The organism is Massilia sp. TSP1-1-2, assembly GCF_049896185.1.
Classification (GTDB): domain Bacteria; phylum Pseudomonadota; class Gammaproteobacteria; order Burkholderiales; family Burkholderiaceae_D; genus Telluria_A.
In genome coordinates this window covers 56,412-112,558 of record NZ_JAFCTU010000015.1, presented here as the reverse complement: position 1 = coordinate 112,558, position 56,147 = coordinate 56,412, and the positions used below count along the sequence as shown (strand labels likewise).

Annotated in this window: 52 protein-coding genes (1 of these 52 only partly in view); 18 read left to right on the top strand and 34 right to left on the bottom strand. The window is 62.6% G+C overall.

Annotated elements, in window-relative coordinates; all coding sequences use genetic code 11:
- Positions 1 to 47 precede the first annotated feature (47 nt).
- Entirely contained in the window at positions 48 to 947 is a 900-nt protein-coding gene (locus tag ACP7BV_RS15100; protein ID WP_426104931.1) for a LysR substrate-binding domain-containing protein, read from the bottom strand.
- 104 nt (positions 948 to 1,051) lie between these two features.
- On the opposite strand from ACP7BV_RS15100, the gene ACP7BV_RS15095 reads away from it, so the two are divergent.
- Positions 1,052 to 1,981: an NAD-dependent epimerase/dehydratase family protein gene (locus tag ACP7BV_RS15095; RefSeq protein ID WP_426104929.1), complete on the top strand. Its 930-nt coding sequence runs from the start codon at positions 1,052 to 1,054 to the stop codon at positions 1,979 to 1,981.
- A gap of 464 nt (positions 1,982 to 2,445) precedes the next feature.
- On the opposite strand, the gene ACP7BV_RS15090 is transcribed toward ACP7BV_RS15095, so the two are convergent.
- Entirely contained in the window at positions 2,446 to 4,707 is a 2,262-nt protein-coding gene (locus tag ACP7BV_RS15090; RefSeq protein WP_426104928.1) for an OPT family oligopeptide transporter, read from the bottom strand.
- A 164-nt stretch (positions 4,708 to 4,871) separates the two neighbouring features.
- On the opposite strand from ACP7BV_RS15090, the gene ACP7BV_RS15085 reads away from it, so the two are divergent.
- The 3 genes from ACP7BV_RS15085 (at position 4,872) to ACP7BV_RS15075 (ending at position 8,824) form a co-directional block, all read left to right on the top strand.
- Positions 4,872 to 7,220, top strand: a complete 2,349-nt coding sequence (locus ACP7BV_RS15085; protein WP_426104926.1) for a penicillin-binding protein 1A — start codon at positions 4,872 to 4,874, stop codon at positions 7,218 to 7,220.
- Positions 7,221 to 7,333: 113 nt separating this feature from the next.
- Entirely contained in the window at positions 7,334 to 8,185 is an 852-nt protein-coding gene (locus tag ACP7BV_RS15080; RefSeq protein WP_426104925.1) for a PP2C family protein-serine/threonine phosphatase, read from the top strand.
- 72 nt (positions 8,186 to 8,257) lie between these two features.
- Positions 8,258 to 8,824: a YceI family protein gene (locus tag ACP7BV_RS15075; RefSeq protein WP_426104923.1), complete on the top strand. Its 567-nt coding sequence runs from the start codon at positions 8,258 to 8,260 to the stop codon at positions 8,822 to 8,824.
- Between the two features lie 24 nt (positions 8,825 to 8,848).
- On the opposite strand, the gene ACP7BV_RS15070 is transcribed toward ACP7BV_RS15075, so the two are convergent.
- A complete protein-coding gene (locus ACP7BV_RS15070) occupies positions 8,849 to 9,625 on the bottom strand; it encodes a serine/threonine protein kinase (RefSeq protein ID WP_426104922.1) in 777 nt (258 codons plus the stop codon).
- Between the two features lie 175 nt (positions 9,626 to 9,800).
- Here ACP7BV_RS15070 and ACP7BV_RS15065 point away from each other — a divergent pair, with 175 nt between their 5' ends.
- From ACP7BV_RS15065 to serB, 3 genes are all read left to right on the top strand, one after another.
- On the top strand, positions 9,801 to 10,745 hold the full coding sequence (locus ACP7BV_RS15065; protein WP_426104921.1) for a 5'-nucleotidase: 945 nt from the start codon (positions 9,801 to 9,803) through the stop codon (positions 10,743 to 10,745).
- An 87-nt stretch (positions 10,746 to 10,832) separates the two neighbouring features.
- Positions 10,833 to 14,279, top strand: a complete 3,447-nt coding sequence (mfd, locus tag ACP7BV_RS15060) for a transcription-repair coupling factor (RefSeq protein ID WP_426104919.1) — start codon at positions 10,833 to 10,835, stop codon at positions 14,277 to 14,279.
- A gap of 13 nt (positions 14,280 to 14,292) precedes the next feature.
- Complete coding sequence (gene serB / locus ACP7BV_RS15055; protein WP_426104958.1) at positions 14,293 to 15,135, top strand: phosphoserine phosphatase SerB; 843 nt, start codon at positions 14,293 to 14,295, stop codon at positions 15,133 to 15,135.
- Between the two features lie 369 nt (positions 15,136 to 15,504).
- Here serB and ACP7BV_RS15050 read toward each other — a convergent pair whose 3' ends face one another.
- From ACP7BV_RS15050 to ACP7BV_RS15035, 4 genes are all read right to left on the bottom strand, one after another.
- Positions 15,505 to 16,941 (bottom strand): cellulase family glycosylhydrolase, encoded by a 1,437-nt coding sequence (locus ACP7BV_RS15050; protein WP_426104918.1) that lies wholly within the window; start codon positions 16,939 to 16,941, stop codon positions 15,505 to 15,507.
- Positions 16,942 to 16,983: 42 nt separating this feature from the next.
- The gene (locus ACP7BV_RS15045) at positions 16,984 to 17,508 is read right to left on the bottom strand and encodes a hypothetical protein (RefSeq protein ID WP_426104917.1); all 525 of its coding nucleotides are present in this window, start codon (positions 17,506 to 17,508) and stop codon (positions 16,984 to 16,986) included.
- Positions 17,509 to 17,569: 61 nt separating this feature from the next.
- Positions 17,570 to 20,659 (bottom strand): glycoside hydrolase family 48 protein, encoded by a 3,090-nt coding sequence (locus ACP7BV_RS15040; protein WP_426104916.1) that lies wholly within the window; start codon positions 20,657 to 20,659, stop codon positions 17,570 to 17,572.
- 494 nt (positions 20,660 to 21,153) lie between these two features.
- Positions 21,154 to 21,684, bottom strand: coding sequence for a GNAT family N-acetyltransferase (locus ACP7BV_RS15035; protein WP_426104914.1), 531 nt, complete (start codon positions 21,682 to 21,684; stop codon positions 21,154 to 21,156).
- 142 nt (positions 21,685 to 21,826) lie between these two features.
- Here ACP7BV_RS15035 and ACP7BV_RS15030 point away from each other — a divergent pair, with 142 nt between their 5' ends.
- Positions 21,827 to 22,276, top strand: coding sequence for a hypothetical protein (locus ACP7BV_RS15030; protein ID WP_426104913.1), 450 nt, complete (start codon positions 21,827 to 21,829; stop codon positions 22,274 to 22,276).
- Positions 22,277 to 22,312: 36 nt separating this feature from the next.
- On the opposite strand, the gene ACP7BV_RS15025 is transcribed toward ACP7BV_RS15030, so the two are convergent.
- Positions 22,313 to 23,059 carry a DUF72 domain-containing protein gene (locus tag ACP7BV_RS15025; RefSeq protein WP_426104912.1) on the bottom strand — a complete coding sequence of 249 codons (747 nt, stop codon included), beginning with the start codon at positions 23,057 to 23,059 and terminating at the stop codon, positions 22,313 to 22,315.
- Positions 23,060 to 23,160: 101 nt separating this feature from the next.
- Between ACP7BV_RS15025 and trxC the strand changes: the two genes are divergently transcribed.
- A complete protein-coding gene (gene trxC, locus ACP7BV_RS15020; RefSeq protein ID WP_426104910.1) occupies positions 23,161 to 23,604 on the top strand; it encodes a thioredoxin TrxC in 444 nt (147 codons plus the stop codon).
- Positions 23,605 to 23,629: 25 nt separating this feature from the next.
- Complete coding sequence (locus ACP7BV_RS15015; protein WP_426104908.1) at positions 23,630 to 23,992, top strand: DUF4870 family protein; 363 nt, start codon at positions 23,630 to 23,632, stop codon at positions 23,990 to 23,992.
- A 14-nt stretch (positions 23,993 to 24,006) separates the two neighbouring features.
- Here ACP7BV_RS15015 and ACP7BV_RS15010 read toward each other — a convergent pair whose 3' ends face one another.
- The 4 genes from ACP7BV_RS15010 to phaC form a co-directional block, all read right to left on the bottom strand.
- Entirely contained in the window at positions 24,007 to 25,173 is a 1,167-nt protein-coding gene (locus ACP7BV_RS15010) for a cystathionine beta-lyase (protein WP_426104907.1), read from the bottom strand.
- A gap of 462 nt (positions 25,174 to 25,635) precedes the next feature.
- Positions 25,636 to 27,015 (bottom strand): 30S ribosomal protein S12 methylthiotransferase RimO, encoded by a 1,380-nt coding sequence (gene rimO, locus ACP7BV_RS15005; RefSeq protein WP_426104905.1) that lies wholly within the window; start codon positions 27,013 to 27,015, stop codon positions 25,636 to 25,638.
- Positions 27,016 to 27,115: 100 nt separating this feature from the next.
- The gene (phaR, locus tag ACP7BV_RS15000) at positions 27,116 to 27,667 is read right to left on the bottom strand and encodes a polyhydroxyalkanoate synthesis repressor PhaR (RefSeq protein ID WP_426104904.1); all 552 of its coding nucleotides are present in this window, start codon (positions 27,665 to 27,667) and stop codon (positions 27,116 to 27,118) included.
- A 198-nt stretch (positions 27,668 to 27,865) separates the two neighbouring features.
- A complete protein-coding gene (gene phaC / locus ACP7BV_RS14995) occupies positions 27,866 to 29,584 on the bottom strand; it encodes a class I poly(R)-hydroxyalkanoic acid synthase (protein WP_426104902.1) in 1,719 nt (572 codons plus the stop codon).
- 58 nt (positions 29,585 to 29,642) lie between these two features.
- Between phaC and ACP7BV_RS14990 the strand changes: the two genes are divergently transcribed.
- The gene (locus ACP7BV_RS14990; protein WP_426104900.1) at positions 29,643 to 29,933 is read left to right on the top strand and encodes a hypothetical protein; all 291 of its coding nucleotides are present in this window, start codon (positions 29,643 to 29,645) and stop codon (positions 29,931 to 29,933) included.
- Between the two features lie 26 nt (positions 29,934 to 29,959).
- Here the strand turns inward: ACP7BV_RS14990 and pgeF are convergent, their stop codons facing one another.
- Positions 29,960 to 30,757, bottom strand: a complete 798-nt coding sequence (pgeF, locus tag ACP7BV_RS14985; protein WP_426104899.1) for a peptidoglycan editing factor PgeF — start codon at positions 30,755 to 30,757, stop codon at positions 29,960 to 29,962.
- Complete coding sequence (locus ACP7BV_RS14980) at positions 30,757 to 31,806, bottom strand: RluA family pseudouridine synthase (RefSeq protein WP_426104898.1); 1,050 nt, start codon at positions 31,804 to 31,806, stop codon at positions 30,757 to 30,759. Before ACP7BV_RS14980 ends, pgeF begins: the two co-directional genes overlap by 1 nt.
- Before the next feature lie 65 nt (positions 31,807 to 31,871).
- On the opposite strand from ACP7BV_RS14980, the gene ACP7BV_RS14975 reads away from it, so the two are divergent.
- Positions 31,872 to 32,681, top strand: coding sequence for an outer membrane protein assembly factor BamD (locus ACP7BV_RS14975; RefSeq protein WP_426104896.1), 810 nt, complete (start codon positions 31,872 to 31,874; stop codon positions 32,679 to 32,681).
- 39 nt (positions 32,682 to 32,720) lie between these two features.
- Here the strand turns inward: ACP7BV_RS14975 and yaaA are convergent, their stop codons facing one another.
- Complete coding sequence (gene yaaA, locus ACP7BV_RS14970) at positions 32,721 to 33,500, bottom strand: peroxide stress protein YaaA (RefSeq protein WP_426104894.1); 780 nt, start codon at positions 33,498 to 33,500, stop codon at positions 32,721 to 32,723.
- Between the two features lie 34 nt (positions 33,501 to 33,534).
- On the opposite strand from yaaA, the gene ACP7BV_RS14965 reads away from it, so the two are divergent.
- The 3 genes from ACP7BV_RS14965 to ACP7BV_RS14955 are packed head-to-tail and all read left to right on the top strand — an operon-like array spanning position 33,535 to position 36,307.
- Complete coding sequence (locus ACP7BV_RS14965; protein ID WP_426104893.1) at positions 33,535 to 33,972, top strand: putative toxin-antitoxin system toxin component, PIN family; 438 nt, start codon at positions 33,535 to 33,537, stop codon at positions 33,970 to 33,972.
- Positions 33,973 to 34,018: 46 nt separating this feature from the next.
- Complete coding sequence (locus ACP7BV_RS14960; protein WP_426104892.1) at positions 34,019 to 35,176, top strand: pyridoxal phosphate-dependent aminotransferase; 1,158 nt, start codon at positions 34,019 to 34,021, stop codon at positions 35,174 to 35,176.
- A gap of 36 nt (positions 35,177 to 35,212) precedes the next feature.
- Positions 35,213 to 36,307, top strand: coding sequence for an HD-GYP domain-containing protein (locus ACP7BV_RS14955; protein ID WP_426104891.1), 1,095 nt, complete (start codon positions 35,213 to 35,215; stop codon positions 36,305 to 36,307).
- Positions 36,308 to 36,388: 81 nt separating this feature from the next.
- On the opposite strand, the gene ACP7BV_RS14950 is transcribed toward ACP7BV_RS14955, so the two are convergent.
- The 3 genes from ACP7BV_RS14950 to ACP7BV_RS14940 form a co-directional block, all read right to left on the bottom strand.
- Positions 36,389 to 36,712 carry a pentapeptide MXKDX repeat protein gene (locus ACP7BV_RS14950; RefSeq protein ID WP_426104889.1) on the bottom strand — a complete coding sequence of 108 codons (324 nt, stop codon included), beginning with the start codon at positions 36,710 to 36,712 and terminating at the stop codon, positions 36,389 to 36,391.
- A gap of 72 nt (positions 36,713 to 36,784) precedes the next feature.
- Positions 36,785 to 37,516 (bottom strand): molybdopterin-dependent oxidoreductase, encoded by a 732-nt coding sequence (locus ACP7BV_RS14945; protein ID WP_426104957.1) that lies wholly within the window; start codon positions 37,514 to 37,516, stop codon positions 36,785 to 36,787.
- A 67-nt stretch (positions 37,517 to 37,583) separates the two neighbouring features.
- On the bottom strand, positions 37,584 to 38,177 hold the full coding sequence (locus ACP7BV_RS14940) for a cytochrome b/b6 domain-containing protein (protein WP_426104956.1): 594 nt from the start codon (positions 38,175 to 38,177) through the stop codon (positions 37,584 to 37,586).
- Between the two features lie 422 nt (positions 38,178 to 38,599).
- Here ACP7BV_RS14940 and ACP7BV_RS14935 point away from each other — a divergent pair, with 422 nt between their 5' ends.
- From ACP7BV_RS14935 to ACP7BV_RS14925, 3 genes are read left to right on the top strand one after another with little or no spacing between them, the layout of a single operon-like run.
- Positions 38,600 to 38,776 (top strand): sigma factor-like helix-turn-helix DNA-binding protein, encoded by a 177-nt coding sequence (locus tag ACP7BV_RS14935; protein WP_426104955.1) that lies wholly within the window; start codon positions 38,600 to 38,602, stop codon positions 38,774 to 38,776.
- Positions 38,773 to 39,414, top strand: a complete 642-nt coding sequence (locus ACP7BV_RS14930; RefSeq protein WP_426104887.1) for an NrsF family protein — start codon at positions 38,773 to 38,775, stop codon at positions 39,412 to 39,414. The genes ACP7BV_RS14935 and ACP7BV_RS14930 overlap by 4 nt, the downstream gene beginning before the upstream one ends.
- A 1-nt stretch (position 39,415) precedes the next feature.
- Positions 39,416 to 39,910, top strand: coding sequence for an adenylate kinase (locus tag ACP7BV_RS14925; RefSeq protein WP_426104885.1), 495 nt, complete (start codon positions 39,416 to 39,418; stop codon positions 39,908 to 39,910).
- Positions 39,911 to 40,041: 131 nt separating this feature from the next.
- Here the strand turns inward: ACP7BV_RS14925 and ACP7BV_RS14920 are convergent, their stop codons facing one another.
- The 16 genes from ACP7BV_RS14920 to ACP7BV_RS14845 all read right to left on the bottom strand — a co-directional run.
- Positions 40,042 to 41,202 carry a tetratricopeptide repeat protein gene (locus ACP7BV_RS14920; RefSeq protein ID WP_426104884.1) on the bottom strand — a complete coding sequence of 387 codons (1,161 nt, stop codon included), beginning with the start codon at positions 41,200 to 41,202 and terminating at the stop codon, positions 40,042 to 40,044.
- The gene (locus ACP7BV_RS14915; RefSeq protein ID WP_426104882.1) at positions 41,199 to 42,092 is read right to left on the bottom strand and encodes an ExeA family protein; all 894 of its coding nucleotides are present in this window, start codon (positions 42,090 to 42,092) and stop codon (positions 41,199 to 41,201) included. The genes ACP7BV_RS14920 and ACP7BV_RS14915 overlap by 4 nt, the downstream gene beginning before the upstream one ends.
- A 3-nt stretch (positions 42,093 to 42,095) precedes the next feature.
- Entirely contained in the window at positions 42,096 to 43,877 is a 1,782-nt protein-coding gene (mshL, locus tag ACP7BV_RS14910) for a pilus (MSHA type) biogenesis protein MshL (protein WP_426104880.1), read from the bottom strand.
- A gap of 12 nt (positions 43,878 to 43,889) precedes the next feature.
- Positions 43,890 to 44,276 (bottom strand): MSHA biogenesis protein MshK, encoded by a 387-nt coding sequence (locus ACP7BV_RS14905; protein ID WP_426104879.1) that lies wholly within the window; start codon positions 44,274 to 44,276, stop codon positions 43,890 to 43,892.
- A gap of 20 nt (positions 44,277 to 44,296) precedes the next feature.
- On the bottom strand, positions 44,297 to 44,986 hold the full coding sequence (locus tag ACP7BV_RS14900; protein WP_426104877.1) for a hypothetical protein: 690 nt from the start codon (positions 44,984 to 44,986) through the stop codon (positions 44,297 to 44,299).
- Entirely contained in the window at positions 44,983 to 45,666 is a 684-nt protein-coding gene (locus ACP7BV_RS14895) for a hypothetical protein (protein WP_426104875.1), read from the bottom strand. Before ACP7BV_RS14895 ends, ACP7BV_RS14900 begins: the two co-directional genes overlap by 4 nt.
- Positions 45,663 to 46,571, bottom strand: coding sequence for an agglutinin biogenesis protein MshI (locus ACP7BV_RS14890; protein ID WP_426104873.1), 909 nt, complete (start codon positions 46,569 to 46,571; stop codon positions 45,663 to 45,665). Before ACP7BV_RS14890 ends, ACP7BV_RS14895 begins: the two co-directional genes overlap by 4 nt.
- Before the next feature lie 160 nt (positions 46,572 to 46,731).
- The gene (locus tag ACP7BV_RS14885; RefSeq protein ID WP_426104872.1) at positions 46,732 to 49,836 is read right to left on the bottom strand and encodes a DUF6701 domain-containing protein; all 3,105 of its coding nucleotides are present in this window, start codon (positions 49,834 to 49,836) and stop codon (positions 46,732 to 46,734) included.
- Between the two features lie 12 nt (positions 49,837 to 49,848).
- On the bottom strand, positions 49,849 to 50,322 hold the full coding sequence (locus ACP7BV_RS14880) for an agglutinin biogenesis protein MshP (protein ID WP_426104870.1): 474 nt from the start codon (positions 50,320 to 50,322) through the stop codon (positions 49,849 to 49,851).
- Entirely contained in the window at positions 50,319 to 51,206 is an 888-nt protein-coding gene (locus ACP7BV_RS14875) for a type II secretion system protein (RefSeq protein ID WP_426104869.1), read from the bottom strand. The genes ACP7BV_RS14880 and ACP7BV_RS14875 overlap by 4 nt, the downstream gene beginning before the upstream one ends.
- Positions 51,203 to 51,817 (bottom strand): type IV pilus modification PilV family protein, encoded by a 615-nt coding sequence (locus ACP7BV_RS14870; RefSeq protein WP_426104867.1) that lies wholly within the window; start codon positions 51,815 to 51,817, stop codon positions 51,203 to 51,205. Before ACP7BV_RS14870 ends, ACP7BV_RS14875 begins: the two co-directional genes overlap by 4 nt.
- Positions 51,807 to 52,364 carry a pilus assembly FimT family protein gene (locus tag ACP7BV_RS14865; RefSeq protein WP_426104865.1) on the bottom strand — a complete coding sequence of 186 codons (558 nt, stop codon included), beginning with the start codon at positions 52,362 to 52,364 and terminating at the stop codon, positions 51,807 to 51,809. Before ACP7BV_RS14865 ends, ACP7BV_RS14870 begins: the two co-directional genes overlap by 11 nt.
- A gap of 97 nt (positions 52,365 to 52,461) precedes the next feature.
- On the bottom strand, positions 52,462 to 53,070 hold the full coding sequence (locus ACP7BV_RS14860; protein WP_426104863.1) for a type II secretion system protein: 609 nt from the start codon (positions 53,068 to 53,070) through the stop codon (positions 52,462 to 52,464).
- A 23-nt stretch (positions 53,071 to 53,093) separates the two neighbouring features.
- Complete coding sequence (locus ACP7BV_RS14855) at positions 53,094 to 53,636, bottom strand: type II secretion system protein (RefSeq protein WP_426104861.1); 543 nt, start codon at positions 53,634 to 53,636, stop codon at positions 53,094 to 53,096.
- 19 nt (positions 53,637 to 53,655) lie between these two features.
- Positions 53,656 to 54,888, bottom strand: a complete 1,233-nt coding sequence (locus ACP7BV_RS14850; RefSeq protein ID WP_426104859.1) for a type II secretion system F family protein — start codon at positions 54,886 to 54,888, stop codon at positions 53,656 to 53,658.
- 1 nt (position 54,889) lies between these two features.
- Positions 54,890 to 56,147: the 3' portion of a GspE/PulE family protein gene (locus ACP7BV_RS14845; protein WP_426104857.1), read on the bottom strand. 446 nt of this gene lie beyond the right edge of the window; the window shows 1,258 of its 1,704 coding nt (coding positions 447-1,704); its start codon lies beyond the right edge, outside the window; its stop codon occupies positions 54,890 to 54,892.

Genomic DNA, 56,147 nt, shown 5'->3' with positions numbered 1-56,147 from the left:
TTGACAACGGCGGCCTGCGGGCCGCCGTTTTTTTGGGCCGTTCTTATTTATACCGTTTGCTCGAGCGCGCGCTGCATGTCGCTCATCTCGGCCACCAGCCAGGCGCGAAAGCGCTGCACTTTGGGCATCTTTTCCTTGCGCGGGTTGACCAGGAAGCGGTAGCCGCTGCCAAACGGCGCGCTGCGGCAGTTGATCTGCTTGAGCGCGCCCTTCAGGATGTCCTGGAACGCGATCCCGTACGCCACCAATGCAATCCCCTGCCCCGCCACCGCCGCCTGCGCCAGCACGCCCCAGTGGCTGTAGCCGCGCGAGAAATCGTATTTACCCTTTGCCTTGTTTTCGTTCAGTAGCTGCAGCCACGACTCCGGCGTTTTTTCGTACAGCAGTGGAAAGTTGGGCAGGTCGGCGAGCGTGATTTCGCGCTGGCCGGGTCCCAGCAGCTCGGGGCTGTAGACGGCGATCAGGCGCTCGCGAAACAGCATGTCCGGGTCGCCCTCGCTCACCGGGCCGTAGCGCACCGCCACGTCGGTGCTGTCGTCGTCCAGGTTGACCGGCGCGTCGTTCGAATCGAGCCGGATGTCGAGCTCCGGATAGAGCTCGGTAAAGCGGTGCATGCGCGGCACCAACCACTTGATCGCGAACGAATGCGTGGTTGAGATGCGCAGCACCGATTCCTCGTCCCCGCTTTGCAGGGCACCGATCTTGGCGCGCAGTTCGCCCAGCGTGCGGCCCACGGAAATAGCCAGCTCCTGCCCTTTTTCGGTCAGCGTGATGTGGCGCGGATGGCGAATGAACAGCGCAAAGCCGACCATCTCCTCGAGGTGCTTGACTTGCTGGCTGATCGCCGCCGGCGTCTTGTGCAGTTCGAGCGCGGCCAGCTTGAAGCTGCCCCAGCGCGCAGCGCAATCGAAGTCGAGCAGGCCGGACAGGCTGCGCAAAGGCTTCATCGCGCCCCCATGCATAAGTTTTTCTTAGTCATTGCGTCAAAATTTCTCGGTTGTTCAATTAGCACACTAAGAAGAAAATATACTTCAAAACAAAAGGAAATGCCATGGGCAAGAATATATTGGTTATCGGTGGTACGCGCTACTTCGGTAAATTGCTGGTGCAGCGTCTGTTGGCCGCCGGCCACCAGGTAACGATTGCCACCCGCGGGCATGCGCCCGACCCTTTTGGCAGCCGCATCACGCGCATCCGCGTCGATCGCCGCAACGAGCGCGCCATGCTGGCCGCGTTTGCCCTCGTCGATGACTACGACGTCGTCTACGACCAAATGTGCTACAGCCCGATCGACGCTGCGATTGCCGTCAAGGTTTTTGCGGGCAAGGCCAAACGCTACATCGTCGCCTCCACCATTGACGTCTACCGTAGCTTGCTGGGGCAGCAAAACACGCCTTTCGCCGAGGCTGACCTGAACGTGCTGGCCCAGCCGATCGACACGCAGTTTGCGTGGCATGATCCCAAGCTGGCCACCCAAAGCTACGTGGCGGGCAAGGTCCAGGCCGAGGCTTACCTTTACCGGGACGCGTCGCTGCCGCTGGTGACAGTGCGCATCGGCCATGTCCTGGCCGGCTCAGAAGACGTTACCGGGCGCCTGGCGCATTACGTCGACCTGGCGCGCCAGTACGGGGCGCTGCGCTATACGAATGCGGCGGCGTGCAGCTCATTTTTAAGCGCTCAGGTGATCAGCGATTTTCTGGTGTGGGCTGGCGCACAGGATTTCACCGGGCCGGTGAATGCGGCGTGCGATGGTGGTTTGTCAGCGTTCGACATTTACCAGCGCGTGGGAATGGTGCTGGACCAGCCGGTACGGGCGCTGCCGGTCACGCAGGCCGGTGCGCCGGGAGAACTCAGTCCGTTCGACTATCCGGCGCCGTTCATGATGGATATGAGCCGCGCAGTAGCGCTAGGGTACAAGTTCGGCCACAGCGACGAGTGGCTCGACGATTTGATTCGCCAGCACGATCTGGCGTTCGTTTAACACCGGGCATGGCGGAAACGAGCATGGCCGTTGCAGAACGAAGGGCGGAAAAGCGATAGCGCATTGCGCCATGCCGGCGCACCGTAATCATCTCCCGCGCCACCCAATATAGTTCGTTCAACACTGAGCATGGCGGAATGCGAGCTTCGCTCTTTTCCGCCCTACGGCTATCGCAGATCATATAGCGTAAAAGTGCATGGCCGTGGCCGATCGTAGGGCGGAAAAGCGACAGCGCATTCCGCCATGCCGGCGTCACGCCACCGCTAGCTTCTCCCGCGCCACCCAATATAGTTCGTTCAACACTGAGCTTGGCGGAATGCGAGCTTCGCTCTTTTCCGCCCTACGGCCCTCGCAGATCGCATGGGGCAAAAAAGCATAGCCTTCGCAGATCGTAGGGCCCAAAAGTGCATGGCCGTTGCAGAACGTAGGGCGCAAAAGCGACAGCGCATTGCGCCATGCCCGCGTCACGCCACCGTTTTCTTCTCCCGCGCCACCCAATACAGCAGCACGATAATCGCCGCATACGGCGCCATCGTCAGCAGATCGGCTCGCTCCCCCGCAAAGAACGGATTGGCCGCGCTCGCCCAGGTCGTCACGACCGCATCAAAATCGGTCATCACGCCGGCCGTTATGGCAATCACGATCCCCGCCAGCGCCCCGCCCGCAATATACCCCGACGCCAGCAGCACGCCCGAACTGCGGTCGCCCGCCGCCTGCTGTTCTTCCTCGTTCAACACCGCGTTGTGCGCCAGCTTGTTGTTGCGCTTGTCGACCAGCCAGCGCACCGCGCCGCCAATGGCGATCGGCAGCGTGGACACCAGCGGCAGGTACACGCCCACCGAAAACGCCAGCGCCTGCACGCCCGCCATTTCCAGCACTACGGCAATCATCACCCCCAGCAGCACCAGCGTCCACGGCAGCTGACGGTCCAAAATCCCCTTGATAATGTACGACATCAGCACCGCCTTGGGCGCATCGAACTTGGCCACCTTGGAGCCGTCCGGACGCACCTTGTGGGTGCCGTTGATGCCCGGGTCGACCAGGTAAGCGAGCGTGCCATCATCGGCCACCAGGTACTTGCCCGCCGGGCCGCCCGCGGTATCGCTCTTTTGCCATACCTTGTAGGTCTTGCCGTCATCCCTGGCTTGCGGGCCTTGCAGCTGCGCCGTGACGGTCAGCTTGCTGGGGTCCACCTTGATGCCAGGCGCGACCTGCGCGGCCGGCACGTAGGTGGTGTTGGCGTCATTGAGCTTGAGCAGAATCGGGCCGAGGATCAGCGCCGACGCCAGCGCGCCGCACAGGATCGCATACTGCTGCAGGCGCGGCGTGGCGCCGATCAGGTAGCCGGTCTTGAGGTCTTGCGAGGTGGTGCCGGCGTTGCTGGCCGCGATGCAGACGATGGCGCCCACCGACAGCGCCGTCACGTAGTACTGGCCCCCGGTCCAGCCCATGAACAGGAAAATCAGGCAGGTAAACAGCAGCGTGGCCACCGCCATGCCGGAGATCGGGTTGGACGAGGAACCGACTTCGCCGGTCAGGCGCGACGACACGGTTGAAAACAAAAAGCCGAACACCAGGATCAGCAAGGCGCCCAGCAAATTCATGTGCAAGGGCGTGGCCACGGTGATCACGGCGATGATCGCCAGACAGCCGATGACGACCCACTTCATTGAAATATCCTGGTCGGTGCGCAGCGTGGCGTCGGCCGACGAAGCGCCCTTGCCCATGCCGGACAAGCCCGATTTGAGTCCCTTCCAGATCATCGGCATCGCGCGCACCAGGCTGATCAAGCCACCGGCGGCCACCGCGCCGGCGCCGATATAGAGCACGTAGGCGCTGCGGATGTCGTCCGGGCTCATGTCGCGGATCAGCATGGTGCCGGGCGCCACCGGCACCGTCAGCAAGTCACCGAAAAACTTGATCATCGGGATCAAGAGCAGGTACGACAGCACGCCGCCGGCGGCCATGGTCATGGCAATGCGCGGGCCGATGATGTAGCCCACGCCCAGCAGCTCGGGCGAGACTTCGGCGCCAATCGAGCCGGCCGCCAGCGGCGAACCGAAGATGAAGTTCGACGTATCCTTCCAGCCCTTGAGCGAAATATTGACGGTCTTGTACAGCAGCCCGACAAAAAAGCCGCCAAAGATGATCATCGCGCGCTGCTTGGCGTCGCGCGCGGCGTCCGAGCCTTCCTCGCGCATTTCGCCGGCGGCTGCGCGCGAGGTTTCGGTGGCGGCGGCCTTGAGCACTTCGGCGCAGGCCGTCCCTTCCGGGTACTTCAGTTCCTTGTGCTGGTCGACGATCATGGTGCGCCGCATCGGGATCATCATCAGGATGCCCAGCAGGCCACCGAGCACGCCAACGAGCATCACGCGCGAAATTTCGAGGTCGAAGCCGAGGATCATAATGGCCGGCATCGTCACGCCCAGGCCAAAGGCGATCGATTCGCCGGCTGAACCGGCGGTCTGGGTAATGCTGTTTTCAAGGATGGTCGAATCCTTGCCACCCATTTTCTTGGCCATCCCGAAAAGCGTGATCGCGATCACGGCCACGGGAATCGAGGCGCTGACCGTCAGGCCCACTTTGAGGACCAGGTACAGCGACGACGCGCCGAACACCATGCCAAGCACGATGCCCATGATAAGGGCGCGCGCGGTCATTTCGGGCAGGTGCGCCGAAGCCGGAATGTACGGCTTGAAGCCGGTGGGCGTAGGATCGAGAGGCATGGAGCTAGTTCCTGAAGTCGGGCCGCGCAATACCGCCGCACGCGCCTTGGATGATTAAAAGGGAAGCCAAAATCGTTGGATTATAATCTTCAGCACAGAGCCGTCAACAACTGTACGGCGTGAACGCGGAGAGTACCCTTTTGACAACAACAAGCAGATTCTCCTTGCGCTGGCCGACGCGGCGCGCCTTAATCATCAGCGCGGCCGCCCTGTTTGGCGCCGGCCTGCTGCTGGCATTGGGCTTGCTGGCGTATTTTTACTTCTCGATTTACCCCAAGGTGCCGGCGATCGACGCCGTCATCGACTACAAGCCCAAGATCCCGCTGCGCATTTACACGTCCGACAATGTCCTGATCGGCGAATTTGGCGAAGAGCACCGCGACTTCGTCCCCATCGCCCAGGTACCTGACCTGCAAAAAAAGGCGATCCTGGCCATCGAGGACACGCGCTTCTATGAGCACGGCGGCATCGACTGGAAGCGCGCCATGGGCGCGGCCCGCGCCAACCTGAAAGGCGGCTTTCGCCAGGGCGCATCCACCATCACCATGCAGGTGGCGCGTAATTTTTTTCTGTCGCGTGACAAGGTCATTTCACGCAAGGTCAATGAAGTGGCGCTGGCCTACAAAATAGAAGCGGCGCTCTCCAAAGACCAGATCCTGGAACTGTACGTCAACCAGATCTTCATGGGCCGGCGTTCGTACGGCTTTGGCAGCGCGGCCCAGGCCTACTTCGGCAAACCCCTGCAAAAGCTGTCGATCGCCGAGATGGCGATGCTGGCCGGGATCCCGCAAGACCCGGTGCGCCACAATCCGGCCGTCAATCCGCGCCGCGCCAAGCAGCGCCAGGAGGCGGTGCTCGCGCGCATGCGCGACGTCGGCTTCATCACGCCGGTGCAATACAGTGCGGCCGTCGCCGAGCAGGTGCGCATCGCCACCGTACGCCAGGAATTCGACGCCCACGCCGAGTTTGTCGCCGAGACGGTGCGCCAGGCGGTGTATGCCGAATTCAAGGAAGACGCCTACACCCGCGGCCTGTCCGTGATCACCACCATCAGCAAGGCCGAACAGGAAGCGGCCTACCAGTCGGTGCGCCGCAACGTACTCGATTACGACCAGCGCCACGGCTACCGCGGTCCCGAAACCTTCATCGAGCTGCCGCTGGCGGCGGAAGAGCGCGCAGACGCCATCAACGACGCCCTGCGCGCGCGCCCGGTCAGCGACTCCCTGGTGCCGGTGGTGGTCACCAGCGCCTCGCCCAAGCTGGTCACCGTGGAAAACGTCGACGGCGACAATATCGAGATCAGCGGCGACGGCCTGCGCTTTGCCGCCAGGGCGCTGGCGCCCACCGCCAAACCTGACATCAAGCTGCGCACCGGCGCCGTGATCCGCATCGCGCGCGCGCCCGACCAAAGCTGGTCGATCGTCCAGGTGCCGCAGGTGGAAGCGGCCTTTGTGGCCATCGACTTCAAGACCGGCGCTTACCGCGCGCTGGTCGGCGGCTTTGACTTCAACCTCAAAAAGTACAACCACGTGATCCAGGCCTGGCGCCAGCCTGGATCGTCCATCAAGCCCTTTATCTATTCGGCCGCGCTGGAACGCGGCTACTCGCCGTCAACCCAGATCCTCGACGAGCCGCTCGATATGCCGGGCGAAAACGCCGGCGCGACCTGGTCGCCCAAGAACGACGACGGCAAGTACGACGGCAAGGTGACGATGCGCTTCGCGCTGGCGCACTCCAAGAACGTGCCCTCGGTGCGCCTGCTGCGCGCCGTCGGCGTCGACTACGCCCACATGTTCTTGCAAAAATTCGGTTTCGAGGCCGACAAGCACCCGCGCAACCTGACGCTGGCGCTGGGCACGGGGGCGGTCACGCCGCTGCAGATGGCCGACGCCTACGCCATCTTTGCCAACGGCGGCTATCAGATCAAACCCTACCTGATCGACACCGTCAAGGATGCCGGCGGCCAGGTGCTCTCGCACACGGTGCCGTCGGTGCAGGAAGAAAGCGCGCGCGTGCTCGATGCGCGCAACGCCTTTATCGTCGACAGCATGCTGCGCGACGTGACGCGCTACGGCACCGGCGCCGCCTCCACCAAGCTGCTGCGCCGCACCGACCTGGCCGGCAAGACCGGCACCACCAGCGACGCGGTCGATGGCTGGTTTGCCGGGTATGCGGGCAATGTGGTGGCGGTGTCGTGGATGGGCTACGACGATCCGCGTTCCCTGGGGGGCAAGGAATTTGGCGCCACGCTGGCCATGCCGATCTGGATCGACTATATGAAAGTGGCGCTGGCCAAGCAGAGCGTGACCGAGCGCGCGCCCCCGGAAGGCGTGGTGCGCGACGGCGACGACTGGATGTATGGCGAATACGCAGGCACCCTGGACTTTAAAGGCATCGACATCGAGCCCGCCGCTGCCGCGCCCGAGCCCGAGCAGCAGCCAATCGACCCGGAAGCGCCGCGCGAGCCACCGGTGGCGGCGGAAACCGACGTCATTGTGTTGCCGCCCGAATAAATTAATGAGTCGAAAAGCAATATTCATTAACAAATGTGCACTTCGCGTGCTAGGATGTTGGCGGTGCAAGTGGCAACCATGTCGGTTTGCAACGCCAACCCTTGGAGCTGTCCGTGTACGTTTGGAAACAACTCTCACCTTCGGTGCAGCAACAACTGGATCTGGGCATTGCATTCGGGATGACCGACGTCGGCAATGTCCGCCCTTCCAACGAAGACAATTTTTACATCGACCGTGAACTTGGCCTGCTCGCCGTGGCCGACGGCATGGGCGGCCACGAAGCGGGCGAAGTGGCCAGTTCCGACGCCTTGATCTCGCTGGCCCACTTCATCCGCGCCAGCGCCGCGCGCGAGCACGGCGAACCGATGCCTGATTTTGTGCCGAGCAACTACGACCCGGCGCTCACCGATCCCTTTGTCGATTGGAACCAGACGACCAGCGCGGCCATGACGACGCTGCACCACGCGGTGGAATTTGCCAACCAGCGCATGTACCAGATCAACCGCGGCAACCGCCGCGCCGAAGGCGGCGGTATGGGCACCACGCTGACCGGCATCTGGCAACCAGTGCCGGACGGGCCGCAGTTCGTGTTCCATGTGGGCGATACGCGCCTGTACCGTTTTCGCCACGGCCACCTGACCCAGCTCACGCGCGACCAGACCATGTATCAGCGGGCAATTGAAGCAGGCGTTGTGCACAATCTGCCGGGGCGCAACCTGCTGTTGCAAGCGCTCGGGCCATCATCGGGAGTACAGCCCGAACTGCAGATGCAGACAACCGAGCCGGGCGACTTGTACTTGCTGTGCAGCGACGGCCTGCACGGCGCCTGCCCCGACGAACAGATTGCGGCGCTGCTGGCCGCGTCCACGGACCTGGAAACGACCTGCGCCGAACTGATCGACGCGGCCAAACGCAACCGCAGCCGCGACAACATCACTGTCGTGCTGCTGCAGTGTACACAATAAGCGGGGAACGGACGGGAGGCAGCGTTGTCCAAAAGACTGACGCCCTCCTTTCCCTTGACCCTGGAACTGTTCATGAAAAAATTGATTGCCTTAACCGTTGGCGCAGGTTTCGCGCTGGGTGCCGCAGCCACGCCCGAAAACTACATCATCGACAACAACCATACCTTTGCCCGCTTTGAATACAGCCATTTCGGCCTGTCCAGGCAGGTCAGCCACTTTGACAAGACCAGCGGCACCATCACGCTCGACCGGGCGGCCAGAACCGGCGCGGTCGAGGTGTCGATCGACGCCACTTCCGTCAATACCGGCAACGGCGAATTGAATAAGCACATCCAGGACGCTGACTTTTTCGATACGAAAAAATACCCGGCCATCACGTTCAAATCGACCAAGATGCATTTCAAGGGAGACGTACCGGCGTCGGTGGACGGCAACCTGACCGTAAAAGGCGTTACCAAACCGGTTACGCTCGACATTGCCACGCTCAAGTGCATGCCGCACCCCATGCTCAAGAAGGAAGCCTGCGGCGCGAACGCCACGACCACCATCCGCCGCAGCGACTTCAATGCCGGCAAGTACGCGCCCGGGGTCAGCGATGACGTCACCCTTTCCATTGCGGTGGAAGCGGTCAAGCAATAGTGTGGACGGACAGTGCCGCTATGTTCAAGCGGCTGCGCGAACGCCCCGATGGCAGGCAACGTCAAAGTCGCCCAGCACGGCAAACGCACTGTCGTGGCGGTCGCGCCTGTCGGGCGCCAGCAGCTTGCTCGTCAACCCGTCGAACCCCGTTCCCAGCCCAGGCACGAGCGCGGACGGCAAGGGCAAGCCCGGCTCGACGTCATCCTTGCCGCGCGGCGCAGCCTTGCCGTCAAAGGGGCGGCTCCCCGTCAATAGTTGAAACAGGACCGCACCGGCGGAAAAGAAGTCGGCCCGCACATCCAGTGCCTCGCCGCGCAATTGTTCGGGAGACATATACTGCGGCATGCCGCCCGGTCCCAGCGGTCCCGCGCCGAACCGGCGCGCGTTACCGAAGCCCGCAAGGTGCAGGTCGCCTTGCGCATCGAGCAACAAATTGGCTGGCTTGATATCGGCGTGCACCACGCCATGGGCATGCACATGCACCAGTGCCAGCAGCAGTTGCCGGAAATTGGCCAATTGCAAAGGCGCGGACGGCCCACGAATATACGTCAACGCCATCCACATTCGGCCTTCCCATTCGCCGCTGTCGAGCAGGCGGACGATATTTTCCTGGTCCAGCGCGGCCAAAACGGTGAGTTCATGCAGCAAGCGCGCGCGCTCATGCGCATTGTCCTTTTGCGCCAGCTTCAACACCACCTGGTCCTGGCGCGGCCCGCTTGCCGCGAGCCACGTACGGTTGCGCACGCTATCGCCAAGCGGCGAGAGCAAGGTGTAGGGTCCGATACTTTCAGGCTTCTTCATGGCGTAACATCCGGTTAGCGAACAACCATCATACTTAAAGACATTCCGTACGCAAACACTGCACGCCGGCAAACCGCGTTTTTGTCTCAAATCCGCCATTGGCGGGCGATCACAGCGCGACCTGGAACGCATCCTGTAGAATCTGGCGTCCCGCACCCACGATCGAGGATCACTGATGGCGTTTCAGATTGAGCACAAACTGGTGATCGGCGTCGCTTCCAGCGCCCTGTTCGACCTGACCGCGTCGCACCAGGTCTATCTTGACAGCGGACCGGACGAATACCGCAAATACCAGGAAGCGCATCTCGATACCATCCTGGGCAAGGGCGTGGCCTTCCCTTTCATCCGCCGCTTCCTGAACATCAACAAATGCTTTCCGCGCCAAAACCCGGTCGAAGTGGTGCTGTTTTCCCGCAATTCACCCGAAACCGGGCTGCGCGTGATGCGTTCGATCGCCCATTACGACCTGGACATCTCGCGCGCCGCCTTCATGACCGGCAAGTCGCCCTATACCTACCTGCCCGCCTTCAATGCCGCGCTGTTCCTGAGCGCGAACGAGGAAGACGTGCAGAGCGCCATCGCGGCCAATTATCCGGCCGGCCTGGTGCTGCCATCGCTGGTGGACGACGACAGCGACGATATCGAGCTGCGCATCGCCTTCGATTTTGACGGCGTGCTCGCCGATGATGAGTCCGAGACCATCTTCAAGCGCAACAACGACGTCAACGAGTTCCACGCGCACGAAACCAAGCACATGGCCGTGCCGCACCAGCCAGGACCGCTGGCCGACATGTTCCAGAAGCTGGCGCTGATGCAGCGCATGGAAGAGCGCGCGCAAAAGCGCGACCCGAACTACCGCAAAATTTTGCGCATCGCGATCATCACGGCGCGCAACGCGCCCTCGCATGAGCGCGTGGTCACCACGCTCAAGAGCTGGGGCGTGTCGGCCAACGAGACGTTTTTCCTGGGCGGGATGGACAAGGCGCGCGTGCTGTCGGTATTCAAGCCGCACATTTTCTTCGATGACCAGATCACCCACCTGAAATCGTCGCCCGGGGGCACCATCCCGATGGTGCACGTACCGTTCGGGATTGCGAACAGGCGAGCGCCCGCGGCGTAAATACCCGCCGCATAGGGGCCGATGTGATTTTCCCCTCTACGCTATAATGAAAGGCTACCAATCACGCCTTCTCGCCCCGCCGCCTGCATGCCCTTCGATTTAAAAAAGTCCCTCCCCAAGTCCGGCAGCCGCTTCGCGCTGCCGACCCTGTATGGCTCGGCGGACGCCTATGCGCTGGCGGTGGCCGCGCTCGCGCTCAAGGCGAACAAGCAGATGCTGGTCGTGATCGTGGCCAACGCCAGCGACGGCCAGCGCCTGCTCGACGAAATCCCCTGGTTCGCCGAAGAAAAGCTCGCCTGCCACCTGCTGCCGGACTGGGAAACGCTGCCTTACGACGCTTTCTCGCCGCACCAGGACCTGGTCTCCGAGCGTCTGGCCACGCTGTACGAAATCCAGAACGGCCATTGCGACGTGCTGCTCGTTCCGGCTACCACCGCGCTGGTGCGCCTGGCGCCGCCCTCGTTTTTGGCCGGCTACACCTTCTTTTTCAAGCAGGGCGAAAAGCTCGACGAGGCCAAGCTCAAGGCCCAGCTCACGCTGGCCGGCTACACCCATAATTCGCAGGTCATGTCGCCCGGCGAATATTCGGTGCGCGGCGGCCTGATCGACCTGTTCCCGATGGGTTCGGCCCTACCCTACCGGCTCGACCTGTTCGGCGACGAGATCGAAACCATCCGCACGTTTGATGCCGACACCCAGCGCTCGCTCTATCCGGTGCGCGAAGTGCGCCTGCTGCCGGGCCGCGAATTCCCGATGGACGACGCCGCCCGCACCACTTTCCGCAGCCGCTGGCGCGAGCGTTTCGAAGGCGACCCATCGCGCTCGGTGGTGTACAAGGACGTCAGCAGCGGCATCGCCTCGGCCGGTATCGAATACTACCTGCCGCTGTTTTTCGAACAAACCGCCACGCTGTTCGACTACCTGCCGGAAGGCGCCAACATGGCGCTGGTGGGCGACATCGACGCGGCCATCAAGCGCTTCTGGGTCGACACGGAGTCGCGCTACCGCTTCCTGAAAGCTGACCGCGACCGTCCGATTCTCGCGCCCGACGAGATTTTCCTGTCCGACGAAGCGTTTTTCACGCTGGCCAAGCCGCTCGGTCGCTGGACCATCTCCAAGGAAGCCGACCAGCAGCCTTCCGAACTGTCCGCGCCGATTCCCAACATCGCCGTCAACCGCCGCATCGAAGACCCGCTGACCAATCTGCGCGCTTTTTTGCTCCAGAGCGGCAAGCGCGTGATGATCTGCGCCGAATCGAACGGCCGGCGCGAAACGCTGCAGCAGTACTTCAATGAATACCAGCTGGCCCCCAGCCCGGTCGAAGGCTTTGCCGGCTTCATGGCCTCGAACGCCAAACTGGCGCTGGGCGTCGCTCCCTTGCAGGCCGGGTTCGAACTGACCGAAAAAAGCGCCGGCGACATCGTTTTCATCACCGAGACCGAGCTGTATGCCGGTTCCGGCCGGCGCGCCGGCAAAAAGAAGCAGGAAGGCGTCACCCAGGTCGAGTCGATGGTGCGCGACCTGTCGGAACTGAAAATCGGCGACCCGGTCGTTCACATCAACCACGGCATCGGGCGCTACATGGGCCTGACCAGCATGGACCTGGGCGAAGGCGAGACTGAGTTTTTGCACCTCGAATACGCCAAGGACACCAAGCTGTATGTGCCGGTCTCGCAGCTGCACGTCATTTCGCGTTACTCGGGCGCCACGCCCGAAGACGCGCCCTTGCACTCGCTCGGCTCCGGTCAATGGGAAAAGGCCAAGCGCAAGGCCGCCGAACAGGTGCGCGACACCGCCGCCGAACTGCTTAACCTGTACGCGCGCCGCGCGCTGCGCAAGGGCCACGCGTTCGAGTATTCGGCGCACGACTACCAGAACTTCGCCGACAGCTTCGGCTTCGAGGAAACGCCCGACCAGGCCGAGGCGATCAACAACGTCATCAAGGACATGACCGGTGGCAAACCAATGGACCGCCTGGTGTGCGGCGACGTTGGTTTTGGCAAGACCGAAGTTGCGCTGCGCGCCGCCTTCATCGCCGTCATGGGCGGCAAGCAGGTCGCCATCCTCGCGCCAACCACGCTGTTGGCCGAGCAGCACGCGCAAACCTTCGCCGACCGCTTCGCCGACTGGCCGGTGCGCATCGCCGAGCTGTCGCGTTTCAGAACCGGCAAGGAAATCAACACCGCCATCAAGGGCATGGCCGACGGCACGCTCGACATCGTCATCGGCACCCACAAGCTGCTCTCGCCCGACGTCAAGTTCGAGCGGCTGGGCCTGGTCATCATCGACGAAGAACACCGCTTCGGCGTGCGTCAGAAAGAAGCGCTCAAGGCGCTGCGCGCCGAAGTGGACGTGCTGACGCTCACGGCGACCCCGATTCCGCGCACGCTCGGCATGGCCCTGGAAGGCTTGCGCGACTTTTCGATCATCGCCACCGCGCCGCAAAAACGCCTGGCGATCAAGACGTTTGTGCGCAGCGAAGACGGCTCCATCATTCGCGAGGCCTGCCTGCGCGAACTGAAACGCGGCGGCCAGATCTACTTTTTGCACAACGAAGTGGAAACCATCCAGAACCGCATGGCGATGTTGACCGAGCTGCTGCCCGAGGCGCGCATCGGCGTGGCGCACGGCCAGATGCACGAGCGCGACCTTGAAAAGGTCATGCGCGACTTCGTGGCGCAGCGCTACAACATTTTGCTGTGCACGACCATCATTGAAACCGGTATCGACGTGCCGACCGCGAACACCATCATCATGCACCGCGCCGACAAGTTCGGCCTGGCGCAGCTGCACCAGCTGCGTGGTCGCGTGGGCCGTTCGCACCACCAGGCTTACGCCTACCTGCTGGTGACCGATGTCACGGGGCTGACCAAGCAGGCGCAGCGCCGCCTGGACGCGATCCAGCAGATGGAAGAACTGGGCAGCGGCTTTTTCCTGGCGATGCACGACCTTGAAATCCGCGGGGCCGGCGAAGTGCTCGGCGAGAACCAGTCCGGCGAGATGCTTGAAATCGGCTTTCAGCTGTATTCGGACATGCTTAACGCCGCCGTACGCTCACTCAAGGCGGGCAAAGAGCCGGACTTGGCTGCGCCCCTGGCCACCACCACCGAAATCAACCTGCACGTGCCGGCGCTGCTGCCGGCCGACTTCTGCGGCGACGTGCACGAACGGCTGTCGGTCTACAAGCGGCTGGCCAACTGTGCCACCCAGGAAAAAATCGACGACATGCAGGAAGAGCTGATCGACCGCTTCGGCAAGCTGCCCGACCCGGTGCAGGCGCTGATCGAAACGCACCGCCTGCGCGTTGCGGCCAAGGCGGTGGGCATCATCAAAATCGACGCCCACAGCGAAGCGGCCAGCATGCAGTTCATGGTCAACCCGCCGATCGACTCGCTGCGCATCATCACGTTGATTCAGAAAAATCGCCATATCAAGCTGGCCGGCCAGGACAAGCTGAAGATCACCGCCAGCATGCCCGACCTGGCCGCGCGCGTGACGCAGATAAAGCAAACGATCAAATCACTACTGGGCTGACAAAAAAATGAACATGAACCTGGTCTTGCAAGGCCTTGATGCGACTACCGACACGCTCTTGCGCATCGCCGCGCTGGCCAATCCGGCGCGCGTTGTGCATCTGGGCGCACACGCCGTGCGCTGCGAGGAAGTCGCTTACTCCGACATCCTCAAGGCCAATATCGAACTGGCTGCCGACGGAGCATGTCTTGACGCCACCTTCATTGCGCCGGGACGCACGCTGGCCGACTTCAAGCTAGTTGCCATGGACATGGATTCGACGCTGATCACCATCGAGTGCATCGACGAAATCGCCGACATGCAGGGCTTGAAAGCACAGGTATCCGAGATCACCGAAGCTGCAATGCGTGGCGAACTCGATTTTTCCGAAAGCCTCAAGCGCCGCGTGGCGCTGCTCGAAGGGCTCGACGCCGGCGCGCTGGAACGCGTGTACCAGGAACGCCTGGCCATTTCGATGGGCGGCGAAGCGATGCTGGCCGCGGTCAAGGCGGCAGGGCTGAAAACGCTGCTGGTCTCGGGCGGCTTCACCTTTTTTACCGAGCGACTCAAGACACGCCTTGGCCTGGACTACACCCACGCCAACGCCCTTGAAATCATCGACGGCAAGCTGACCGGCCGCGTGACGGGCACCATTGTCGACGCCGATGAAAAAAGACGCACCGTGGAACAGGTCTGCGCCGGCATGGGCATCGCGCCGGCGCAAGCCATCGTCATGGGCGACGGCGCCAATGACCTGAAAATGATGGGCGTCGCCGGCCTGTCGGTGGCGTTTCGCGCCAAGCCGGTGGTGCGCGCCCAGGCCGACGTCGCCCTCAACTACTGCGGCCTGGACGGCTTGCTCGCCATTCTCGGCTGATGCGTCGAATCAAGAAGTGCTCGACCCCATCGAACTGCCGGACGAAGTAGTAAGCGCACGGCTCACCCGCGGCAGCATGTACCGCCGGTCACAAAAACCTCCACCGGGGTCAGTTCCCCCATTGCGACACGGCCTCATCTGTAGCTGCCGTTACAGATGAGACCGTGTCGTAATGGGGGAACTGACCCCGGTCGAGGTTTGGGCAGTTGGTTCGGTTTGTGCCCTGTTGTTATTGGGCGGCGGGATAGTGGACGACGATTTGGCTGCGGATCGTGTCCATCAAGCCCATCAGGGCCAGCGCGCCGTCGTGCAGCATGTGGCAACTTTTGGTTGGCCGCGCGCAGGGAGGGCGTCTCGCCTGCCGCATAGTTAGCGGACAGCGCAAAAGCCGAACGACTGGGTGCCGTTCGGCTGCACCGTAGCGTTGTAGCTCTTGCCGCTCGCCGCGAGCATGGCCCCGCTTTGCGTGTAGTCGGCATTCCACAGGTTGTTCACCCTGCCCTGCACCGTCAACAGCACCTTCCACACGACTGGCACACTGCCGCTGTTCTTGACTGCGACGTCGGCGCAGTAGCCGGCAGCCCAGTCGGACGTGATGCGTAAAGTCGCACTGATGGCGCTGGCCGGTGGGGGCGGTGGCGGTGGCTGTGGCGGTGGCGGTGGCTGTGGCGGTGGCGGTGGCGTCGCGGCCCCATCCCACAGGCGCTTGAGCAGCGCTACCTTGTCCGGCCAGACGGTCTTCCAGTCATCCTGCAATATGCCGCCAGTGTCGCCGCTGTTCGGGTTCCAAGTCCAGTAAAACGAGCTGCCCATGCCGCGCTGCTTCATGTAGGTGACCAGCGCGTCTTGCCATACCTTGTCATTCGGATTGCCGCCGTGGCCATATTTGCCGCCAAATTCTCCGAGCACGACCGGATAAGTGGCGGCGAACTGGCCAAAATGCTGGTCCCAGATGGCCGGCATATTGGCCGGAAAATTGGATGCGCCGAAGTAGCTCTGGTTGTACACGTCCGGCCCGTACACATGGGGCGAGAGCACCAGCTTGTTGCGCGCAATATTGAGCGCCTTGCACTTGAGCGGTTCCAGGTTTTCACCCCAAAACACGGGCGTGTTGGCGCTGCAGACCGGGTTGGCCGCCACGCCCTCCACAAACACTAGCAGGTTCGGATTGGCCGCCAGGATGCGCGCCGCGGCACGCTCGGCCGCCAAATTCCAGTCGCGCGTGGCGTCGCCCGTGCCCCAGCTTGCGCCGTAAGGCTCGTTTTTGAGATCGATGCCGATCAGGTTTTTCAGGCCTGCGTATTTGCGGGCCAAAAATTCAAGATCGGTCAGCCACTGCGCCTCGCTGTAGGTCGAGGTGTACCACAGCGGAGAAATGGCATTGCAGTCGGGCCGGTGATGGTCGAGCAAGATGTACATGCCGCGCCGGTCCACCTCGGTCAGGAACAGATCGAGGAACTGGCGCGTGTTCATCCCCACCAGTTCGGGGTTGAACCTGGCGTCGAAATTCGGTTTGCCATCGCCGCGAAACGCCGCCGGGCACAGGGGAAGGCGCAGCGCGTTAAAGCCGGTTGCCTGGATCTGGTCGAGCATGTCGCGCCAGTTGCGCGCCCACAGGCCGTGCACCGCGCCGTCGTAGGTTTCAAAGCCGAACCAGTTCACGCCGCGCAACACCACTTCCTTGCCGCTGGTGTCGAGCAGTTTGCTGCCGCTCACGCTATGCGCTTGGCCCGATCCGCTCGCGCCAAACGCCAGCAAGACCACGCCAAGCGTGGCCAGCCTGCGACCTGTTGTAGTTGTCTTCATATTAACTCCCCTGTGATTGCCTGAAAAATCGTCAGGCGCGATTTACAGCGCGGCCGGCAGCTCGGGATAGCGCAGCACAGCGACCAGCGTCGCCCCGGTGGCCGTACGAATGATCGACTGGTAACGGGCGCTGGCCTCGCCATAACGCGCACGCGCGGCAGAAAGCGCGACTTCGTCGCGCACCAGGCTCTCGCGCAACGCGTCCAGCGCGCCCGCCCCGCCGTGCTCACCGGCGGCCAGCATATGCAGCGCGCCGGTCAGCTCCCCTTGCTGCTGCTTGTAATGGTTGATGCGCTGTGCGTCATACAAGACGCTGTCGTCGGCGCGCACCGCCCTGGCCCTGGCCAGCGAACTGCGTGCCGGCGCCGCGTCAATGGTGCGCTCGGCGTCAAGCGCGGCACTGGCGGCCTCGATGCGCGAGGCGTGGATCCGCACGATGTCGTGCCAGGCAGCTTCGCTATCAGCCCGAGCGCGCACCAGTTCACGCGCCGGCGCAATCGCGCCCGCCAGCGCCATCATTGCAGCGACCAGCACCGCACTCAAGGCGATTTTTTTGTACTGATGCATAGCTTCCTTCCGTGGGTCCAATTGCGGCGCCGCTGGCCCGCAGCCTGCGGCGCCGCCGGTTCTATTTTACGACGATGGTGCAGTTGCGCCCATTCCAGGCCAGCGCAGTGGGCAGCGGTTTGGCGCCGCTGTAGCCAATCTGCATGCCAAAGTTGACGCTGCCATTGGCTGGTACCGTGCCGTTGTACGACATCGGCGTGGCCACGAATGCACGACCCGATTTAGCCAGCATCGCATTCCACGAATTGGACAGCGTGACGTCGTTCGACTCGGTCCAGCTGACCGACCAGCCATTGATCGGCGCGCTGCCGGTGTTGCGCAGCGTGACGGACGGAACCTGGCCATTACCCCAGTCGCTGGCCGTGTTGAACTCGACCGCGCAGCCGGCTGCGGCAACCACGTCCTTGTCCACCTCGGTGGCAAGCACGGTAAGCGCGGCGGCGTTCGGGGCCGTCACCGTAAAGCTGGCGCTGCCGTTGATGCTGTCGGCGTCCACTGCGGCGGCCAGCGTCACGTTCTGGTCCAGGTTCCAATTCGCGGGCGTGAACGTGAGTGTGGCGCCCCCCGCCACGCCCAGATCAACGTCGCCGCCCACCCGCGCCACCGACACGCTGATGTTGGCCGCAGGGGCGGTGGCCAGGCGCACCCGGAAGCTGCGCGAGGCGCCTTCGGGCACGGCCAGCGGTGCACCGCTGACCACCAGCGTCACCGGCGCCACGACGTCACTGTCAGCCTCCACTGCCGCCACGCTGACACCGGTATGGCCGGGCGCGCCGAAGTTGAAACTGGCGCTGCCGTTGACCTGGTCGGCGTCCGGCGCGGCGCTGATCGCCACGTTCTGGGCGACGTTGTAGTCGGCCGGCGTGAAGACCAGGCTGGCGCTGGCGGTGGCCAGGTCCGCGTCGCCGCCGGCCGCCTTGGCTACCGACACCGTCACGTTGGCCGCCGGCGCTTTGGACAGCGTGATGCCAACTGCGGCGCTGCCGCCTTCGGGCACCGTGAGCGCAGCGGCACTGGCCAGCACCGACGGCGAGTCGACGCCGCCGATCAGGTTGGCGTAGTCGGCCATCGCCATTGCAATGTCGGCCTGCGCCCAGAACCGGTGGTAGCGCCATTTGGGCGCCGCGCCGCCGTCCAGGTAAGCCTTGAGCGCCGGCCACTGCGGGTCTTGCAGGTACTTGGGCCGCATGCTCAGGAAGGTGGCACTTGCATCGATCGTCGCGCCCTGGCCGTTGGTCCCGCTCCAGCCGGGCGGAATATACACGCCCGAGCCGGTGGCCGGGTTGTAGGCTTCCGTAAAGCGCTTGTAGTCGCCCCGCGTTTCCTCCACCGACAGGCCCTGCGCATCCTGGTGCCTGGCCCACATGCGGTCCAGCAGTTCCCTGGCCAGTGTTTTGGCGCTGCTGCTGTTTGATTTGGCCGCGTAGTAGATCAGCGTGCGCGCATAGGCCGCAGCCACGCCCACGTCGTCGGTCTTGTCGGTGACGCTCACGCGCAGGCCGGCATTGCCGCCCGGAGCGGCGGCGTTCCAGGTGTCGGGCTGGCCGCTCCACGCCAGCGTGTTGGGAATCGCATAGCCGCCGTCGGCCAGCAGCGCCGTGTTGGCCGCGGCCCACGCCACCCACTTGTCGAGCACCGTCTTGGCGCGCGCGTCGCCGGTCGCATAGTAGTACTCGGCCACGCGCTGCATGGACCACGCCTGGAAGCCGAACCAGGTGTTCGACGCCGGGTCATGGTAGACCGGTTTTTCGTCGTAGTACATGCCGTAGAAGCTGGCCGTACCCGGCGGCGGGGCCAGGTAGTCGCCGCCGTAGCTGTTGGTGGCCCCGCCGGCGATGGCCCCGTCGGCCGACTGCAGCCAGCGGTACAGCTCCAGCTGGCGGCCCAGGCTTTTGCCCCAGTCGCCGGCGCCCGTGGGCGAAAGTGGCTTGAACTCCGCCTGGCTCGACAAGACCCAGGCAGCCAGCGGATTCTGGTAGCCGAAGTGATTGTGGCTGGAACCGATACGCCATGCCCAGCCGGCGTTGGGATCGGTGGCGCCGCCCCAGGCGTAGTACCAGCTCATCAGGTAATGCTGGTTGTCGCGCAGGCCCTGCGCGTTGGTGGCCCCGCTGCCGCCCGGGCAGCCATATTTGTCGATGCAGTTGCCGACTTTTTTGAAGTACTTGTCGAACATCGCGTAGCGCAGATAGTCGCCCATCTTGGCCGCTTTCTTGACCAGCTCGGCCACGTCCGCGCTCTTGCCCTGCGCTTTGGCCCACACCGATGCCCAGTACACCGCCTGCACCGCGCGCGCGTCGGCGTCGGGCGCATTGGTGTAGCGCCACTGCTTGGCGTAGCTCGCGTCGCCGATGAACAGGCCAAGAAAGCCCTGGCTGGCGCCGTTCTTGCCCCACTTGAAGGTCTCGCAGGAGGGGTGCGGCACGGTTTCCCACACCGATTCCTGCGCGCCGCGCTGGAACGTGTTGATATACGCGGGTTTGCTCACGCCGTCGCCGCAGCGTCCGTACCCGTACCAGTTGTCGACGTCGACCAGCCAGTGCATGCCGTAGATGTTGCGGGTGCCGTAGGTGGCTTGCAATTCGTTGGCGATGGGGTCGGTGCCGACCGGCACGCCGCTTGCCAGCGGCGCCGGATAGCTCGATGGCAGATTGTATTCGGCCGCGTAGGTGGCAGGCTTGGCCGGATTGTAGAAGCTGTTGGTGGGCTGGTCGGCCTGCGTCGGGATAATGAAAGCTTCCATATTGGCCCATGCCGCATTGAGCGGCGCCCAGTCGCCGGTGGCGCGGCCGTATTGGGCTTCCAGCCAGAGCCAGAAGCTGTAGGCCTCGGACGTGGTTTCGTGGCCGTAGTCGGGCGCCTCGACCATCAGCGTTTCGATCGAATGGTAGGGCACGCCCTGCGCACTGAAGTAACCATTGGCCGGGTTCTTGATTTTTTGGTATTGGGCCAGAAAACGCTTGTTGTATTCCGCGTCTGGCGCTGCGTGTGCCGGCGCCATGAACGGCATGGCGAGCGCGGCGGCCGTACCGGCCGTCACCGACAACACTTTCAGGTTGCGCAAGGCACTATGCACGATGCGCGCACCCGTCGATGGTGCCGGTGGCGACGCGGCGGCATTGCAGTGTACGTTGTTGGTCGAGTTATTCACTATTCGTCTCCTACGAATATGGGCTTTCGGAACGGCCGCAGGATGCGGACGCCAACTTGGGCCGGCTGCTCTTTCACTACGCAGAACAATGCCAGCGAGGAGTATCACCGGGCGACGCGTCCGTCGCGCGGTATCACAGCGTTTTACTATTTACCGACTTATGAAATCGTTTTCATTGCATCTCGAAAAAAAACGGCGTTGACTTTTGCCGTGGTGTGCATTTTTGTGCAAAAAATGACGATAAAATGGCGTAATTCAGTCGTTCTCGTCAAGTTGAAAACATGCCGAATTGTGTCGCGCTGATTCAAGGTTAGCTTTTTGAAAGCTTTCATGTCAATCCAGATTGCATAGATTTCCGCGCAAATTGGAGGAAAGTTTTTCACTGATACCGAATCGGATAAGAGATCATCGCGAAAGCAAACCGGGCACGGATCGGTGTCGAGTTGGAAGCGCTTCTATAGAGGTGCAAATTTGGCGGCGCGCGCAGTTCCTGTCTACATTTCTTTGCGCATGCGCGTAAGCGCCACTGTGACGCCGCCCGACAAGGCCAGCGTGATGTGCTCAGTAGGCACAAACCCATGACGCGCGTAAAGCGGCACACCCGGCATGGTCGACACCAGTTCGAGCGCTTTGAAGCCAGCTTTGGCGGCGGCGCTGGTGCAGTGCTGCAGCAGCATGGTGCCGAGACCGCGCCGCGCCATCCTGGGATCAACAAAGAAGGCGCGGATGCGGGCCGGCTCGGTGGCGGGATCGAGCGCCCGATCATTGCCGCTTTTTGCCTGGTCGCCGCCGAAATCGGTCGCACGGGCACTCCAGCCGCCGCAGGCGACGAGCACGCCGTTGTCTTCAACTACGTGGTAGGTGCCGTCGGCAACGAGCGCACTGTCGACGCCGAACACGTCGCGGGTGATGGCGGCAGCCTGCTCGTCGGTATAAAACCCGACCGACAGGCCCACGCCGGAAGCGCGAATCAGTGCGTTCAATTCGGTTTTTTCCGCTTCTTGCGCAAGTCGAAGGGTATACATGTTTTTTCCGCTGATCGATTTTTACGGTACAGCGACACCGGCGCCGTAACTGCTTTGCGCGTCGTTGTAACAGGCTGTAAATGGCCCCTGATACGGGCTACAATTATTTTATAGTGTTCGTCTGATAGTGGAGGATTGCGCGATGAGAAAATTACTTGTGGTTGCCCTGGCTACTGCCCTGGCCGGTTGTGCAGAGATGCCGCAGCAACAAGGCTACGGCACCAACGCCTATGCGCAGCCGCGCGACCCGTTACAGTGGCGCGTGGTGTCGGTGACACCAGTGCCTGTGGGAACTGCAGCCAAGGTGGCCGCCAAGTCGCCGGACGGCAAACCGGTCGAATATTCATCGACGACAGTGCCGCGCCCCGTCTATAGCAGCGCGCCGATCTTCAGCCAGACGCCCGTGTACAGCCAGGCGCCGGTGTACGGTTCAGCCCCAGTCTACTACCCCGCTCCCGTGTACGCGCCGCAGCCATCGTATTACTGGCCGCCGGTGAGCTTAAGCCTGGGCTTTGTCTTCGGCCAACACTGGGGCCGGGGCTACGGTGGCGGGCATTTTCGCGGTGGGCATTTCCGCGGCGGCCACCGCTGACCAGCCGTTGCGCCTTTGCGGGTCTGAACCCCGCCTTTAGCGCCGCTGAACGTCCAGCGCATTGGGCACGGCGGCCCGCGAGGCGGTATTGTCAAAAATAAGCCACACTGTTCGTCCTGCGGCCACATGGTCATCCATGTCGCGCGCCAGTTGCGCAAGGTATGCAGGCTCGTAGGACGAGTAATAAATCCGCGGCGAACCGTGCAGCCGAGCACAGATGGTCGCGCTGGTTGGCACATGCGCGCCCGGTTGCCCCTTGGCCGGATCGGCGATCACCCGCGTGACGCCGCGCTCCTGCAGCAGTGCCGTGGCATCCGCCTCAAACCACGCCGCATTGCGCGCCTCACAGGCAATCGTGCATCCGAATGTGTCTTGCAGGCGCAAGAAAAAATCCTGTACCACGCCGGCATCGAACTCTCGTTTGGGCGGCAACTGGACCAGCACGCAACCGAGCTTGTCGCCGAGCGCCCCCGCCTCGCGCGCGAACTGGGCCAGCGGTTCGTCGATGCCGACCAGTTTTGCATCATGCGTGATCGAACGCGGCAATTTGACGGAGAAGCGGAAATCATCCGGCACGCTGGCCGCCCAGCGCTCGTAGGTTTTAACCTGGTGCGGGCGATAAAACGATGAATTGATCTCCGCCGCCCCAAGAACGGCAGCGTAACGCTGCAGGTGGCTGCCCTCGGCTGGAAAGGCAGCGACGGCGTCGCGCGGAATGGTCCAGCCCGCGCAACCGACCAGCACCCGCCCCGCCCCGTTGTTTTGTTCAGTGCGTTCTGTCATAGGCGCCGAGTCTACCAGCGTAGCGCGCGCTACCGGAACACGGTACAAACCGCGCGCGTCATACAATGTCGATATCATAACGACCAACGCCGGAGTAGCGCATGACCGAACCAGTCCATATCGTCTGTCCCCACTGCGACGCGGTCAACCGCGTGGGGCAGGAGCGCCTGGGCGACGCGCCCGTGTGCGGCAAGTGCACGCGCGAGCTATTCCTGGGTAAACCGATCGACGTCACGAGCGCGCGTTTTAGCAAGCACATCGAGCGCAACGACATTTTGGTGCTGGTCGATTTCTGGGCCGCCTGGTGCGGGCCGTGCAAGATGATGGCGCCGGCCTTCCACCAGGCCGCGCAGCGGCTCGAACCCGCCTTCCGCTTGCTCAAGGTCGATACCGAGAACGTGCAAGACGTCGCCGCCCGTTTCAATATCCGCAGCATCCCGACCCTTGCGCTGTTTCGCAACGGGCATGAAGTGGCGCGCCAGGCCGGCGCCATGGATGCCGGTTCCATCGTCAACTGGGCCCAGGCGCAAGCCGGTGCCCGCTGATTAACATCACCATTCAGGAACAATCATGACCCAAGAATTGATACTCGACAGTAAGCTCGAAGGCGAAAAAAACATGGCACGCGTGCTGTACATCGTGCACGCACTGACCTTCTTCTTTTCACTGGGACTGCTGTCGATCATCCCCATCATCATCAACTACAGCAAACGGCCAGCCACGCAGGGCACGCTGGTCTACAGCCACCATACCTGGATGATCCATTCATTCTGGTGGTTCGTCATCTGGATGGCGGTCGGCGGCGTGCTGTTCATCACCATCATCGGCATCCCGCTGGCGTACGCCGTGTGGGGCGTGGTGTGGCTGTGGAAGGCTTACCGGCTGATCCGCGGGTTCCTCGCCCTTAGCGCAAACGAGCCGGTGCCTGCCTGAAGCAGCGCTTGAAGTTAAGCCTGGAGCGTGGCGAGCGCGCGTTCCAGGTCGGCGATCAGGTCGGCCGTGTCTTCCAGGCCGATATTAAAGCGCACCAGCGTACCGTTGCCTTGCCAGCCACTGCGCATGGCTTTGACCCGGTACGGCATCACCAGGCTGTTGGCTCCGCCCCAGCTGTAGCCCAGACCGAACAGCGCCAGGCTGTCGACGAAGCGATCGGTCTGTGCTTCGCTGAAGCGCTCGTCGAACAGCACCGAAAACAAGCCGCCGGCGCCGGTAAAGTCGCGCTTCCAGATGTCGTGGCCCGGGCAGTCCTCAAACGCCGGGTGCAGCACCTTGGTGATTTCGGGGCGCGCCTTGAGCCAGGTGGCGACCTTGCGCGCGCCGGCGTCATGCGCCTCGAAGCGCAGGCGCATGCTCGGCAGGCCGCGCATGACCAGGTAAGCGTCGTCTGGACTCACGCCCATGCCCAGGCGCATATGCGCCAGCGCCAGGCGGTCGTTCAGCGCGCGCTCGCGCGTGATCAGGGCGCCCATCAGCACATCCGAGCCGCCTGACTGGTACTTGGTGAGCGCCTGCATGATGATGTCCACGCCCAGGTCAAAGCCGCGCAGCGCAAGCCCCGCCGACCAGGTATTGTCGAGCGCAACGAGCACGCCGCGTTCGTGGGCCGCCTTGCAGATGGCCGGCAGGTCCGGCACTTCCATCGATACCGAGCCGGGCGCCTCGGTCCAGATCAGGCGCGTGTTCGGTGCGATCAGTGCGGCGATGCCGTCTCCGATCAAAGGATCGTAATAGCGCGCGGTGATGCCGAAGTCGCGGCTGAGCCAGGCGCCCAGCTCGCGGTTGGGGCTGTAGACGTTTTCGGGCAGCAGGACGTCGTCGCCGGTTTTCAGCAGCGCGAAGTCGACCATCGCGATTGCGGCCAGGCCGCTGGGGGCCAGCAGGCAGTGCTCGCCGCCCTCAATGTCGGCCAGGCGCGCTTCGAGGGTGAAGGTGGTTGGCGTGCCGTGCAGGCCGTAGGTGTAACCGTTTTTTTCTTTCCAGTCGCCCGAGCGCATCGCGGCCACGTCCTTGAACAGCACCGTGGAGGCGTGGTGGATCGCCGTCGGGAAGGCGGCGAAACCTTCGGGTGCGGTGTAGTCGTTGTGGATCAGGGCGGTTTGGGGGGATTTTTTCATGGGGGTTTGCAAGGATGGGGGACTGCGCTGGTCGCTGGTGAGTTCAGGTGCATCCTGGATCGTGGGTACGATGAGCGCTTAAGCATCTACGTCGCCCGCTAGTGTCCCGAGTTGGAAGTTCGTTGTATAAACATCCCGAGAATCCCCGCGATACTGCGTCAAAAATGCTCGCAAGGTCTCGGCCTTGCTCCGCTTTTGTTCCGCTTTTGTTCCTTGTCTCTCGGCGATTTCGGAACATTTATAAGCAACGAACTTCCAACTCAGGACACTAGCCGGGAAGCCTGCATTTCCACCACATCGTCCTCGCGAACGCGGGGATCCATGGAACAGTTGCTCAGTTGACCCGTTCTATGGGTCCCCGCGTTCGCGAGGACGATGTATCTATTCTGCTGTTGCTGCGCTTACCGCAGTGCCAACGTCACTTCAAAAACGTCAAGCAACCCACGCGGCCCATCAAGAAGTTCAGGCCACCGACGCCCACAGGTCGTGCGCATCGGCCGCCGTCACCGTGACATCGGCGAACTCGCCCACCGTCAGCTTTTTGCCAGGCACCAGCGAGCGCTTGATGTGCACCACGCCGTCGATTTCCGGGGCGTCCGCCGACGAGCGGCCAATTGCTTCCTTGCCGCCCACTTCATCGATGAGCACGCGGATGGTCTTGCCCACTTTTGCCTGCAGGCGCTTGGCCGAAATGTCTTCCTGAAGCAGCATGACGCGCGCGCGGCGCTCTTCGCGCACTTCTTCAGGCACCGGGTTGGCCAGCAAATTGGCCGTGGCGCCTTCCACCGGCGAATAGGCAAAGCAACCCAGGCGGTCGATCTGGGCTTCCTTCAGAAAGTCCAGCAGGTACTCGAATTCTTCGTCCGTTTCGCCCGGAAAGCCGGCGATGAAGGTCGAGCGGATCGTCAAATCCGGATTCATGGCGCGCCATGCCTGGATGCGGTCCAGGTTTTTCTCGCCGCTGGCCGGGCGCTTCATGCGCTTTAACACATCCGGGTGCGCGTGCTGCATCGGGATGTCGAGGTAAGGCAGCACATGGCCGCCGCTCATCATCGGGATGATCTGGTCGACGTGCGGATACGGGTACACATAGTGCAGGCGCACCCACGTGCCGTATTGCGCGGCCAGCTGGCCAAGCGCTTCCACCAGCTGCGTCATGTGGGTTTTTACCGGACGGCCGTTCCAGAAGCCCGAGCGGAACTTGACGTCCACGCCATAGGCGCTGGTGTCTTGCGAGATGACCAGCAACTCCTTAACGCCCGCCTTGAACAGGTTTTCCGCTTCCAGCATCAGGTCGGCGATCGGACGCGAGACCAGGTCGCCGCGCATCGACGGGATGATGCAAAAGCTGCAGCGGTGGTTGCAGCCTTCGGAGATCTTGAGGTAAGCGTAGTGCTTCGGCGTGAGCTTGATGCCCTGCGCCGGCACCAGGTCGAAAAACGGCGCATGCGGCTTGGGCAGGTGCAGGTGAACTGAATCCATCACCTCGGCCAGTGCATGCGGACCCGTCACGGCCAGCACCTTGGGATGGATCTTCATGATGATGTCGTCGCCGGCAGCATCTTTTTTGGCGCCCAGGCAGCCGGTGACGATGACGCGCCCGTTTTCGGCCAGCGCTTCGCCGATGGCGTCGAGCGACTCTTGCACGGCAGCGTCAATGAAGCCGCAGGTGTTCACGATGACGAGGTCGGCCCCGTCATAGGACTTGGCCGTCTCGTAACCTTCGGCGCGCAACTGGGTCAGGATCTGTTCGGAGTCGACCAGCGCCTTGGGGCAGCCGAGCGAAACGAAGCCAACTTTTGGAGCGGCACCAGGAAGGGGAATACGGCGAAGTTCGGACATGATAGGGGCGCAAAAAGGCAGGGGAATCCGCTATTGTAACCGAGGGCCGAGCCCCTTCGGGCTTTTCCGCCCTGCCCTGTGCCTGCTGTCCGTGCGCCGCTTACTTTTTCTCGACTGGGGGGAAAGGAAAGGTGCCGAAAATATTCTTGCTCTGGCTTTGCATCTGTTCCTGCATCTGCACGAACAGGCTCTTGCTCTGGTCGATATAGTTGTTCATCATCCCCTGCATCATCGGCCCTTGCACATTCATGAACTGGGTCCACATCTCCGGGCTGAACGGCTTGCCCTCGAACGTACCCGTGCTGCCGGTCGTGAACTTGGTCTGGATGTCCGTGAAGGCCTGGACATTTTTTTCCAGGTAGGAACCCATCATGCCCTGCATGGCATGCCCGTAGTAACGAATAATTTGCGACAACACGTTGCTTGAGAACATGGGCGCGCCGTTGGCTTCTTCTTCCAGAATAATCTGAAGCAGGATGCTGCGCGTGAGGTCTTCGTTCGACTTGGCATCGATCACGGTGAACTCGTCGGCGTCGAGCACCAGTTGCTTGACGTCGGTCAGCGTGATGTACGAGCTGGTCTGGGTGTCGTACAAGCGTCGGTTCGGGTATTTCTTGATCAGGCGTTCCGTACTCTTTTTTGCACTACTCATCTCAAGTTCCACTTATTGCGCCGCAGCGCAGTTGTAATGATTACGAAAAAAAAGCGGACTTCGGTCCGCTCCTGACAAGCCTACTTTTTGCATTATAGGATGGATGTTCCCGAAAATACCACTTTGCGCCGCTAGGCGCACCATTTATTGCAACGCAACCAAATAGCAACCGGAAAGCAACTCCGGTTGCCGTAGCCGCTAGTCTGCGCGCACTTTCACGTAGCGTCCAGGCGCCGCCTCGATCGGCTTGAACTTGGCGTTGCCGGCCTTGGCGGGCGCCTTGACCGACTTGCCGCCGTGGTCGGCCAAAAATGCCGACCATTCGGGCCACCAGCTGCCGACGTGCTCGCTGGCGCCGGCCATCCAGGCGTCAGCCGCAGTCACGCCCTTGGCCTTGGCATCGTTGGTCCAGTAACTGCGTTTCTTTTTCGAGGCCGGATTGATGACGCCGGCAATGTGGCCGGACGCGCCGAGCACGAAACGGTTGGCTTTGGCGTTGCCGGGATTGAGCAGATGCATCGATGCATACGCCGCATTCCACGGCACGATGTGGTCTTCCTTCGATCCATAAATGAACACGGGCGCCTTGATGCTGGCCAGGTCGACTTTCTCTCCGGCCACTGTGAGCTTGCCCGCCTGCTTCAGGCTGTTTTCCAAATAGGTGTTGCGCAAGTACCAGCAGAACATGGGACCAGGCAAGTTGGTGCTGTCCGAATTCCAATACAGCAAGTCGAACGGCGGCGGCTCGTTGCCTTTGAGGTAGTTCGACTGCACGTAATTCCACACCAGGTCGTTCGGACGCAGCGCCGAAAACGTCGTCGCCAGGTCGCGGCCCGGCATCAATCCGCCTTTGGACAGCGCTTTTTCGCGTTGCGACACTTGTTGCTCGTCGATGAAGACGTCGAGCACGCCGGTATCGGCAAAGTCGAGCAGCGTGGTCAGCAATGTCAGGCTCGCCGCCGGCTGCTCGCCGCGCGCCGCCAGCACGGCCAACGCGGTGCTGACGATGGTGCCGCCCACGCAAAAGCCGAACGCGTTGATTTTCTCGGCGCCCGAGATGGCGCGCGTGACTTCAATCGCCTTGATGGCGCCATGCTCGATGTAATCGTCCCAGGTGGTGCCTTTGAGCGACTCGTCCGGATTGCTCCACGAAACCAGGAACACGGTGTTGCCCTGCTCCACCGCGTAACGGACGACCGAGTTTTCGGGCTGCAAGTCCAGGATGTAGAACTTGTTAATACACGGCGGCACCATCAGCAGCGGCACTTGGTGCACGGTGGGCGTGACCGGGGTGTACTGGATCAGCTGGAACAGTTCGTTCTCGAACACGACCTGGCCGGCGGTGGTGGCCACGTTGCGGCCCACTTCAAAGGCTGACTCGTCGGACAGGGAAATGCGCCCTTTTTGCAAGTCGGCCAGCATGTTGGACAAGCCCTTGGTCAGGCTCTCGCCCTTCGTTTCAATCAGCTTTTGCTGCGCTTCGGGGTTGGTAGCCAAAAAATTGGCCGGCGACATGGCGTCGACCATCTGCTGGACCGCGAAGCGGATCTTTTGCTGTTCCTTGGGCGGCGCTTCCACGGCATTGGCCATCGTGGTCAGAAACTCGGCGTTAAGCAGGTATGATGCAGCACTGAAGGCGGACATCGGGTTCGCTGCCCATTCGGGCGACGAAAAGCGGCGGTCCTCCAGCACGGGCGTCTTGGACGCCAGAAAGTCTTGCCACAGGGCGGCGGCCTTTTGCAGGTAGTCGTCGCGCAGCGCTTCGAGCCTTTCGGGCTTGAGCATGGCGCTGGCATCGGTAAACATCGCTGCCACGGGACTCGCTTCCAGCGCAGGGGTCTTGAACACCGCCTGCCACGCGGCCGGGTCCGAAAACTGGTTCATCCAGGCGGCGGCCATGGCTTGGGGGTCTGGCATGGTGTTGTTTGCGTCCATTAATTTTCAGCCTTTTAATAAAACGATCTCAAGGAATAGTATGTGGATTGTCGTCGTTGCATGGGTCTATGTCGTCGGCCTGATCGCCGTGAGCCAACCTAGTGTTGTTGCCGGAATTATGACTTTTTTAGGGTATTGCGTGTTGCCTTTGTCAATCTTGCTCTACCTGACGGGTGGGAAAGCGCGCCGCGCCCGCAGGGCAAGGGAGCAGTCCAATCAGGGCAGCCGCGATACCACCTCGTCCAGCAGTGAAAGCAGCAGTAGCGACAGCAGCAGCAACAGCGCCGACACTGGCAGCAGCGACAGCAGTAGCAGTAGCGGCGGCGACTAGGGCAGTATTGGCCGCTGGGCGTACCCTCATTTGATCCAAATCAAACTCGCTTGGCGACCCGTGACGCGATCGCGGCGATACGAATAAAAGCGCGCGCTGTCGGTAGCGGTGCAATGCCCGCCGCCGGCCACGCGGGTCACGCCGTCGCGCGCCAACATCAGCCTGGCCAACGTATAAATGTCCGCCAAAAACTTGCCTTCGCGACCGGGGTACGGCGTGAAAGCCGCCTTGAGCGCATCGACATCGCCTATCGGCGCGCCACGAATAAAAGCGTCGAGCACATCGGCGCCCACTTCAAACTGTTCCGGACCAATGGCCGGCCCCATCCACGCGGTGATATCGCCCGCGCCCGCAGCGCGCATGGCGTTGATGGTTTCGGACAGCACGCCCCCCGCCAGGCCGCGCCAGCCGGCGTGCGCCGCCGCGACGACCTTGCCTTCCAGATCGGCGAACAACACCGGCAGGCAATCAGCCGTCATTACCGCACACACCACGCCGGGCGCGATGGCAACGCTGGCGTCGGCCACCTGCACCGGCTGCCCGGGCCGGACACTGGCTGCATCGACCACGGCAATGCCATGCACTTGCGAAATCCAGGCCGGCTGGCCCGGCAGCAAGGCCGCCAGCCGCGCACGGTTTTGCTGCACCAGTGCGGCGTCGTCCCCGCAATGCAAGCCGAGATTGAGCCCGCCGCCGCCCTGCCCGTCATCGTAAGGCGCCACGCTGACGCCGCCCTGACGGGTACTCGCCAGAGCGCCCATGTTGGCAGGCAAGTCGGGCCAGTCAGGCACGATCGGTGACAAGTTGCGAGACGGGCTCGGCATCAGACCTGCTCTGGCTCGGGAATGCCGGCTTTTGCGATCAGCTCGGCAAAGTCATCGGCCAGCGGCACGATCCATTCGCACTGTTCGCCAGTGGCCGGGTGGACCAGGCCCAGGCGCCGCGCCTGCAGCGCCTGGCGCGGGAAGACGGGCGTCAGGTGCTGCTTGCCGTACACAGAATCGCCGACCAGCGCGTAGCCGATGTGCAGCATGTGTACGCGGATCTGGTGGGTGCGGCCCGTTTCAAGCTGGCACTGCACCAGCGTGACGGGACGGCGGTCCAGCATGCCTGTTTCGAGGCGCTGGTAATGGGTAATGGCCGGCTTAGCCGACAGGCTGGTGGTCACCGCCATCTTGACCCGGTCCTTGGGGTGGCGGCCCATGGGCGCGTCAATCGTGCTGCTCAGCTGCGGGGTGCCCCACACCAGCGCAAAATACTCGCGCTTGACGGTACGCGCCTGCAACTGGCGCACCAGGTCGGTCTGCGCCGCCAGCGTTTTGCCGATGACCATCAGGCCGCTGGTATCTTTGTCGAGCCGGTGCACGATGCCGGCGCGCGGCACGCCTGCCAGCTGCGGGCAATGGTGCAGCAGGCCGTTGAGCAGGGTGCCGGACCAATTGCCTGCGCCAGGGTGCACTACCAGCCCGGCCGGCTTGTTGATGACCATGATGTGCTCGTCCTCGAAGACGATGTTCAGGTCGATTGCTTCAGGCGTGTAGGCATGGTCTTCGGGCGCGCTTTGTGGCACGATAACGACCGTTTCATCACCATACGCGGTATCCTTGCCGCGCGCCGGTTTGCCGTCCACGTGCACGTGGCCGCTGTCGAACCATAATTGCAGGCGGCTGCGCGAAAATTGCGGCACCAAGGCGGCAATGACTTTGTCGAGGCGGTGGCCGCACGCGTCGGGGGTCAGCTCCAGGGTAATGGGCGACAAATCAATGCCGCCGTGGTCTGGAACAAACTCGGCATCAAGCTCGGCGTCGATCTCGTCGTCGAAATCAGGGTCTATCGGTAAATCCGCCAAATTCGGCGTTGGAGTTAATATCACGGCAGTCCCATCGGCTATAATCAGCCTTTCGTTGAATCTCGGTTAATACTCTTCTGCACAAAGCTATGCAAAAAAAATTATCTTCTGTTGTTGCTACATGTGTTCTGCTGGCCATGACGGCTTGCAGCTGGTTGCCGGAAAAAACCGACGAGACCAAAAGCTGGCCAGTGGCGAAATTATACGCTGAGGCGCGCGAGGAAATGGATGGCGGCCACTACGAAGCGGCAATCAAGCTGTGGGAACGCCTCGAAACGAACTACCCGTTTGGAAATTATGCAACGCAGGCGCAGATGGAAATCGCCTACGCGCACTACAAGACACAAGACCAGGCTCTGGCGCTGGCCGCCGCCGACCGTTTCATCCGCGAGCATCCGACCCATCCGCAAGTGGACTATATGTATTACCTGCGCGGCCTGATCAGTTTTAACGACCAGATCGGTTTGCTGAGCGTGGTGTACTCGCAAGACCCGACCGAGCGCGATCCGAAGGCGACGCGCGAATCGTTCGCCGCGTTCAAGGCGCTGGTTGACCGCTATCCGAACAGCAAGTACGCGCCCGATGCAGCCGACCGCATGCGGTACCTGATAACGGCCATGTCGCAGTATGAAGTGCACGTGGCTAACTACTACTTCCGCCGCGGCGCCTACCTTGCTTCGCTGAACCGCGCGATGGGTGCCGTCAAGGATTACCAGGATGCACCGGCGCGCGAAGAAGCGCTGTACCTGATGGTGCGTAACTACGAAAAACTGGGCATGACGGACCTGCAAAAGGATACGGCGCGCGTGTTCGCGAAGAACTACCCGAACAGCAAGTTCATGAATCCGAACGGGCCCGATGGCGCGTGGTGGAAGTTCTGGTCAAAGTCGAACAAGTAATGAAAAAAACCGCTCTGAGATGAGCGGTTTTTTTTCAGCCTACATTTCCAGCTTGCGCCGGAACACCCAGTTGGTCTCATCCGACGCCTTCTTGTCGAACGCATACCCATCCACTTTGAAACGCTTGAGCTTGGCCGCGTCGGTAATGCCCTTGACCGCTGCATAGCGCGCCATCATCCCGCGCGCGCGCTTGGCGAAAAACGAAATGATCTTGTACTTGCCGTTCTTCCAGTCCTCGAACACCGGCGTGATCACCGGCACCGACAACAGCTTCGGTTTGACCGACCTGAAGTATTCCTCGGACGCGAGGTTGACCAGCACCTCGGCATTATTGGCCTCGGCCGCGCCGTTTAAGGCGGCCGTGACGGACTCGCCCCAGAATGCATACAGGTCCTTGCCGGCTGGCGTTGCAAGGCGTGTGCCCATTTCCAGCCGGTGCGGATGAATCATGTCGAGCGGACGCAGCACGCCGTACAGGCCGGACAGGATGCGCACATGCGACTGCGCGTACGCCAGCTGCGCCGGCTTGAGCGAGCGGGCATCGAACCCGGCATAGACGTCGCCATTGAAGGCCATGATCGCCTGGCGCCCTTCGTCCGTATGGTGGGTGTCGGCGTTCCAGCTTGCGTAGCGCCCCACGTTCAGGTGCGCCAGCGTATCGGAAATACTCATCAGATCGCTGATCTGCCCCGGCGAATAGCGGCGCAGCACGTCGATCAGCTGGCCGGAGCGGTCCAGAAAGTCGGCTGTCGTGGCGAGTTTGGTGGTGACGGGCGTTTCAAGGTCCAGCGTTTTGGCTGGGGACAGTACAATCAACATAGACTCAATCAGCGATACATTTAAATAGACCAACATGATACCTGCTCCAGCCAAACGCATCGTGCTAGACACTAATGTCTGCCTCGACCTGTTCGTCTTTAACGACCCGCGCTGGCACGGCCTGCTGGCCGCACTTGAAAGCGGCGCGGTCGAAGCCATTACCCGTGCCGATTGCCGCGACGAATACCTGATCGTGCTGCACTACAAGCATCTGCCGCTCGACGAGGACAGCCGAGCGGTGTCGGCCGCCAGCTTCGACCGCCTGATCAAGGTGGTTTCGCCCGAGGCGAAACTGGTGCGCCTGCCGGTTTGCACCGACAAGGATGACCAGAAATTTCTGGAAGTGGCGCGCGACGGGTCGGCCGAGATTTTGATCACCAAAGACAAGGCACTGCTGAAACTGGCCCGCAAGACCGCTCAGGCCGGCATGTTCCGCATCATGGTGCCGGAAGCCTGGCTCAAGCTGGAATAGCCGGCCTGCGATAAAATGCACGCTCATGCAATCGATTGAGCCGTCCATGCCTACTCCTCCGCTGTCCACCAAACTGCCCGCCGTGGGCACCACCATCTTTTCCGCCATGTCCGCCCTGGCCGCCGAACACGGCGCGGTCAATCTGGGCCAGGGTTTTCCCGACTTTGCCTGCGATCCGGCGCTGGTCGACCGGGTGACCGACGCCATGCGCGCCGGCCACAACCAGTATCCGATGATGACCGGCGCCCCGCCGCTGCGCGAAGCGGTGGCTGCCAAGATCGGCGCCCTGTACGGTGCCAGTTACTGCCCGGCCAGCGAGATCACCATCACCGCCGGCGCCACGCAGGCCATCACCACCGTCATTCTGTGCTGCGTTCGCGCGGGCGACGAAGTGATCGTCATTGAACCTGCCTACGACTGCTATTTGCCGGCCATCGCACTGGCCGGCGCCGTGGCGGTGACGGTGCCAATGGCCCTGGGCGACGGCGGCTTTGGCGTACCGTGGGGTCAAGTGGCCGCGGCCGTCACCGCGCGCACGCGCCTGATCGTCGTCAACTCGCCGCACAACCCCACCGGCACCGTGTTTGGCGCGGCCGATATCGACGCCCTGCGCGACATCGTGCGCGGCACCGACTTGCTGATCCTGTCCGACGAAGTCTATGAACACATGGTCTACGACGGCCAGCGCCATGAATCGGTGTGCCGCCATCCGGAGCTGGCCGAACGCAGCTTCGTTGTCTCCAGCTTTGGCAAGACCTATCATGTCACGGGCTGGAAGGTGGGCTACGTGGCCGCGCCGGCCAGCCTGAGCGCCGAATTTCGCAAGGTCCACCAATACAATGTGTTCACGGTGAATACGCCCATGCAGCACGGGATCGCCAGCTACATGGGCAACAGCGCGCCCTACCGCGACTTGCCCGCCTTTTACCAGCGCAAGCGCGATCTGTTTCGCGGCGGTCTGGCGAACTCGCGCTTCACGTTGCTGCCAGCCGACGGAACCTACTTTCAATGTGTCAGGTACGATGCAATTTCCTCTATACTGGAGTCGGAATTCGCACAATGGCTGACCACCGAAATCAAGGTCGCCGCCATCCCCGTTTCGGCGTTCTACGCACAGGGTCGGGAAGCGGGTATTGTGCGCTTTTGCTTCGCCAAACAAGATGACACCCTGAAGCTCGCGCTGGAGCGGTTGGCGCGTTTGTAAAATGCGTATGAAGGCAGCAAAAATCGGTGGATGATCATGGCATTCAGGCGTCTCAAGCTGTCCGACCTCACCTTTGGCAAGCCGCTTGCCTGGGACGTTTTCAGTGCGCCCTCGGCCAAGCGGCCAGTGCTCGAAAAAGGCGCGCTGGTCGCCCCTGACCAGCTATCCCTGCTTGAAACCGGCCTGTATGCCGAAGCGGGCGTGCCCGCCTCCGTCCTGCAAAGCCTGAACCAGATCAACCGCCGCCTCGAGCGCATCCTGATGGACCTGCGCGACGTGGCCAGCGCCGACACCGAACTGCGCGCCATCGCCCGCGAACTGATCGACGCCGTCGCGCGCGACGAAAACATCGCGCTGGCCGCCATCTTCCTGAACCAGATCGCCGGCGCCTATGCGATCCGCCACTGCACCGAAGCTGCCATCGTCGTGTGCCTGATCGCGCGCGCCATGCACAAAGACCCGGCCGAACTGCTGATCATGGCCGCCGCCGCGCTGACCATGAATGTGGGCATGGTGCGCCAGACCGAAATCTTCCAGGGGCGCGACGGCGCCTTGTCGAACGAGGAGCGGGCCATCGTGCGCCGCCATCCGACCGACAGCGTCGACATGCTGCGCTGGGCCGGCATCGCCGACGAAGCGTGGCTCGACCTGGTCTTGCTGCACCACGAAAATGAAGACGGCAGCGGCTATCCGCAGGGACGGCTGGGCGAGGAAATCTCGCAAAATGCCAAATTGATCGGGCTGGCCGACCGCTATTGCGCGTTTGTCTCGGCGCGCAACTACCGCCGTTCGCTGCTGCCGCCGATGGCCCTGGCCTGCCTGGCCGGCGGGAGCGACATGCCAGTCGACCCGGACCTTGTCGCCCACTTCAGCGCGCGGATCGGCGCCTACCCACCGGGCACGCTGGTGCGGCTGGCAAACGGGGAGACCGGCGTCGTGTTCAGCGGAGCCGACCAGGCCGGCGCGCTGCGGGTGCATGTGCTGCGCTTGAGCGACGGCACGCCTTTGGCACTGCCCGAACCGCGCTCCACGGCCGACGTAAACTGCTCGATCGCTGAAGCCCTGCATGAAGACACTGCCAGGCTGCGCTTCACGATGCAGCATATTTGGGGTGAGCTGGCCGCACTGTAAACAGTCAGGCATGCGCGTCAGCACTGACCATGGCGCCGCTAGTGAAATGCCCGGCCGCGCGGGCCGGGCCGGGCCGGACTATTACTTGGCCATGCCGTCTTTGCCCATGCTGTCCTTGCCCATGGCGTCCTGTTTCATCTCGCCTTTTTTCATCTCATCCTTCTTCATCGCGCCTTTCGTCATGGCGTCCTTCTTCATTCCTGTTTTGCCCATGTTGTCGTGCTTCATGGCTGGCTTTGTCATCGTGTCCTTGTGCATCTGGTCCTTGTGCATCTCGTCCTTGTGCATCTCGTCCTTGTGCATCTCGTCCTTGGCCATCGCATCTTTTTTCATGGCGTCCTGCGCGTGGACGGCGCCGGTCAACATCAGGCAAGCAGCGAACAAGACGGTAGTAACTTTTTTCATGATATTCCTCGTAAAGTAAATTGAACAACGTAGATTGAACAACGTGGGTACTGCGTGCTGCGTCAGTCCGGCTCAGCTGCCGCCGAACCAGTTATACCCCTGGTCTTCCCAATAGCCGCCAGGGTAGGTATTCGTCACAAAAATGGCCTGAATGTGCTTGGGATTTTTGTAGCCAAGCTTGGTGGGCATGCGCAGCTTCATCGGAAAGCCATAGCGCGGCGGCAGAACCTGCCCGTCATAGGTAAGCGCCATCAATGTCTGCGGATGCAGCGCCGTGGCCATGTCGATGCTGGTGTGATAATCGTCGGCGCACTTGAAGCCGACGTATTTCGCGCTCAGGTCCGCGCCAACGTGGCGCAGAAAGTGGCCGAACGATACGCCGCCCCACTTGCCGATCGCGCTCCAGCCTTCCACGCAAATGTGGCGCGTGACCTGGTCTTGCTGCGGCAGCGCGCGCAGGCGCTGCAGCGTCCACGGCTTGCGGTCGGCCACCATGCCGCTCAATTCAAGGCGCCACGTGTCGGCGTCCACCTCGCGCACCTCGTCCTCGCCGTAATAGGCATTGAACGGGAACGGACGGGTAATCATCGATTCCGGGTAGGTTGGCGCCAGCCGCGTTGGGTCGAACAGCAAGCCCTGGACGCGGTCATTGAAACTGTCGATGCGCCGTAAGGCCGCGTCGATGCTGTCCTCGTCGCCCGTCGAACAGCCGCTTAGGAGCGCCAGGCCGCCCAGGCTCAGGCTGCGCTGCAGGAAGGCGCGGCGCGCTGGATGGGCGACCCGGTTGAGGGCGTCGGCAAGCATCTGCGCGCCTTCAGCGGGAACCACGATGTCGCGTTTTTTCAATAGTGTCATGCTCGATTCTCCTTGATCAGCGGCCGCGCAGCATGGCCAGCAGGCTGCGCGGAACCAGCGCCACCATCACCACATGCACGACAATGAAAGCGCACAGGCCGGCCATCGCAAAAAAATGCACGCGGCGCGCCCCCTCGTAGCCGAACAGCAGCTCGCGCAGCAGTGGAAACTGCACCGATTTCCAAAGCACCAGTCCAGAGAGCACCAGCACGATGCAGTCGACCATGACGAACAGGTAGGCCAGGCGTTGAAAGCTGTTGTACTGCTGCGGATCGGCATGGGCCAGTTTGCCTTTGAACGCTGCGCTCATATCCAGCAGCAGCTGGCGTGGTGCTATCGGAAAAAATTTGATGCGCAGGCGGCCCGATGCCACATTGATGGCCAAGTACGCGATTCCGTTGGCCGCCAGCAGCCACATGGCCGCGAAATGCCATTGCAGTGCCCCGCCTAACCAGCCGCCCAGCGTGATCCCTGAGGGAATCGCAAAATCGAAAAATCGCGTCGCGTTATAAATGCGCCAGCCGCTCGCGACCAGCACCACCACGGCGACGGCGTTGAGCCAGTGCGTCAGGCGCCGCCATACCGGGTGAATGTTGCGCGCGGGGGCCATCAGAGGCTCGCTATCGGCTGGCACGGCGCCGTGCTCATCGCGTGAAGGATGCGCGCATCGCCCGATGAAGGGCTCGCGCATCCCTCGCTGGTGTAAAGTTTGACCAGCGCGGGGGCGGCGGCGTACGATGCCGGCATGCGGCATGGACCAGCAAAAGCAGTGAGCAATCGTGTGGCTTGCATGGTATTAACCTGGGTGTGTGGGACAGTGACAGGTAATTCGCAGCAAAAGCGCGATTGGTTACAGCAGCGCGACGATTTTTTTGATTTTTTTATTTTCAAAACGATGTTACTTAAGGCGCGGATGCAACGAATACCCCTGGTAGAGCTTCAGCACGGTACAGAACTGCGCCTGCATGCGCTGTTCGTGCAAGGGCTGGACGGCGACGAGCTGGCCTATCGGCGCTTTCTGCAGGCGACGGCATCGCGCTGCTCGCTACGCTGCCCGCCAAGCAGCGCGAGGCGATCATTTACACCAAACTGGACGGCCTGTCGGTGCGGGAAGCAGCCGGCGCCCTGCAAATGTCGGAAGCGGCCATTAAGGTCGCGGTCCATCGAGGCTTGAAAACGTTGGCGGCAACATTGAGAGATGCAACATGAAAACGGATGAATTGATCGATATGCTCGCCACCGGACCAGACGTTGCCCTCGCGCGCGCCACGGCGGGCCGCAACGTGCTGCTGGTGCTTGGCGCCTTGCTGCTTAGTGGCCTGCTGATGGGCGTCACGCTGGGCCTGCGCCCACACTTGGGTCTTGCCGTGGCGCTGCCCGCGTTCTGGCTGAAGTTCGTGTTTTCAGTCGCGCTGGCCGGCGCCGGATGGCTGGCGGCGCGGCGTTTGTCGGCGCCGGGCTCGCGCCTTGGCCAACTGCCGCTGGTGGTCGGCGCGCCGATCGTGCTGGTCTGGCTGGTTGCCGCTGCGGTACTGGCCCAGTCAGCGCCCGAGCTGCGCGGCGCGCTGTTCTGGGGATCGACGTGGCGCTATTGCCCGGTGCTGATCGCGCTCATGTCGCTGCCCGTGTTCGCGGCAACGCTATGCATCATGCGCCAGCTGGCGCCGACCCGTTTGCGCCTTGCCGGGGCGGCGGCCGGGCTGGCGTCGGGCGGCGCGGCCGCGGCCCTCTACTGCCTGCATTGCCCCGAAATGAGCGCCGCGTTTGTCGGGTTCTGGTATCTGTTGGGAATACTCGTGCCAACCGCCATCGGAGCGCTGATCGGCCCGCGCGTACTGGCCTGGTAACATGACACGACATGCGCGCACCCTCGTCATGGGCAACTCCGGGTCCGGCAAAAGCTGGCTTGCCGCACGCATTGCAGCCGAGCTCGGCGCGCCGTGGATTGATCTCGACCATCTATTCTGGGAGCCGGGCGGCTACAACATCGCGCGCGACAAAACCCTGACGCACGCGATGCTCGACGCCGCCTGCGCGCAGCCGTCGTGGGTAGTCGAGGGAATCTACGGCTCCCTGCTGACACGGGCGCAACCAAGGTCAGACACGCTGTTATGGCTGTGTGTCGACGAGGCCGAGTGCATCGCCAACATCACCCGGCGCGGACCACGACGCGGCGGCAGCGTCGCCACCATGGCGGCATTGACAGCGTGGGCGGCAAGTTACCGCAGCCGCGACGGCTCAAGCGGATTCGCGGCGCACCAGGCGCTTTTCGACGGCTATGCAGGCGCCAAAGTACGGCTATCGAACAGAAGCGACATTGCCGCGTTCCTGGCCACCGGTTAATGCTTTCCCTCAACCGGGGTCAGTTCCCCCATTGCGACACGAGCTCTGCATACAGAGGCAGAAATAGCCCTAGATACCGTTTTACGGTAGAGCTCGTGTCGTAATGGGGGAACTGACCCTGGGGGAAGTTTTCAGGGGGTGAGCTGGACGATTTTGCGTTCGACGAAGGCTTGCAGGGGGGGCGTGAGGGTGCCGGAGGCTTTTGCGCGCTGGAAGGCGGCGAGCGCGTCGCGGTCGCGCTTTTCGGCTTGCAGCGAGATGCCCAGGCCCATCAGCCATACGCCGTGCTCGGGCATGGTGCGCAGCGCGGCGCCGTACTGCTCGGCAGCCTCGCGGTGGCGCGACTCGCGCTGCAGCGCGCCGGCCAGGAAGGCGTGGTAGTCGCCATTGCCGCTGGCCGCGGGCAAGGTGCGCATCAAGGTCGCAACGCCGGAAGTGCCGCGTTCGATCTGCATGCGCGCCAGTAACATGGCCATCGTCGGCTGCGCCGCGTCAACTGCCAGGCCTTGTTCGAGCTGCTGCATTGCTTCATCGTTGCGCCCGGCTTCGATCAGCAAGGCCACCAGGCTCTGGCGTGCGGCGTCGTGCCGAGGATTGAGCTTGAGCGCATGGTCAAGCGCGGCAAAGGCCCCCGCCATGCGCCCTTCTTCGAGCGCGGCCAGGGCAATGCGGTATTGTGCTTCGGAACGCTGGGCGCTGGTCATGTCGCGTCCGCCAATGGGGGAACCTGCAACTGGCAGCGGCAGCGGTTCGGCCATGCGCACTACTCTGGCGCCCCGCTGCGGCACTTCTAGCCTGGCAATCGGCGCTGGCTTGATGCGCGGCGCAGCAACAACGCGCACTGGCGCGGCCTCAACTGCCAATGAGGAATCCGACGTATCGCGCACCGTGCCCTGCGCCGGCGCGACGACTGCCGGCACCGCCGTCGCCACCACCTTGCGCGTCGGCTCGAGCGCCTTGGTCGGTGTAGCCAACGGCGGGGCTGGCGTTACGGCAGCAATGGCAGCGGCGGCGGGTACCACAGGAGCAGCCGGAGCCGGAGCGGGCGCCATCACCTTGGGCACGAGCACAACGACGGCGGGCGAGGCCACCGTCGCCGCGCCCGGCCGCCGCAGCCAGAACACAACGGCGAGCGCGACGGCGATCACGACCACGCTCGCCACCACGGCAATGCGCACCAGCGGCAATTGCCGCCGCGCGGGACCTGCGGCACGTACCTCCGAAGGCAAGGAAACGCCGGAATGCGAGCCGCGGGCATCCAGATCTTGCAGCATTTTGTTTATGAGGCTCATTTGTTCAGGACCCAGGTAAAGGCGGCGGCGGCAGCAGCCAGCGCGGGAACGGCGGCCAGCACCCACGTTGGCAGCTTGCGCCTGGTGGTCATGGTGTCTTTGGCGGCCTCGGCCACATGGGACGCCTTGACCTGCTGGGTGCCCTTGCCGTAGCTGACCATCAGCGATTTGTGCGCCAGGATATTGACCAGCCGCGGAATACCGCCGCTGGCACGGTACAGTTTGGCGATCGCGCCGCGCTCGAACAGGCGCGCGCCCGCGTAGCCGGCCACCCGCAGCCGGTGCGCCAGGTAATACTCCATGTCGTCACGCGTGAGCGGCCCCAGGTGGTAATGAAAGGTAATGCGCTGCGCGAGCTGGCGGATCGCATCGAGTTCCAGGTGGCGGTTCAGTTCGGGCTGTCCAAACAGCACGATCTGCAGCAGCTTGCGCTTTTCCGTCTCCAGGTTGGTCAGCAGGCGCAGCGCTTCCAGGCTTTCGATGGGAATGGCTTGTGCTTCATCCAGACACAGCAGCACGCGTTTGTCGTTGCCTCCCAATTCCAGCAGGCGCAGCGTGATTGCCTTGAGCAACTGGTGCTGGTCGACATCCTTTTCCAGCGTGATTTCCAGCTCGTCAGCGAGGGCCAGCATCAGTGTGCGTGGCTCGAGGTAAGGATTGGGGATGTAGGCCGTGACGAAATCGTCCCCCAGCGTGGCGATGAACTTGCGGCACAGCAGCGTCTTGCCGGTGCCCACTTCGCCGGTGATCTTGATGAAGCCTTCGCCGTTGCGCGCGGCGATCAGCAAGGTGTTGAGCGCTTCCTGCGAATGCGGGCTGGTGAAAAAATAACTGGTGTCCGGCGTAATGCCGAACGGTGCCTCGCGCAAGCCGAAATGGGCTGTATACATAGCTTAGCGGCGCTCCCCTGCATTGCGTGGGTCGAGCTGCTGGACGCGGTTGCCGGTGTCGAGCATGTCTTGGGCAAAGGCATTGTTGCCGTCCACGATGGTCGGCTTGATCAGCACCACCAGTTCGCGCTTCTGGTTCACGCGCGCCTTGTTGGAAAACAACGCACCCAGTACCGGCACGCTGCTGGCACCCGGCAAACCGCTCTGGTCGGCGGTCGACGACTGGCGCATCAACCCGCCAATGGCGACCACGTGGCCATCCTGGCCGCGCACCATGCTGTCCATCTCGGACGTGCTGGACGCGGCAAGCGGCAGTGTCAGCGAGCCGGCCGAGCCGAGGTTGATACCCTTGTTGATCGTGGCCACCTGGCTGACCGAAGGATGCACGTGCAGCAAGATATTGCCTTTTTCATCGATCTGCGGCGTGACGTCGAGCACCACGCCCGAAAAGAACGGCGCCAGCGTCACGCTTGGGGTGCTGGTGCTGGTGCCGGTCAGGTTGGTGTTCTGGGTCGAGGTAACGCCGGTGACGTAGAACTCGTCGGTGCCGATCTTGAGCACCGCCTTCTGGTTGTTCATGGTCGCAATGCGCGGGCTCGACAACACGTGCACCGTGCCCTGCGATTCAAGGAAGGAAATGAGCGTGGCGAAATTATTTGTCTGGAACGCCAGGCCGAACAGCGAACCACTGGCCGCGTCCGCCGCGGCGAGCACCGAGCCGGCGATCGCGCTAATGCCGGCCCCGCCGACCGAGCTGATCGGGCCCTGAGCGCTGCCGTCAGTGGGCAACGGGCGCAAGGCGACGCCCGGCTGCAAAAACCCGCTTGACACGCGCTTCGGGTTACCGTTGCGGTAGGTTGTAAAACCGGCCCAGTTAATGCCCATCTGAAAGCTGTCGTTCAGCTCAACTTCGAGGATCTTGGCCTCCAGAATCACCTGGCGGTTGACCGACAATTGGCTCGCCTTCAGGTAGGCGTCCACGTTGCGCAAGTCGTCGGGCATGCCGCGCACCACGATCACGCCCGACTGCGGGCTGATGACGACGGCGCGTCCGCCTTCGGCCGAACCGACAATCGCGTCCAGCGCCGACTTCAGTTCGGTCCAGAATTCACTGCTCGACGTCATCGTCACCGAGCTGCTCTCACTGGGGCCGCCGCCGCTGCTGTTGCCGTTCTGGTTATTGTTGCCGTTGTTTTGATTCTGGTTCTGGTTTTGATTCTGGCCACCGCTGCCGCCCGAACTGACCGAAGTCGACGTCACCTTCAGGCTGGAACTGCCCTTGCGGCTGCCGACCAGGTAATTGACCTGGAAGACGCGCGTTTGCATCGTCAGCGGCTTGATCGAAATGCGCGTGCCTTCCATCTTGTAGTCGTAGCCATACATCTCGCGGATGGCGTCGAGCGCTTCGACCATGGTCACATCCTTCAAGTTGGCGGTGATGGTGCCGCTTACTTCCGGATGCACCAGCATGTTGTAGCGCGTGCCTTCCACCAGCGCATTGTAAAACTGCGCCGCCGGTACATTGTTGAAGGCGACATTGAAACGTTCCTCGAGCGCGGCGCGCGCCTTGGGCAGGCGCGTGCTCATGGCGCTGACCGGCGGCAGCAGCGCGTCGGCCACGGCGTCCGGCTGACGCACGGCAGGGCGGCCCGCACGCGGGGCCGACTCGGCCTTCAGTTCGGCCTTGATGGCGTCGAAGGTGGTGCGCTTGGGCGCCGGTTCAGCGCAGCCCGCCAACACCGCGCCGGCACCCAGCAAACATGCGATCAGGGTAGTTTTCTGCATACAATTTTGTCTTTATGGTTGTACCGTGGCGACCCGCTGGGCCGGCCGGAAAAGCGTCAATGTCTCAGTCTTGCCGCCGCGTCGCAGCACCACCTCGGTTGCACCGATAGCGACCAGTACGGCGTCGCCCACGCGCTGGCCTTGGCGCACGGTCTTGCCGTCGATCACGGCCACGCGCCGGCCGCCGGGGCGCAGCGATACCAGGATCGATTGCAGCTGCGGTGCGCGCCGCTCAAGGCGCGGCGCCGTCAGCACGCCGCCGGCAACGCCACCAGGCATTGATGGCGCCAACACCGGCGCCGTCATGGCCGCCGGCGGGCGCGTCGGGTCGGCGCCATCTTGCGCTAATGCAACGAGCGGCAGCAGCGCCACCAAAGCCAGGCTGTGCAACAGTGTCATAGCTTGCGTCATAGCTTGCGTCATAGCTTGAGCCATTTCTTGTCCAGGCTGATGGTGTACACCACCAGCGTCAAGGTCGCGGTGGGATAGGTGTCGACCTTCATGGTCGCGCCGCCCCAGAAAATCTGGCCTTGCATGCCTTCGAGCGCCGTCATGTAGGCAACCATGTCGGGGTAGCTGCCTTGCAGCACCAGTTCCACGCCGTGGCGGTGCAGCAATTGCGGCGGCGCGGCCGCCTCGCCCGTCTTGGGCGCGACCGTTTGGCCCGCCTTGGGGGCTTCTGCAGCAGGCGCTTCCTCGGGCAAGGTGCGCAGCGACGTCAGGCGCAAGCTGGGGTGCGCGCGCAAGATCCGTTCGAGCAAGCCGGTCATGCGCTCGGGCGGCACCATGCCCTGCTGCATGGCCATCAGCGCGGACGACAGCTTTTGCGCCTCGCCCTTGACTTGCTGCAGGCGCAATCGGTCTGCCGCATCCGGGTCCAGCGTGTGCGCGAGCATGGTCTGGGCGATTTCCGCCTCCACGCCGGCAATCTGGTCGCGCTGTTGCGACATGGTCAGCAGCAACGCCTTTTGCTTGGCATAGGTCGGGTTGAGCGAAAAGAAAAACACTGCGCAAATCACCAGTCCCGCCGTGGTGACAAAGACGATGGTGCGTTCGCGCAGCGTGAGGCTGTCGACCTTGCCGCTAATTTTCAGCCAGTATTTTCTCATTTGGGCGTTTCCGCTTTTGGGCTGGCGCCAACCGACTGCAGGCTGAATTTCAGGTAGACGGGCGTTGCGGGCGCTGCCGCCGGCGCAGGCGCGCCGCCCGCCAGCACCAACGGGGCGGGGGCCGGGGCCGGGGCCACTGCCGTCATCGCGAGCGTGGCGAACGCCTTGCCCTTCATCACGCTTTCCTGCGCCAGGCGGCCCATGTATTGCGGCACCAGCGGCGCTTGCAAGGCCTTGCCCTCAATCCCGATCGTGGCGCCGCCGGACGCGACAGTCACGTCCGTCAGCCACAGCCCCTCGATGCGCTGACGGGAAAAGGCGCGAAAGTACGGCGAAAAGCCGACCGTGTCGCCAAAGCCGCCGCGCTGCACGGTGGCCGTGGCGCTTTGCAGCATGGCCAGTTCTGCTTGCGCGGCGACGATCTCGGCGGCGATGGTCGCGCTTTTTTGGCGCGGCGCAAATTGCACTTTTACGTCTGTCAAGCGCTGCTGGCGGGCAGCCAGCAGCGCTTCGGTGCCCGCCGCCTGGGCCGTCAGTGCGCGCGTGCGAAACGCCGCATCGACGGCCAGCAGCGCGCAGGCGCCGCAGATGATGGCCAGCGCCTGCACCATCGTCAAGCTTGAAAAATACTTCTTCTGCTTGCGGAAAATGGGGTTGAACAGATTGATCTGTTGGGTCACAGCACCGTCTCCTCGAGCCGCAGGGCTGCGCCCAGCGTCAAGAAATGGCGCTGCTGCGCCTCGACGGCGGCCAGCTCGGGCGTCTTGGTAAAATCAAACACCGTGGCCAGGTCGAGCGTATCAACCGGCATGTACAGGTTGGACGACAGATAGTCGTGTAGCGACGAATTGGGCAAGGGCGCGAGCAACAGCTTGGACACGGTCACGAAGTGGAACTGGCGGTCGAAGTGGTCGAGCGAGCGCTGCAGCTCGAGCGTAATCTTGTCGAACACCTGGTTGCGGCGGTCGGGATCGAGTTCCTGGACCTGGTCGAGCGTGACTTCGATCCGGCGCGACAAATACAGTTCGCCGTTGAAGGTGACGGTCAGCAGGCCGCCTTCAGCGTTAAAGTACAGCATGGCAAGGCCGCGCCCTTCCGGCTCCAAAAAAGCGGAGATATTACGCTGCCCCGCTTCGGGAATGTCAATTACCGACAGCTCCACCTTGGCGGCGGTAAACAGCGCCTGGCGCGTTTCAATCACGGCGTTGCGCGCCGCGACGGCGAACATCTGGTTCACGCGCACGGCGGCGTTTTTGTCGGCGGGAATATCGAGCACGTCGACGGTGGCGTCATCGATATGAAAGTCGAGCATGTCTTTCAGGCGCCAGCGCACGGCCGCCTTCAGTTCGTCCGGCTGGACGTTGGGCGCTTCGACGGCGAGCAGTTGGTAGTCGCGTGCGCCGAGCAGCGTTGACACGCGGTACTGCGACGCGTGCAGGTCGCGCGCGAGCTTGTCGAGGACTTCTGGCGGCGTTGGTTGCTTGACCGAATAAAACGCGGCGACCTCGACTTGCGGCTTGCCGGCCGCAACCCGGGTGACGCGGGCGGCGCACATGCCATCGACGCCGAAACCGATCGCGAGCAAGCCACTGACTTTCCTTGATTTACTAAAAAAACCCATGCACGCAATCCGTTGATGAATCAATTATGAGGAAGCTGCCCTAGCTCCTTGATTATATTCATAATTCATAGAAGTAAGCCTAAAATTTTCACGTAGGCAACGATTATGAGACACAAGCGGCCAATTAATAGGTCTCGCGCACGTAAATCACCGGCCCCGACTTGTACACGCCGAAGGTGACGCGCCCGCCGCCGGGCAGAATGAGGCTTTTCGACTTGAGCACGGCACTGCCTTTTCCGGTGGGCACCGGCGACGGCTTGGTCAGCAGCACCCTGCCCGCCCCGCCCGCCATAGGGGTACCGGGCAGTATGTGCGTGTCGCCCATGTTGACCGTGCTCAGGGGATCCTTGTGCAAGGTCAGCGTGAACTCCGCTGTGCCCAGCGGCGTGCAGCTGTCGAGCGTGTTGGTGGAGTAGCTGGCGCCGTTCCAGTACTGGGCCGCGATCTTGACGCCAAGGTTCAGCAATTCGGAACCGTAGGCATTATCCACTTGCAAGCGCCCGTAGCGCACCTGCGTGGAGCCCACCAGCGCATGCTGATTGGCTCCGACAGGGACATTGACGGTATCAAGGTTGTAGGTGGCGATGCGCACGCCATCCGGATCGATCGGTGCGACGCCGACCTTCAGCGCTGTGTACGGCGCCACGACGGTGGTGGCGCGCTCCACGATGAACGGAACGACGATGGCAGTGCTGACCCCGTTGGAAAAACTGCCGGTGGGCGAGCTGGGGTTCAGGCAAGGCCCGACCGGGGTCGCGGCGCAGACTGCCAGCGGGCGGCGGGTGCCCCCAGCCGGGTCGTCAATCGCGCCCAGGCCAAGTTGAGTTGGAATATTCAGGCGCGCCAAGGTGTCCGTGTAGTTCACCGTGGTCGCGTTGGCCGCGTTTTGCGCTGTCAGTACAAAACTCGGCTTCAGCGCTTCGCCCATGTAAGTGAAGGCGGCGCTGGTGCAGAGCGGGTAGCCGCTGCGGTTCACGATCGTGCCCGCGCTTAATGCGAAGTGGTCAGGAATGAAGCGCCCGAAATACGGCGAAGCGGCGCTGCCGAAATAGCAGCCCAGCTTGCCTGCGGCATTGGCTGTGTTCGGGTCGGTCGGCGCCGTCCCGCCGCCCAGCGTGGCGGTGACGCACTCACCCTTGGCGCTGTCGACGGCGGCAAAGCTGCCGTCGTCATACACGCCCCAACTGTTCAGGCCGACGTAACCGACCTCGCTGTACGTAAACGCGTTCCCGCTGGCCACGCCACTGGCATTGGCCACCCCAAAACTGCCGCTGAGCACGCCTTTGGTGTTGCCGGTAAGAACCTTCACCATGTTCTGGTCGAATGACGGCGTGCCGTCATAGCCGGCGGCAGAGCTGGCCTGGATACCGAACTGCGTGCCCGCCTTGATCACCGGCGTAGCGATGAAGCTGACCCCGGCGGCATCCGCGTTGGCATCGGCCGAGGCAAGCGAGAACGCGTCGGGACGCAGCGCGAAATTGTCGGATGAACACGCCGTGACCCCGCTCGATTCAAGCTTGACACGCACCTCGCGCGCCGCACGGCTTGGCGTGAAGGGAATGCTGCGCCGCCCGCCATTGGCCGGAGCGAACGTCAGCGTCACCGGCGGCGCCACCGCGACGGTGCCGCAGGTGGCGGTCTTGTCTGCCACCACCAGCGTCGCGACCACGGTATCGCTCGAACCGGTATTGAGCGCGGCGCCGTTGCGCGCGAGGATATCGAGCGTCACCGTGGCGCCGACGCGCTTGGTAAAAATGGGCGTGCCCGCGCCGGCGCCGGTTTCCACCGCGTCGAAGGTGCAGCCGCCGCCGGCCGCCACCGAACAGCCGCCAACGGTGTAGCTATTGCTCGCGACGGCAGTGTTGGCGCCAGGATTGTTGCCGGCGCGGTCGCGCACGTTGGCCAGGTTTGCCGAAAGATTCAAGCCCACCACGCCGGCCGTGCTGACGTTAGCGACCACCGTATAGGTGGTGCCGCTGCCGCTGACCGAGGCGATCGTCGCCCCGCTGCCCGACAAGGTGAAATTGGCCGCGCTCACGCCCGTCACCGCTTCCGAAAACGTCACGCTCCAGCTGACCTGGCCGGCAGATACCGGATTGGCGGCGCCGCACAGCGCCGGGTTGGCGCACGCGATGGATGCCACGGGCGCGGTATTGTCGATCGTTACGCTGGAACCGTTCGTCACGCTCGTGCGCGAGGTGGCCGCATTGCCCGCGACGTCATTGACGTCGAGCTTGAACGCCACCAGTCCCTCCACGTCGCTGGCCACGACCAGCCGGCTGGCAACCCAGCTGTTGCCCGCGCCGGTGACAGTGGCGCCAGCGCCGTTGATGGTGGCCGTGGGTGTTTGCACGCCGTTCGCGTCGGCGGTGGTGAAGGTCACGCTGATCCGCTCGCCAACCCGGGCAAACAGCGCGCTGACGGCGTTGTTCGAACTGATGCCTACGACTGTGAAGGTGGGCGGCACGCGGTCGATCGTATACACCTGTCCGGTAAAGTTGCCGTTATTAATGCCCGCGCCACCCAGCGCCAGTCCGTTGGGGCCGATGATCGAATCGTTATCGATCACGTTCAATCCCAGCGTCCCGCTGCCCGTATTCGGTGTCCTGAGCACATACACACTGCTACTGGTGATGGTTCCCGACAGTGTGGTGCCACCGACACCATTGGCCGGCAGCGTAAAATCGCTTAGCGTGACGCCGCTGACGGGACGGTCGAACGTGACGGTCCAGGTGACTGGACTGGCGTTGGTCGGGTCCGGCAGGTCGCGCGTGATCGAGAGCACAACGGGGAAAGTATTGTCGACCTTGACCGCACCGGTGAGAATACGTGTGGCGGTAGCGCCGCTAGTGCAGTTCGCATTTGGCTGAATATAGAACGAAATGTCGTACAGGCCATTACTCGCTGGCGCAACATAATTAAATGTAAAGCTGTAATTGCCGTCGGCTGAGACGTCCGTGTTGTCGATGCATGTCATGCTCGTGACTGGCGACGTGTCAATTTGCGTCTTGCGCCAGCGCGCATTGGACAAGGTGACGTACAGCGTGACGCTGATGGTAGCGCCTGGCACCACGGTGACGTTGCCTTGGCCATTGAAGGTCACATTGGTGATGACGGCGCCGGCGCGGGCGCTGCCGGCGCCGGCGCACCCCAGCAACAGCGCCGCCAGCAGCGCCAGCAATGAGCGCCATGCACCGCGCGGTACAAGCCAGGTTGATTGGGCGACCATGGCATTCTCCATTTAATTGAGCTCGGCTTGCACGCGCCGCCGCACATAATCGGCATCCTGACTGGCATTCAGACAGCTGCCGGCGACCGGCTTGTTGCAGGCGACTGCGGTGATGGTCCAGCGATTGGTGGTGTTGCCCACCACGTTAGTGCCCGGGGTGCAGGTGACGGTCACGCTGAAGCTCGCCAGCACGCTGTCGGCCGGCAAGGCAAAGGTCACGGGCGACGGCGCAAAGCAGGCGACTGAACCGGTGGGCGCCTGCAAGCGCAACTGGCGGTACAGGCCCCAGTCGAGGCCGCTGCGCGCAGCCTGGTCGGCGCGTACTCCCAGTACGTCGAGCACGGCGGCGCTCTGCTGGTTGCTGAACACGCCGACAATGGCCGCCGCCAGACCGGCCAGCACCACCAGCAGGAACACGGCGGTCAGCATGCTGACGCCGCGCGCGCGCGCACTGGCCAGCGCAGCGTGAATGGGCAAATGGGTCATGGCGTATTGTCCACGTGAATCTGGTGCTCGAGCGTGAGCTTGGCCGAGGTCTGGCCGGCGATGCCAACATCAATCGTCAGGCCGACCAGACCGCTGCGCTGGTTCGCCAGATTGGCATACACGAAATTGCAGCCCCTGATATTTTCAGCGAGCAGCGCGCTGTTGCCGTCGCTGAAACTCGTCGGCTGGTCTTTCACGATCGTATAGTTCCAATAGCGCGTGAGCTTGCCGGTGGTGCGGTCGCAGCCATAGGTCACGGCCGAGGTGACGACATACGCGCGCTTGGCGGGCGACATCAGGGCCACCCCGCTCGCCGTTTGCGCGGCAAACGGATTGCTGGCCATGGTAATGGTGGCGCCGCTGATGGCGCTGATCACGGCCATATTGCACCCTGCCGCGCTGGCGCAATTGTAGGCATTGGCAGGTTCCTGGCCCTCGCCCAAGTTGTAGACCACGACAAAGTTGCCCACCACCGGCGCATGGCGGTCTGCCGGCAGAACGCCCACCACGTCGAAGCTTGTCTTGAGCGGGTCGTTCCAGTTCAGGTAATTGACGGGGGGCGTAGCGCCGACGACATCATCTTCGGCCAGGTAGCGCAGACCGGCCGTGGTCTGCAGGAATTCCAAAAACACGGGTCCGGCCGCCGGCCCGGTCACGCGCACCGAATTAGGCAATGCCAGACGCAGGTCGCGCGTGATGCGGCGCAGCGCGAGGTCGGCCACGTCGGTGGCGGCGGCGCGCGCGACCGAGTCGGTGTAGCTTTGCACCGGCAGCCGGATGAACACCGCCACCACGGCGCCGATAATGCCGGTGATCACGATCACGGCGATCATCTCGACCATGGTCACGCCGCGCTGGCGATACAGGTTGGAAAAGAGGTTCATGGCGTGCTGTTCGGTGCGTAGCGGGTGCGATAGCGGTCGAGCACGATTTGCTCGCCATTGCCGTATTTGACGGCCACCGTAATGCGCAGCAAGTTGGTATCGGCCGTGCCGCTGCCGGCGATCTGGGTGACGCCGGCCGGGCCCAGCGTAGCGTCGGCCTTGATGGTGACCAAGGCCGTGTATTGGTTGTTGAATTTTGCGTTGCCCAGCACGTCGGTGATCTTGCCGGTACTGTCGCCGGCGGTGAACGAGGTGGCCACGCCAAAGGTGCTCACATAGTCATTGATGTTGAAGTAAGGGCGCGCCGTGCCCGCGCTCACGCCGACCGTTTCGGCCACGGTGCAGCCGGCGCCGGGGGCCGCGCTGGTGGCCGTTTCGGCGCCGGCGTCGTCCGGATGGCAAAACGTCATGTGCCCGAGGCTCACTTCTTCGACCAGCGCTTCGGCGATCAGCATGGCTTGCTTGCGCTGCAGCGGGTCGGCGCTGTGTCCGGTGGTGTAGGCCAGCACCGACGTCACGCCGGCGACGGCCACGCTGATGATGACGATGAAAACAATCAGCTCGATCATCGACAGGCCGCGCTGGGCCGGGGACCGATTGCTAGTGCACATAACCGGTCTCCATTTCAATGGTGATGGTGCGAACCGAGGTGTCGGCCGTGACGGTAAAGGCACGCGTTGTAAACAACGAGACTGCTGTGGGCGGCACGTCGGTCGCAAGAAAAGGCTTGCCCAGCGCGTCGAAATAGAACAAGGCCAGCGGCGTGATCCTCACCTGCGAGGGCGGCGCCTCACAGGCCCAGGCCGTGTCAGCGCAGGCCAGCTTGTTGGCGGCGCTGTTGCTATTGGTGCCTCCAGGCGCGAGCACGCGATTGCCGCTTGTGCAACCGCTGTCGTAACACAGCGCGATACCGTTTGCCTGCACTCGCGCGTAGACATAACGGTTTTGTGCGACTGCCACTTTCTGTGCATAGCGCAGCAGCGCGGCGCTTTGATCGGCGAAAGCGACCGAGTCGAAGCTGGCGCGGCCTATAAAACGGGTGGCGGCAAAGGAACCGAGGATGCCGACGATGATGATCACCGCAATCAGTTCGACCAGCGTAAAGCCGCGCTGGGCAGCCATGCTCGGCAGGTAAGGCACACGTCGCGTGATCGTCATCGGTAACACCTGTTGACTGCTTTCAATTTGCAAAGCAAAACAGGCCAATTACTTGGCCTGTTTTTGTTAGCGGACTCACGACCCGCTGGCCGGGCGATCAGTTGCAGTTTGCAGGGATCAGCTCGTCCGACTTGTACGAAGATGCGACAGCGGTAGGCTGGGAGGTGCCGTTATCGGTCTGGCTACCTTCGATATAGGTGAAGCGGCACTTGGGGTGCGCCGAATCGGCAGCAACAGTCAGATTGTTTTTCGATGCCACTGGTGTGGTCAAAGCCGTGTCAAGCGTTGTCAGATCATAATCCTGGGAAGACAAGCCCGAAGCGATGATGATGCCGCTGTTGGTGCCGACAACAGTCGCGGCGTTGGCCAAGCCATCACCGCCAACGTCAGGGTAGCCGGCCAGCATGACGATCGTCTTGCCTTCGCCGATGACTGTCGTGCCCGGTTGGGAGCCGCTTGGCGAGCCGCAGGTGGCGCAAGCCAGCTGCCCGCCACTGACCAGCCACTGTGCGTGAGCACTGGCCGAAGCCGCCTTGACGGCGCCCAGCGCAGCTTGCATTTTAGCCAGGCGCGCCTGACCGGACATGTCGAACATGCGCGGCAGTGCGGTAGCGGCCAGGATGCCGAGGATGACGATCACGACGATCAGCTCGATGAGGGTAAAGCCGGCCTGGGCCTGCTTGCGAATCATTTGGGTGGTTTTCATTATTTAGCTCCTACGACACTTGGTTATTTAGGCAAAATTGCTTGCTTGCTGAGACTACTGGGAATGCGATTCAACACCACTCCCTCTATCGTCGTGCTATTTGACGTCTCGGCAGGTTTTGGGCCGTCTGCGCCATCCATGTCTCTCAGGACGTCGATTTTGAACTCGAACTGCCTTGGATCTGAGACCTGAAAAGTTGCACCAGTCCTTGCAATATACACGAGGAGTAATTTTTTTCGATTGAAATACCAGTTCCCACGGGAAATTTTTTCTTTTTGTGGCGAATTGAACTCACCAAGGTAATTTGCTGGCTTTTGTGCCAACAGATCCATCGGGTTGATACTTGTCAGTTTGCTCAGTTGGTCCTGTTTTCCCTGCGCCACCAGTTGTCCCGCCTTCATCGACAGCGCGCTGCGCAGGACGCCGACGACACTCTCCATAGCCACCCGTTCCGCCTCTTCCTGGTACAGCTGGATGCGCGATAGCAGCACGCCGGCGAGCACGCCGATGATGGCCGCCGTGACGGCCAGTTCGAACAGGGAAAAACCGCGCTCTCGATGGTTCATGTGTTCATGCGTTATTTGCTCATTTGTTCATCGCCGCCTTGCCCAGATCCCAGATCGGCAGGAAGATACCCAGCGCCAGAATGGTGACCATGATGCCCAGGAAGACGATCAAAATCGGTTCGATCTGCGCGCCCAGCGTTTTCAGTTCATAGTCGACTTCGCGCTCGTACATCTGCGCGATTTCGTCCATCAGTTCGTCGAGCGAACCGGTTTCCTCGCCCACAGCGATCATCTGCAGCACGATGGGCGTAAACACCCCGGCCGCCTTGGCGGTGCGCAGGATGCTCTCGCCGCGCTCGACGCCGTCGCGCATCTGTTCGATGCGCGCGCACAAATAGGCGTTGTCGACCGTCTGCGACACCGTCGTCAAGCCCTGCACGATGGGCACGCCGCTGCGGGAAGCGAGCGCAAAGCTGCGCGCGAAGCGCGACATCGTCCCCTTCAGGATGATCTTGCCGGCGATCGGCAGCTTGAGCTTGCGCCGGTCCCATTCGTAGCGGCCTTTTTCCGTGTTCACCCAGCTGCGCGTGATGAACCAGATGACCCCGACCATGCCCAAAATGAGCGGCCAGTACGTGACGGTGAACTTGGAAAAGCCCACCAGCAGGCGCGTGACCAGCGGCAGCTCGGTGTGAAAGCTGTCGAACACTTTCTGGAACTGGGGGATGACGAACACGTTAACCACGGCGATGGCGCCGATCATGGCGATCACGACGAACATCGGGTAGCGCAGCGCCGCCTTGACGCGCTGGCGCATTTCGCGGTCGAACTCCAAGTGGTCGAACAGGCGCAGGAACACGTCTTCAAGGCGGCCCGTCATCTCGCCCACGCGCACCATGCTGAGGTAAAAATTATCGAAAATTTCCGGATGGCGGCGCATGGCCGACGACAGTTCGCGCCCCGAGTCGAGCGACTCGCGCAGGTCGCCGATCACGCGCGCGAAGGACTTGCTGGTGCATGACTCCTGCAGGCCGGTCAGCCCGCGCATGATCGGCACGCCCGATTTGAGCAGCGTATAGAGCTGGCGGCTGAACATTTGCACGTCCATCGAGGTGACCTTGCGCTCCATGAAGGCGGCCACCACGCCTTCCTTGTTGGCGGCCACCACGGGCTTTTTGGCCTCGACGATTTCCACCGGCGTGACCCCGGTGGTAAATAGCTGGTTGGCCACGGCGCTGGTGTCGGCGCCCTCCAGCACGCCCTGCATCATCTCGCCGCGCGTGTTGCGTCCCTTGTAGGCGAAGTACGGCACGTCAATCCTCTAACTGGTTACTGATGCGCATAGCTTCCGACACAGTCGTGCGACCTTGCACGATCAGCGCCACCGCATGGCGGCGCAGCGTTTCGCCCTTCATTTCGGCGTGCGCGGCGCGCAAAAAGTGCGCCGGGTCCGGGTTGTTGGCCGCGTCCACCACTTCCTTCGTCATCTCAAGCAATTCGTACACGCCGGTCCGGCCGCGGTAGCCCATGCCGTTGCAATGCGAGCAGCCCTTGCCGGCGAAATAGCTGATGGTATCGACCCTGTCGCCCAGTTCCGACTTGAGGAACTGGCGTTCGGCCGGCAGCAGTTCGTAGGGCGCGGTGCAACTCTCGCAGATCTTGCGCACCAGGCGCTGCGCCAGCACCGCCTGCAGCGCGCTGCCCACCATGTAGCGCGGCACGCCCATGTCCATCAGCCGCAGCGGCGTGCTGGCCGCGTCGTTGGTGTGCAAGGTAGAGAGCACCAAGTGACCCGTCATCGCGGCGCGCAGGCCGATCTGCGCGGTTTCCTGGTCGCGCATCTCGCCCACCAGCACAATGTCCGGGTCTTGCCGCAGGGCCGAGCGCAGCACGCGCGCGAACGTCAGCTCGATCTTGTCGTTGACCTGCACCTGGTTGATGCCGGCCAGCCGGTATTCGACCGGGTCTTCCACGGTAATCAACTTTTTTTCCGTGGAGTTCAGTTCGGCCAGCGCCGAATACAGCGTGGTGGTCTTGCCGCTACCGGTGGGCCCCGTTACCAGCACCAGGCCGTTGGGGCGCTGCACGATGTCGCGAAAGCGCTCCACCAGCTTCATGGGCATGCCGATGGCGTCCAGGCGCAAGGTGGTGCCGCCCTGGTTCAACAGCCGCATGACCACCGATTCGCCGTACTGGGTGGGCATGGTGGAAATCCGCACGTCGATGCGCTGCTGCTTGACCTTGATGGCAAAGCGGCCGTCTTGCGGCAAGCGTTTTTCGGAAATGTCCAGGTCCGACATCAGTTTCAAGCGCAGCGCCAGCGGGGTGGCGATCTTGATGTCGGCCTCGGTCTGCAGGTGCAGCACGCCGTCGATGCGAAAGCGGATGTGCAAGCGCGCCTCTTGCGGCTCGATGTGGATGTCGGAGGCGCGCACTTGCGTGGCGTCGTCGAACACGGACTGCAGCAGCTTGACGATGGGCGCCTCTTCCAGGCCCGGATTGGTGGCCATGGCGCCAAAGTCGACCAGCGAGTCGCCCAGGTCTTGTTCCAGCTCGCGCGCAAAATCGGTG

Excerpts from the sequence above, each read along its gene's own strand:
- ACP7BV_RS15100 (WP_426104931.1), bottom strand. The coding sequence starts at position 947 with ATGAAGCCTTTGCGCAGCCTGTCCGGCCTGCTCGACTTCGATTGCGCT.
- ACP7BV_RS15095 (WP_426104929.1), top strand. The coding sequence starts at position 1,052 with ATGGGCAAGAATATATTGGTTATCGGTGGTACGCGCTACTTCGGTAAA.
- ACP7BV_RS15090 (WP_426104928.1), bottom strand. The coding sequence starts at position 4,707 with ATGCCTCTCGATCCTACGCCCACCGGCTTCAAGCCGTACATTCCGGCT.
- ACP7BV_RS15075 (WP_426104923.1), top strand. The coding sequence starts at position 8,258 with ATGAAAAAATTGATTGCCTTAACCGTTGGCGCAGGTTTCGCGCTGGGT.
- ACP7BV_RS15070 (WP_426104922.1), bottom strand. The coding sequence starts at position 9,625 with ATGAAGAAGCCTGAAAGTATCGGACCCTACACCTTGCTCTCGCCGCTT.
- ACP7BV_RS15065 (WP_426104921.1), top strand. The coding sequence starts at position 9,801 with ATGGCGTTTCAGATTGAGCACAAACTGGTGATCGGCGTCGCTTCCAGC.
- mfd (WP_426104919.1), top strand. The coding sequence starts at position 10,833 with ATGCCCTTCGATTTAAAAAAGTCCCTCCCCAAGTCCGGCAGCCGCTTC.
- serB (WP_426104958.1), top strand. The coding sequence starts at position 14,293 with ATGAACCTGGTCTTGCAAGGCCTTGATGCGACTACCGACACGCTCTTG.
- ACP7BV_RS15050 (WP_426104918.1), bottom strand. The coding sequence starts at position 16,941 with ATGAAGACAACTACAACAGGTCGCAGGCTGGCCACGCTTGGCGTGGTC.
- ACP7BV_RS15045 (WP_426104917.1), bottom strand. The coding sequence starts at position 17,508 with ATGCATCAGTACAAAAAAATCGCCTTGAGTGCGGTGCTGGTCGCTGCA.
- ACP7BV_RS15035 (WP_426104914.1), bottom strand. The coding sequence starts at position 21,684 with ATGTATACCCTTCGACTTGCGCAAGAAGCGGAAAAAACCGAATTGAAC.
- ACP7BV_RS15030 (WP_426104913.1), top strand. The coding sequence starts at position 21,827 with ATGAGAAAATTACTTGTGGTTGCCCTGGCTACTGCCCTGGCCGGTTGT.
- ACP7BV_RS15025 (WP_426104912.1), bottom strand. The coding sequence starts at position 23,059 with ATGACAGAACGCACTGAACAAAACAACGGGGCGGGGCGGGTGCTGGTC.
- trxC (WP_426104910.1), top strand. The coding sequence starts at position 23,161 with ATGACCGAACCAGTCCATATCGTCTGTCCCCACTGCGACGCGGTCAAC.
- ACP7BV_RS15015 (WP_426104908.1), top strand. The coding sequence starts at position 23,630 with ATGACCCAAGAATTGATACTCGACAGTAAGCTCGAAGGCGAAAAAAAC.
- ACP7BV_RS15010 (WP_426104907.1), bottom strand. The coding sequence starts at position 25,173 with ATGAAAAAATCCCCCCAAACCGCCCTGATCCACAACGACTACACCGCA.
- rimO (WP_426104905.1), bottom strand. The coding sequence starts at position 27,015 with ATGTCCGAACTTCGCCGTATTCCCCTTCCTGGTGCCGCTCCAAAAGTT.
- phaR (WP_426104904.1), bottom strand. The coding sequence starts at position 27,667 with ATGAGTAGTGCAAAAAAGAGTACGGAACGCCTGATCAAGAAATACCCG.
- phaC (WP_426104902.1), bottom strand. The coding sequence starts at position 29,584 with ATGCCAGACCCCCAAGCCATGGCCGCCGCCTGGATGAACCAGTTTTCG.
- ACP7BV_RS14990 (WP_426104900.1), top strand. The coding sequence starts at position 29,643 with ATGTGGATTGTCGTCGTTGCATGGGTCTATGTCGTCGGCCTGATCGCC.
- pgeF (WP_426104899.1), bottom strand. The coding sequence starts at position 30,757 with ATGCCGAGCCCGTCTCGCAACTTGTCACCGATCGTGCCTGACTGGCCC.
- ACP7BV_RS14975 (WP_426104896.1), top strand. The coding sequence starts at position 31,872 with ATGCAAAAAAAATTATCTTCTGTTGTTGCTACATGTGTTCTGCTGGCC.
- yaaA (WP_426104894.1), bottom strand. The coding sequence starts at position 33,500 with ATGTTGATTGTACTGTCCCCAGCCAAAACGCTGGACCTTGAAACGCCC.
- ACP7BV_RS14965 (WP_426104893.1), top strand. The coding sequence starts at position 33,535 with ATGATACCTGCTCCAGCCAAACGCATCGTGCTAGACACTAATGTCTGC.
- ACP7BV_RS14960 (WP_426104892.1), top strand. The coding sequence starts at position 34,019 with ATGCCTACTCCTCCGCTGTCCACCAAACTGCCCGCCGTGGGCACCACC.
- ACP7BV_RS14955 (WP_426104891.1), top strand. The coding sequence starts at position 35,213 with ATGGCATTCAGGCGTCTCAAGCTGTCCGACCTCACCTTTGGCAAGCCG.
- ACP7BV_RS14950 (WP_426104889.1), bottom strand. The coding sequence starts at position 36,712 with ATGAAAAAAGTTACTACCGTCTTGTTCGCTGCTTGCCTGATGTTGACC.
- ACP7BV_RS14945 (WP_426104957.1), bottom strand. The coding sequence starts at position 37,516 with ATGCTTGCCGACGCCCTCAACCGGGTCGCCCATCCAGCGCGCCGCGCC.
- ACP7BV_RS14940 (WP_426104956.1), bottom strand. The coding sequence starts at position 38,177 with ATGGCCCCCGCGCGCAACATTCACCCGGTATGGCGGCGCCTGACGCAC.
- ACP7BV_RS14930 (WP_426104887.1), top strand. The coding sequence starts at position 38,773 with ATGAAAACGGATGAATTGATCGATATGCTCGCCACCGGACCAGACGTT.
- ACP7BV_RS14925 (WP_426104885.1), top strand. The coding sequence starts at position 39,416 with ATGACACGACATGCGCGCACCCTCGTCATGGGCAACTCCGGGTCCGGC.
- ACP7BV_RS14920 (WP_426104884.1), bottom strand. The coding sequence starts at position 41,202 with ATGAGCCTCATAAACAAAATGCTGCAAGATCTGGATGCCCGCGGCTCG.
- ACP7BV_RS14915 (WP_426104882.1), bottom strand. The coding sequence starts at position 42,092 with ATGTATACAGCCCATTTCGGCTTGCGCGAGGCACCGTTCGGCATTACG.
- mshL (WP_426104880.1), bottom strand. The coding sequence starts at position 43,877 with ATGCAGAAAACTACCCTGATCGCATGTTTGCTGGGTGCCGGCGCGGTG.
- ACP7BV_RS14905 (WP_426104879.1), bottom strand. The coding sequence starts at position 44,276 with ATGACACTGTTGCACAGCCTGGCTTTGGTGGCGCTGCTGCCGCTCGTT.
- ACP7BV_RS14900 (WP_426104877.1), bottom strand. The coding sequence starts at position 44,986 with ATGAGAAAATACTGGCTGAAAATTAGCGGCAAGGTCGACAGCCTCACG.
- ACP7BV_RS14885 (WP_426104872.1), bottom strand. The coding sequence starts at position 49,836 with ATGGTCGCCCAATCAACCTGGCTTGTACCGCGCGGTGCATGGCGCTCA.
- ACP7BV_RS14880 (WP_426104870.1), bottom strand. The coding sequence starts at position 50,322 with ATGACCCATTTGCCCATTCACGCTGCGCTGGCCAGTGCGCGCGCGCGC.
- ACP7BV_RS14875 (WP_426104869.1), bottom strand. The coding sequence starts at position 51,206 with ATGAACCTCTTTTCCAACCTGTATCGCCAGCGCGGCGTGACCATGGTC.
- ACP7BV_RS14870 (WP_426104867.1), bottom strand. The coding sequence starts at position 51,817 with ATGTGCACTAGCAATCGGTCCCCGGCCCAGCGCGGCCTGTCGATGATC.
- ACP7BV_RS14865 (WP_426104865.1), bottom strand. The coding sequence starts at position 52,364 with ATGACGATCACGCGACGTGTGCCTTACCTGCCGAGCATGGCTGCCCAG.
- ACP7BV_RS14860 (WP_426104863.1), bottom strand. The coding sequence starts at position 53,070 with ATGAAAACCACCCAAATGATTCGCAAGCAGGCCCAGGCCGGCTTTACC.
- ACP7BV_RS14855 (WP_426104861.1), bottom strand. The coding sequence starts at position 53,636 with ATGAACCATCGAGAGCGCGGTTTTTCCCTGTTCGAACTGGCCGTCACG.